The following is a 50,745-nucleotide window of genomic DNA, read 5'->3' as shown; positions in this document are numbered from 1 at the left end:
AGATGCTCTATTGAGGGAACAACCTCTTTTGTGCCAACCTTGACTGGAAGTTACCACATTTTCATGTATGGCTGTGAAATTTTTTCATCGGGACTTCCTTGTCTCCCTTGTCTCTTCTTCATGCCCAATGCCCACTTCATTTAATCGGTTGTAACTTTGTCACCTTGAGTTTAAAAGGCCCAACCCCAGTTTCCCCAAAAGACCGGACACGAATCACATAATTTCCTGTCTCTACGATGCGAGTAAATAGCAGGGAATTGCTAGTACCATCAGGGCCATCATCATTTTCTGCGAGAGTCGAACCATCAGGTGCTAACACTGTGATGATGGTGTCAAAGCTTTCTGATGACAAGTCAACTGCTAAATTATCGCCCTTCTGTAACTTGACTGTGTAATCACGCGCAAACCCACCTTGGCCTGTGGGAATGTCTTTGTCTGAGAGGCTATCAGTAATTTCAGCACTGCTAGATAAAGGTATTGGACTATATAAGCTATTTTGAGCAAAACCAGCACTTGTACTTATGCCGATTGCCAGGAATGTGGCAGGAATGATGATGAGTTGCTTTAAACCTGCCGCAAAAACTTTATTCATACATTTCAAGCAATTTTTCTACAAAAATAGGGTAATTCGGTCAATTTATCAAGGAAGGCAGTCCTTCATCCGTCTTTGACAGCAGTGGCTACAGCTACTAATCCTAAGACCACAATTCCATACTGACGAAGTGTTTGCACAGCAGACCTGGCAGTTGCACCAGTTGTATAAATGTCGTCCACTAACAGCACTGGGATATTTGGAGGATGATGGCGAAATTCTTGCCCAACAGCAAAAGCTTGAGCCAAGTTTTTTTCTCGTTTAGATACTGATAAACCAAATTGCGCTTCCGTTTCTCGCACTCTTACTAGACCGTTTAGTTTCAATTTTAATCCAGTTATTTCGCAGAAGCTTTGTGCGATCAGTGCGGCCTGATTGTATTTACGTTGCTTTTGTTTGCTAGCGTGAAGTGGGATGGGAACTACCACAGGCTGGCTATCTCGCCTCGGTGAATTTAACAACCATGCTTCTCCTAACCATTGACCCAAAGGACGAGCTATTTGGGGTTTATTTTCGTATTTCATCGCCGCGATCGCTCGTTTCACTGGGCCACCATACTCCCCCCAGCCAAACACTGGTATTGGCTCTTGCCATAGAGAAATGGGGTTTTTACGTTGACATTTTTGTAATTGTCTGGTGCAGTTCTGACAGAATTCTTGAGAAGTTGCGCGTTGACATAGGGGGCAATGGGATTGGAGAAAAAGATTGAGTAAGCCTGTGAGATTTTTAATCCAAATGTGCATTTAGAATTGTCCTTAGTCATTAGTCATTAGTCATTGGTCAAAGACTAATGACTTCACATACACGCGATCGCACCTTGTTGTTTCTACTCCTATTGCTGGAGTATAGCCATTGCTTTCATAGAGTTTGACTGCTTCAACCAAAACACTGGCGGTTTCAATCCAAATTTGCCCAAATCCACGCTTTGCGATCACTGCTTCTAGCTGTTGTAACAAATATTTCCCTAATCCCAAACCCCTGATGCTGGGCAAAAGATACATTTTGCGGATTTCTACAGCTTTTTCGCCTCGGTGTATGGGGTAGTATGCTCCAGTACCGACTAACTGGCTTTGGTGTTCAATTACCCAAAACTCTCCCCCAGTAGCTAAATAATATTCCTCTACTCGCAGCACATCTCGGTCAGCACCGTTTGGTTCCCAACCCAAACCGTATTCTGATAATACATAACTGATAACTTCGGCGGCTCTTGTGCGATCGCTTTGCACCCAATCACGAATTATAAAATCTTGATAATAGTTTTTCATTACCATTTGCTGGTCAAGTTTACACAGAAAAATTTTCCGCATCTATATCCCAATTTACCCAGCAAATAGCTTTTATGGCATAGTCTATTTTAGACGATACCCTCAAGGTGTCATTGACACTCCCCGACCTGAAGGTACAGGAATTCTGTAATCTACATCAGGATTTGCTCTAGCAGGCTTGCGCCACCTAGCGTAGTGATTCTGACTCCTACAGCATTACTTCGGGATTGCCCATCCCTAGTTTTTGCAAGAGGTCTAATGTTAATTGCTGCGTTTTCGTCTCTATGTAAATTCCATCCACAACTACAAATATAGGTTATTTGATTACTACATTTGTCAATCAGCCATCAGGAGTACACATTTTATAGCAGTTAATTTTATATTTGTAATCTTGTCAATCTATTTTCATACCCTGCGGGTTTATGGGTATGGGCCCCTAGTTAAACAATTAAAAACTTCAATAATTAGCTCTTATAGGTAAAAAAATATTTTTAACCTTTTCATAACCAAGAATTAACCAAAATTTATCCGGTATCAGCTCTCGACTTTCTGAAGTAAACATTGTACAAAAAAGCTAGACCGTACAGGATGCAAATTACATGAGTCGAAAAGTCAGCAAAGTGTTTAAACAGTCTGGGGTGATTCCTTACAGAGTGAACGATGGTAAAATTGAAATCTTGCTAATTACCACCCGTGACTTTCAACACTGGGTAATTCCGAAAGGAGATATTCCTAGTGGCATGAGTCCGCCTGCTTCAGCAGCCAAAGAGGCATGGGAAGAAGCAGGAGTTATTGGGCATATAGACGTTAAGGAACTGGGCACTTACAAGTACCGCAAACAAGGCAAAAGTTACCGCGTCAAGATGTATTTATTACCAGTCGAGATGCTGAGTGAAGATTATCCAGAAGCAACTAAAAGAAAACGGCAGTGGGTAGAAGTGAATAAAGCTATCAGGCGGGTTAAATTTAATTCACTCAAACGAATCCTTAAAGGGTTTTTCCAAGTTAAGTCTCACTTTTGTGCATTTCGATGTTAGTTAAATATTAAAATACACATTATTTTGAGCCTCTCAGACCAAAGTGAGGTTTTTTTAGAATTAGCTATATTTAAAATCGCACAAAGGGCTGGGCTATGGGGGTATTCATTGGTCTATGTTATGACCTGAAGGTAGACTACCTGAAGGCTGGTTTTAGTGCCTCTGAGGTGATGGAATTCGACGATGAAGAAACTATTATCGGGTTGGAAAATGCCCTATTTAAGTTAGGTCATCAGGTTGAACGTGTGGGCAATGGTAGAGAACTGGCTGGGCGATTGGCTAAAGGCGATCGCTGGGATCTAGTTTTCAATATTGCTGAAGGTTTAAAGGGTCGCTCTCGCGAAGCCCAAGTCCCGGCAGTCTGCGAGTTATTTGCTCAACCTTACACCTTTTCCGATCCACTCACCTGCGCCCTAACGCTAGATAAGGCGCTTGCTAAAAGAGTAGCGCGCGATCGCGGTTTGCCAACAGCCCCCTTTGAAGTGGTGAGTACCACCGCAGAAGCAGCAGCCGTATCGCTATCAATGCCACTTTTCCTCAAGCCTGTAGCAGAAGGCAGTTCTAAAGGGATAACTGGGCGTTCTCTTGTCAAAGAACGCGAGGAGCTAGTAAATACTTATGAATTGTTACGTGAACTTTTTCAGCAACCACTACTCGTAGAAACCTTTCTTCCCGGTAGAGAAGTAACAGTGGGTATTGTTGGCAACGGCAGCAACTCACGAGTAGTAGGTGTGATGGAAGTAATTTTTACAGGACAAGCTGAAGCTTTTGCTTATACCACCCTTAACAAGGATGAGTATCTAGAACGGGTATCTTATCGTTTGCTCATAGATCCCGAACCACTGGCAGCACAGGCCAGGCAGCTAGCTCTGGATGTCTACCATACTCTTGGTTGTCGAGACGCTGCCCGTGTGGATCTGCGGTGCGATGCTAACGGTGTGTTGCAGTTTATGGAAGTTAACCCACTGCCAGGGCTACACCATATCCGCTCAGACCTAGTAATTATGGGACGTTTAGGTGGTGTGACATACACAGAAATCATTGCTGAAATCGTCGATTCTGCATGGCAAAGGTACAAAGGTTGAACTAGGGATTGGGGATTGGGGAAGGTGGGGCCCCCTCTGGGGACAAGGGGTAATGGGGACTGGGGACTGGGAAGATAAGTAAGTAATTCAGAACCCAAGCAAAATAATACAGTTCAGATAAGACAAAAAGATTTGTAGAGACGGCGATTTATCGCGTATCGAAAACCTAAAATTTTTGCCAATAGCCCTTAACTTAAGCCTATTGATTTATCGCCCAGTCCCTAGTTCCAGCCCCGAAGTGCCATAACTGTCAATTATACTCTTGCGAACTTCACATTTAGGTGCATTATCAACGAAGTTTTCTATCTCTTCAGGAGTCAGCATAATTACAAGTTTTTATATGTTCAATTATTTAGTTTTTACAATTTAAACGTTATTTCAGCAGGACTTAATCAATTGATAAATATGGAATAGTGTTCGGTTAGGAAAGGTACAAATGTTGAAGTTTTTAACTCTGTTCAACAGACTCAATCTCAGAAGTCAAAAGATAAAAACGCCCAATCAAAAACACCGCACCCATTAGTAGCCCTAGCATTAAACCCAACCATAAACCTATGGGGCCCCAACCGAAAGTAAATGCCATTAGATAGCCCCCACCTACACCTACTCCCCAGTAAGCAAACATAGTGATTAAGGTTGGTATTCGGGTATCTTTCAAGCCGATCAAAGCACCAGCAGCAATAGTCTGAATAGAATAAAATATCTGGACTATTGCTGCTATGTCTAGAAAAGAAATTGCCGTTTTAACTATTTCGATGTTATCTAAATTACTGGTGTCCAAATACATTGCTACAATATAGTTGGGAAATATCAAAAAAATTAGTGCCAAAATGCTCACGCAGGGAGTAGCAAGGGCAATGCAGACAAATCCCGCTCTGCTTGCACCCTTAAGGTCATTTTGTCCCCTCAACTGTCCTACTCTCATCGTGACGGCATAGGAAATACCTATAGATATTGTTTCGACAAAACTTTCTGTTTCGACAGTAATTTCATGAGCTGCTAACGTCTCTGTCCCAAACCACCCCATCATTAAAGCAGTGGCAGTGAATACTCCAATTTCTGCTCCATACTGTAATCCCAAAAACCATCCAGTTTGGAAGATATCTAAAAACATATCTCGATCGAACTGATGCAGAGCGGAATCAAGTTGGTAATCTTGAAAGTAGTTATCCAAGCAAATCCAACTGGCGGCGGCGATAAAATTCAGCCAAAAAATGAGTACGCTTGCCCAACCAATACCAGCTAACCCAAGGGCTGGGAAACCAAATTTACCGAACATTAAGATGTAATTGGCAGCCCCATTCAATAATAGTCCAGCCACCGTAATTACTATTAAGAATTGGGGGCGATTGAGGGCAGAGCTAATTTCTTTTAAAATACAAAAACCGAGTGCAGCAGGAAAACCCCAAACAATAGACCGCAAATAGGTTTGAGCCAATAATACATTGCTTTCTTGTTGACCAGTCACCAGCAGAATGTAGTCAAAGTGCCAAATAATAAACATCACAGGTAAGCACATCGTCACTGCTAACCAAATTCCTTGACCGGTAGCACGGCTAACTTGGTCTATTTTTCCTGCACCAAAAGCATTTGCAACACTCACACCCGCAGCTGAAAGAATAGAACGACAAATGGAAGCTAGAGTCGAAAAGGTAACAGCACCTAAAGCACCCGCAGCTAAAGCTTGGCTGTTAAGCAAGCCCATCATCACCCCATCTAATAAAGGAATACCCGCTTCTAATATTTGAGTAATTACTAAAGGTACTGCCAATTGCAGGCAAGCTTGGATTTCTAATATGAGTTCTGATTTAAATTCTTTTGAAGTTAACTCCATTGGGCACGAAAATTGAGGGGTGTGCAAAAAAAGTAATACTTAAGTATATATTAAGATATATTAACACTTAGGTAACTCCAAGAAATAAATTATCCAACATTGTGGGGTTGGCATCCTGCCATAGGTGTCAACTATAACGCGAAACCGCTTGTCCGCCGGGAATTTCAATTCCCGTCTCATAGCTAAAGTCATCTGAAGATGACTAAATATCGCCAAAAATCTCCAGTCTACTTCAGTAAGCTGTTCCACATTTAAATTGCATAAGCTGGGCAGGCAAGATGCCCACCCCACAAGAGTTATGTTTGATTCAATTATGTAATTCAGATGTTTTTTAGCTTAGACTTTAGCTAAAAGCCAAAAAAATTTATTTCCGGGCAGGCATGGAAGCCAACAGATAAGCTATTTCCAGCTTAAGTTGACACCTATGCTACATGAATTGCTCCTACATCTTGCGATATAATTTTGTACCGCATTTGAGTGGGAGCAGCTATAGCTCAACACTCATAACTTTCTCAGATTATCGCGCCGGTAGTTGTGGGTGTGTAGTTGAGTATTTGGCGACGATACCAGAAATCTCCGGGTTGTAAAGCCTCAGATAATTCCAGTAGTTGCCAAATACTTGCCGCACATAATTTTTGGTTTCATCAAAGGGAATCTCTTCAACAAACTCGTCTGGATCTTTTGTAGTTAAAGTTTGCAGCCATTTGGAGACATTGCCGGGGCCAGCATTGTAACTAGCGATCGCCAACAGAGAGTTATTGTTATATTGCTGATGAGTATGATCCAAATACCATGTACCTAGCATGATGTTATCGTTGGAATTTTCTAGGTTTATGGTTTTGAAATCCACCTTGATTTGTGGGGCAATCCATTGAGCGGTACTTGGCAACAGCTGCATTAAACCAGTGGCGTTAGCGCTGGATTTGATTTTTGGCTCAAACCGCGACTCCTGACGGATTAAGGCAGTGACTAACAAAGGATTGAGTTTACGCTCAGTAGACCACTTTTCAATCTCTCGGAGATAGGGAAATGGATAACGGGCTTGCCAGTAGGTAATTTGTTTGCTCAGAGTTTGATATTGGGCCAGTTCTGCGGGGATTTCGCGGTCTTCCAATTTAGAAATTTTGTCAATTCCGATGAGATTTTCTCCCTTAGCCTGCCGCATTAACCCTTCAGTAAATTGCTCTGCTACCGTTGGCTGAATTTTGTTCTGAAATTCTGTTTGCCATTGTAACCAGGCATCGCGGTCTTGACCCAGGAGATATAATTCTTTGAAAGTCTCAGAACCCGCAGGCGGTACTGGACGTTGGGGTGCGATTACTTCTGGGTTCATGGCGCGCACGTTATCAAAGTTGCCAACATTTAGCCCTAGCATGGTTGCGGCTCGCCAAGCATAGTAAGAATAAGGAAACTGGCTAATCACATATTCATAAGCAGTTTTAGACTCCTGCTGCTTGCCTAGTAAAGCTGTCCATTTACCTACCCAAAAGCCTGCTCTCGGAGCCAAAATACTGTTAGGGTTGTTGGTAACAATTGGTTCTGCCCATTGCCAAGCACCGACGTAATCTTTAACATTGGCTTTATCTTGGGCTATTTTCCAGCGATACTCTGCGGCTTCATCAGAATTACCGTATTTAGCTATGAGTATTTGCCACGCGGCGCTAGCTGACTTTTGATCTTTGAGAGTTTGGAGAGTTTTAGCTTTTTGTGCCAGTGCAGTACCAGCAAGTTTTGGAAATTTACTAATTACCTGATCGAGATAGGGTAAGCCGTCTTTCGGGGTTTTTGCGGTTTCTGCTAACCGTAGTAGAGCATTCCCAGTTTCCTCAGCATTGGGAAATTGCTGCACCAATTGTTTATAGGTGGTGATCGCTATTTCTTTATCTTTGCCTCCTACCTGTAACCCTCGTGCGGTACGGTAGAGGTTACGCGATGTTTTGGGTGCTTTGGCATAAGCATTGGCCGCTTTCAGAAATTGACTATTTTCCCAATAGCTTGTACCAATTAGTTCCCAGTTTTCGGGTTTCAAGGTAGGCTGTTTGACTAGCTGATCCAAAACGCCCACTATGCCCGGTTGGTCGTAGGCATAAGTAGCCAAAATCAATTGTAAATTGGGCTGATTGGGATTTTCTTGCAAGCGTTTGCGAATAATTTCCCAAGTTAGAGGATTGCTAGGAAATTGAGCGATCGCGGTTTCTTGTTGCTTCGGTTGAGCAATTAGATATAGCGCTTTCACGCTGGCCGCTTCTTTGGGATACTGTTTTAGCACCCTTTGTCTGAGATCCGAGGCTTTGCCATCCTCACCCAGCATATCTTCTGCCTGGGCTTGTTTCAGCAAAATATAGGGCGCGAGGATGGGATAGTCTTTTTCTAGTCCTTGGAGTAAAACTAGAGCTTTTTTCCCTTGGGTTCTTTCAATGTAATCACTGGCCAAAAGATAACGAGCGCGATTTCGGTCTGGCGATTGCGATTCTTGGGCGATCGCTGCTAGTTTTGCCGCCCGTTCTGGCAGCGATTGTGATATCAGTGGAAAGACGGCTGATTGAGCCTTACTCGCCTCTGATGTTTGCTCCGTTTTATTTTGACTCAGTTTGAGCCATTTCCCTAGAGATTTGCCGATCTCTGGTGCTGATACCATTGCCCCAGCTAAAAAGGCAAACAGTGCTGCACCCGCAATTATCGAAATTTGCTTTTTCTGTAGTTTCTTCAGCATGAATACCCGCTGAAAAGTTCCGGTGAATTTCTTGAAACTCTAACACTCCTAACCATCAGTGTTACCAAATTTTAATTTTAGATTTTTCATTTTATGTAGAAAAATACTAATTTTCAATCCTACAATTGGCGGTATTGAGTAATTAGCACATATTAGATACTATTACATCTACCTTGGGTATATCATAAATGCAATTCGTCGCCACCACTTGGTAGTGAAAACCCAATCCCCAGTTCCCAGTCCCTTTAATTACAAGCGATCGCTTCTCGAAATTCTCCTGACAATGCCCCTCAAGAGTGCTGAGTAATGAGTAATGAGTAATGAGTAATGAGTAATGAGTAATGAGTAATGAGTAATGAGTGCTGAGTAATGAGGTGAGATTCCTCACTCAGCATGGGCTAAACCTTAGCTATCCGCTAACGGAACTGTTTTGCCCAATGCCCAATGCCCTTATACAATCCTCTGAGCTTTTATCGGAATCTCAATCACAAATTTTGTGCCTTTCCCCACTGTGGATTCACACCAAAGATTACCACCATGCTTCTGGGTAACAATTTGATAGCTCATAAACAAACCCAAGCCAGTGCCCTTACCAACGGACTTAGTGGTGAAAAAAGGATCGAATAATTTAGAGCGAATCTCTTTAGGAATGCCTATGCCGTTATCAGAAATTATAATCTTCACTTGATTATTATCGATTTGACGAGTCTTAATCCAGATGGTATTTGGGTTGGCTAAAATATCTGGGAACGAACGCCCTTGATTAGATTCTTCTAATCCATCAACAGCATTATTCAAAAGATTCATAAACACTTGATTCAGGGAGCCAGCATTACATTCAATCAGTGGTAACTGACCATATTCTTTAATTAGCTGGATCTGCGGACGATCGCTTGTCTCTTGCAATCGATGTTGCAAAATCACCAAGGTACTATCAATCCCTTCATGAATATCTACCGCTTTCAATTCGGCTTCATCCAAGCGCGAGAAGTTCCGCAGCGACACTACAATAGTACTAATCCGCTCAGTACCAATTTTCATAGAATCAAGAATGTTGGTCAGGTCTTCTTGCAAAAATTCCAGTTCAAGTTTATCTAATTCTGTGTGCAGGGTTTGAGGTGGATTAGGATAATGCTGTTGGTAAAGTTGCAATGCTCTAAATAAGCCTTGAATATATTCAGAAAGATGAGTCAAATTGCCATAAATGAAATTAACCGGGTTATTGATTTCATGGGCAACTCCTGCTACCATCTGGCCCAATGCAGACATTTTTTCACTCTGAATCATCTGCAATTGAGTCCGTTTGAGTGTTTGTAGGGCTTGCTTTAAAGTCGTATTTTTTTCATTCAATTCTTCAGTTCTTTCCTGGACTCGAACTTCCAGATTTTCATTAGTTTTAGCTAATTCGGCAAAAGCTAAACGCAGCTTGGTTTCTGCTTGTGTTCGTTCTGCGATCGTTGCTGTCAGCACGAGAATGGTGAGTGTAATCACGCCAATAAACGATTGTAGCTGCATCAAAGATTGGTTGAGATCCTCACTGACAAAACCACCTTTGCCATTGACGGTTGCGATGACTGCGATCGCTGCCACAATAAAAGTTAATAGCGTTGCCCCTGGTTGTCCCAATCGAAAAGCAGACCAGATCAACGTCGGAATCAACATATATTCCAGGTGATATCCTTTACCAAAAGCAACTTTGGTGATGAGAATGACCAACCCCATCAGGATAACAGCCTCTACGATTAACCAGAATTTTAAAAGGTTTCCTGGAGATTGGGGAAGGTGGGGCCCCCTCTGGGGATAAGGGGTAATGGGGATTGGGGAAGGTGAGGCCCCCTCTGGGGATAAAGGGTAATGGGGATTGGGTAATGGGGATGCAGACTTCAAGCAAATCTTAAAAAAATTTCTTTCCCGATATCCAGTACTCAGCAAAGAGTCCCGGAAAACTAATTCTTCCCCAACTTGCTGGGTGCGACTCGTTGAACTAAGAGATAACCATTGCCTGATTGGATGTCGGTTTTTTTGAATGAATTGTCCCCAACTAAGCAGAATTGGGGTGACGATAAAAATTCCCGAAACATTAGAAATCCACCAGGTTAACCAGACTGTCCCATAAGCTGGCCAGGGAACTTTACCACTTAGCGCCAAGCAAGCCACTCCTACAGTTGCATTGATCGTTGGCCCCACCATGCCAGTTAAGATCAAAAATTTGAATACGTCGGGAACACGTTCTAAGGGATGGTGAAAGTTGGTAGTTTTCCGCAGCAGGAAACTACCCAAGAGAGTCCCTAGAGTTGTGCCGATCGCAATTCCCAAAACTGGCAATGTGGAAATCACCAAGGATAAGAAACTTGTGGGATCTCGGAATGCCCAGAAATTGGCGAGAAATGAACCAAGCAAAACACCATACCCGATCCAGCTACCAAACAACAGAACAGCCCCGGCAGCAATTCCATCAGGCGGCCAAACTGGAGTCACATTCTGAGGTGTGGAGGCAAGATGCCGCGAAATTTCAGCCATTCCATAGTAGGCGATCGCTAAAACAACACTGCCTCCAATTTGCCTTAGTGGATGAGGGACTATAGAGGATTTTTGTTGAATCATCTTTTTAATGGCTGCTTGATATCAACGTTGCTTATATTTACATAGAGTGCCCTTTTCCCTTAAGGTTGCAACAGAAAGCAGGCATAAAAGTGGTTTAAAAATAACTGACTGTTAACCGTGGTGGGAAAGCTGTCCGCAGTCTGCTAGATTAAAAATCACGCCTGATGTGAATTAAAAATGTTCCTTGTCTCATAGGCATTTTGAGGGTTGGTCAAAATTAAAGTGTTTTAAACCACTGACTAGATGACAAGGGTTTCACAACTTAATTCACATTAGACTGAATTCTGAATTCTTAGTTTCTCTGATTATCCAGTCCTTTAAAATTGTAATTTTTGAATTGGTATTTTTCGAGCAACTCTTTAACTTGAGTGGCTACCAAAGGATGTGTATCTTTCTGTAACTGGGGGAGGATTTGGAGGAGAACGCGATGTGAAACCATATTCAAGTATGCGATCGCAGCTTCTCTAACAAAGCCGGTTGGATGACGCAAACTCACTAATATTTCAGAACTGGTCAATCGGATACGGGTAACTTGAGCATAATGAAAACAGCAAGCTAGACACCAGTCAGAAAGGAAATTACCCAACATCAGCAATCTGTGGAGGCGATCGCTAACTACCATATTCTCATATTCGACAAGCTTGGCTTCGATCAGATGTTGCAATTTTTCTGACTGCGGTCGGTTATCTAATATATTCAGCAACAAAGACTTTGAAGACAAAGTTACCGTATGCTCTAAGATTTCTAACCCCCGCGCTAAGTTTACCACTGAGGGCGATCGCAGATTGAAGGATGCTGCCTGCATCTTTTCTGGTGAGTAAAGCAGTCTCAATAACAGTAGCACCCGCTCTTTGACATCCAATTCCAATTCTAAAAGGGCACGTTGCAGTAACTCAGAGACAATGACAATCCTCTCACCAGATTGATAATTTTCTTTTTGGTCTACTGCTTGGAAGTCAATGTATGCGGCGTAAATTTCACCTAAAAATTTTAATTCCTGCTTGATTAAATTTTCTACCCGACTTTCATAAAATCGATCTACTAAACCTTTAATTCCTGGTTGTTTGTGTATTTTTAGTAAGCTGCGAAGAATATGATCCCTTGTAGTACCCCAGGATATCTCCAAGTTTTCCCATAAAGCATCCAAAGCTTCTTGAGTGCCGACTTGAGCAATGGTGCGCCAAGCATACATCCGCACTACTTCTGGTTTGTAAATATTCGTAGCTAACCGCAACAGCATTTCTAAAGCTTCATTTTCTAGTCGCGTTAAGGCTGACATTGCTGTGCTGCGGGTTGATTTGTAATAAAGTGCTGCAATCAGTGCCGAATAGTACTCTTCTAAATGGGTTGCTGCAATCATTTCCAAGACAGCACAGCGCACCCGTAATGACTCATCTTGTAATAAATTCGGGATGTGAATCCGCAACGCCTGTAAATAAACTGCTTCTCTCAGCGCTCTAACTCCATTTATCCGTTCGCGTTCTTGCTTATGAGTCAGCATCCGGCGCATAGTTTGGGTAGCAACTACCTTTTGCATAGCCGTTCCCTGGCGTAAGACTAAAGCAGCGGCGGTGGCGCGGATGAGTGAATTTTGCCGGGGGTTCAGGTATTCTTCTAGGAGGCCTAAATTGGGATTTGGTTCAGCTAGCCAAACGTAACGTAGCGCTAAGGCAAAAACTTCGGGGCTAGTTTCTTGGGTTTGTTCTAATAAAGGACGAATGTCGGCTAGATAAGCCGGATTTGCGCCTCCCATCAGCATCACCTCCAAACTTTGGCGTTGCAAATCTGGGGTTAACTTGACTAATAAAGGTGCTAAAATTTCGGCAGATCCAAGGGAGTCCATTTGGGCTAAAAGTTCAATGCAAGAGCGTTTATCAGCCTCACTGCCTTTTTCTGCCAAAGCTTTGATTACTCCCTGCTTGAAGAATCGTAAGCCCATATTGGTTGCACTTAACTGACCCCGCGCCACACTTAAGACTAACAGTTCAACGTAGCGCGAGCGCAATTCCCAAACTACTGTTAAACAAGTACCAGTAATCAGCATTGTTTCTGCTACTAACACCCACTTTTGCAGTGATACGGGTACAAACCGTCCACAAAATAATAGAGTTGCAAAAATTAGCGCACCTGTCAAACCTGTGGCGATCGCTTCGGCGGTTCCACCAGATAAAGTCTGCATCCGGCTGCGTATTCCCTCTGGAATCGGTTGGTACAGGATGGGGCCACTACTCATCACAAAGGTGTAGCGCAGAAGTTCATCAAAGAATTTAACAATTACCAAACCCCAAAAAAAGCTTTGTGATTGGATGGCTGGAATTAAATGCAGCAATATCAGCACACCCGGTAGTGACAAACCAACGGTAATTGGTAAAAGTGTAGCAGTGAAAAATACCCCCATTCTTTCGATGAGTCGGCTAGAAATAAACCACTGCAACAACAACTCACACAGTCCCAACGTCCCACCAAACAGACCCAAGAAACTGGCGAGTTCTCGGTCGTCCAAATTGGATTGGAGTTCGCGCAAATACTGAAAGTCTATTAACAACCCAATGACTTGCAACAGACCAACAAAAGCAAATAACTGCCACACATACCGCTTCAGTGGACTTTTAATGAAACGCTGACGTGAAGCTTGTTCTTCAGGAATTAGTCTTTGTGGGGTTTCAGGAAAAGCTGCTCGATAGTGATGAGTTAAATAGTATAAAATCCCCGATCCGAATAAAATCACTACACAAGAGATGAGGACAATCCTATTTAGCGTGGTGTATTGTACTAGCCAAGGCAAACTAAAGCCACTGATTACATCTGCGACCAAAAGACCACTACTCACCAATGGATAAGTGCGCTTAATCTCCCGAATGTTAAATAGTTGGTTGGCGACAATAGAGATGTTGAGGTCGTTAACTACATAAAGTGCATCTACCCACAGCCGCAGCAGAAATACCGAAATAATTGCCAGGTAGGAAAAATGAGACCCCCAACGTAATACAATTAATAAAACTAATGGCACTAACATACAGGGTGCGATCGCCACAATCACCCGACGTAACGGAAACATCTTTTGCAGACAAGAGTATAAAAAAACTAGTCCAGCACTCATCGCAGCACTAGCAATATACATCCACGGCAGCAGATGAGTCCCATACTCATCTAAAAATAGCGCCACCGTACTGTCCTCTGCCCAGCGCAGTCCTACACATACAGTTGTGTAAAAAAGAAACATTAGCTGAGTTCGTTCGCTCTCCTCTGGCCGGAGATTCACCCACTGTAGTAATCGTGTTAGAACACTTTTATTTGCAGCCAACCAGTAATTTTTCAGTTCCATGCAGTTTTAGTTTCTGGTAGTATCACCGTTTCAGGAGGCAGAATAGCGCAGCGTAGGGGTAGGAGTCTTTAAATTTTTAATTTTTAATTTTTAATTTTTAATTGATTTCTACCCCATCTCCTGGAAATAGCAAAAGTCCTGAGCGACTGAGTATTATGTTTCCCACTCAGCCTTCAGGACTATCGATTTGAGATAAATTTAAATTGTTTTAGCTCTCTCCATAGTGCGTAGGTTTTGCCTAAGAAAGCACTGCGGGGTAGGTTGGGTTGAGGTTTTTTGATGAAAATTTTAGATCGCTAAAGATGCGATAAATCGCCGTCAAGAGACTTCCAAATCAAAAAATATCAATTACTCTTGTGGGGTGGGCATCTTGCCCGCCATACAAACTGGGCGGGCAAGATGCCATTAGTGTCAACTTAAGGTTAAAACCCATTTGTCAACGATGGGTTTTGTGAGTCACGAAGTATAAAAGTGAACTCATTCTGACTTTTATACGCAAGCTGGGAGTGATGCTAATAAACAAAGCATTAATAGTCCCTGAAAAAGTTCGTTTTTTGCCCCTTTCAAACCAAACTTTTAAGCATAAATGCTTATTGACATAATTAGTTTGAGCTTAACTTGACACCTATGGCAAGATGCCCACCCCACAATATTAGATAATTTATTTCTTGGAGTTCCCCAAAAAAATGACAAAATCCCCTGGCTATAGAGTCAGGGGATTTCCAAACTTGGTCTATTAAACAGTTAGAAAATTATTTTTTGGGCGAGATGAGCATCATCATGTTTCGCCCTTCTTTTTTTGGCGCTTGTTGAAGTTCACCAAAAGGCTCCAAATCAGTTGCCATTCGCTTGAGCAAATCTTCTGCTAAATCGCTGTGTTGAATTTCTCTACCCCGAAACATCACAGTCGCTTTGACTTTATCGCCATCTTTCAAAAAGCGCTCTGCTTGTTTAACACGCACATTGTAGTCGTGTTCTTCTATTTTGTAGCGCATCTTAACTTCTTTGACATCAGCGGTGTGTTGCTTTTTCCGGGCTTCCCGTGCCTTTTTCTCCTGCTCAAACTTGTATTTGCCATAGTCCATAATCCGACAAACTGGCGGGTCAGCTTTATCGCTGATTAGCACCAAATCTAGCTCTTTGTCTTCGGCTAGATGTATTGCTTCCTGTGGGGGCATAATTCCCAACTGGGCACCGTCAGTGTCAATGACCCGAATTTTTGGGAAGCGAATTCGTTCATTAATTTGGGGCAGATCGCGAGTTCTTTTCTTCTCAATCACAGACATTATGATTTGTAGGAGCTCTTAATGAAGGATTTAGTGTGGTCTAGATTCGTATGCCTCAGAGGCAAAATACAGAAGTAACTCAAGACTGAAAACGTAGTCTACAGTTCTAGGGTAACTAATCCGTAAAAGACTTGCCTCGTTGTATTTGTCATTCTACTCACTCCGAGATAATTTCTTTGCCATAGTTAATCTAAATTACACAACCCAGACTATGTTAAATATTATTACAATTATTTAGAAATATTTTTTGCGATGTCTACGACGGGCTACGCCTACGCAGTAACAATTAGCTTAGTGGATTAACATCTTTGTCGGGCAGTTTCAACTAATTGTGACATGGTGTAATTTTGCCAGATGCGATCGCTTTATCCAATGCTTAGGCGAAATGTGTCAAGTCGTGGATACTGAGAAGAAATTTTTTTAAGATTTGGTTTGGATCTGAATCCCCAGTCCCCAATCCATTCATAATCGTGATATTTTGTCAAGTCGCCAAACTCCTACTTAACTAGGCAACAGCCTGATGAACGGATCGGGTAAATTAAGATAAGTAAAGAAAACGCTTTGAACTAAATGGCAGCTCTAAGCTTACAAGAAATTTCTACTCAGTTAGAAAGTCCGAATTTACGCGATCGTATGGTAGCCCTTGCTAATCTGCGTAATGTTCCCCCTGAAGATGCAGTTCCTTTGATTAAAAAGGTACTAGACGACGAATCTTTGCAACTGCGATCGATGGCAATATTTGCCCTTGGAATCAAGCCCACACCAGAATGTTATTCAATTTTGGTAAAAATTCTCGAAAATGACCCAGATTATGGTATGCGTGCCGATGCTGCCGGTGCTTTAGGATATTTAGGTGATGCTAGAGCCTTTGAGGCGCTATCGCGGGCATTCTATGAAGATACTGATTGGCTAGTACGCTTCAGTGCGGCTGTTTCTCTAGGTAACATTAAAGACCCTCGTGCCCGTCAAATTCTTCTTCAGGCATTAGATAGTAAAGAAGTAGTGTTGCAGCAAGCTGCGATCTCTGCACTGGGAGAAATTAAAGACATCGAGTCTGTAGATAAGATCCTGCGCTTCGCTCAATCAGATGATTGGTTAGTCAGGCAGCGCTTGGCAGAAGCTTTGGGCAATCTTCCTACTTCCAAAAGTATCTCAGCTTTAAAATACCTGGAAAAAGACAATCATTTCAACGTTGCTGAGGCAGCCAGAATTGGCCTCAAAAAGCTTGAGGAAATAGGCAATCAAGCTTAATATTAAAACCTCCTGCTACCTTTTAATAATAATTAAGTGGGAATTTTAGCATTTTGATGCAGGGTAATTTCATTCATGAATATTGAAGAGTTTTTTCAGTTAAGCGCTGGTAAATGGTTTTCTCATCGTACTAGTCAACATTTGGCTTTTAACCAATCAGAACATAGCAAGTCAGATATCATCATTGAAACGCTGGCATTAGATCATCCAGAAGCGATCAAACTGTGTCAAAAGTATAAAATTAATCCTAGTTCTGCTTCCTGTGCTACCAAAATTACCTGGAACGGCACAACGGAAAAGGATCAAGTGAAACATAGTGGTTCAACTGTGTTAGTTTCCGTACCTGATGCAGATAATCCCACCCAAGGTAAATTACTGCGAGAAATAGTTGATGCCAATAAAACTCCAGTTGCCGGACGCTATAAAATTGACAGTGACGGTGCTTTGATTCTAAGTACAGAAGATGAAAATATATCGTCAGAGGAACGCTTGTGGTTTGCTAGCCCCAATTTACGAATGCGGGTAAATGTCCTCAAGAGTTTTGGAGGATTTAGTATCACTTCTTTCACTTCTGAAATTCGTATGGGTGGCTTTCCACCAGCCGAGAAGGCTTCAGAAACGGCTAATTCAGTATCTAGTTAGCTTGATGACAACATATTCCCTCCAGAAATGGGGGGAATTAACTAGAGATCGATCAGTATTCGGGAATAGGGTTTCACAACTTAATTCACATTAGACGTGAATTAAGAATTTAGGAGTCAGAATAGTTAAAGAATAAGGATAACAGTATATCTGTTGGGTTGCGCTCCGCTCCACCCAACCTACTACATCTAAGAAAGTTCTTTTGTGGACTCTTCAAAAATCCCCTTCGCTTTAGCGCGGGGAAGCTTAAAAGCTATAGCTTCATTCCTTGTTAGCCTAGAGAGTGAAGTGAAGGAGTATTAAGAATATTTATGTACGTACTAATTGGTGGAGCAGGCTTAGTGGGCTTAAGTTTGGCGCAAAAGCTGGTAGAACTAGGACATACTGTTGCTGTAATTGATATTGATCCTATCGCTTGCCGCTACGCCCGTGAACAAGTGGGAGCAATGGCTTTTGAAGGCAGTGCTGTGAGTACAGAAGTATTGTTAGAAGCTGGGATTCGCAAAGCTGGTTCCTTGGCGGCAGTTTTGAGAAGTGATGCCTTAAACTTGGCAATGGTAACTCTTGCGAAACACTACGGTGTAACCCACATTTTAAGTCGGATGCGCCACCCCGATTTTGCCGAACCGTTGCGGATAGCTGGAGCTAACCACGTTATCAGTACTGTTGAACTATCAGTTTCAACAATGGTGAATGCCATTGAGTATCCGCAAGTGGAATCAATGATGCATTTTGAGCAGGGACAGATTGAGGTTCTGAAGCTTTCCATCCCCAACAATTGCTATGTTGCTGGCCGTAGCGTTGCCCAAATTGCTCAGGATTCACAATTTCCTAGTGGTTCGCTAATTATTGGTTATCAATCCCATCCCCACGAAGATTTGATGATTCCTAACGGTAGTACAATACTGGAACCTCATTCAACTGTGCTGATTGTGACTAAACCAGGAAGTTTACATCAAGTTATTGATTTTATTGAACAAAGATGTTGAGCGTAGTTCCTACCTAAACAGTTTATAAGAAGAATTCAGAACTCAGGAGTCAGAATGGGCTAAACCTTAGCTATCCGCTAACAGTATGAATTCTGTACTAGTGGGTAATAGCGCCGGTGGCAAGCGAGTATTTTCGAGTCGCGTCTGAATATTGGTTAAAAGCGAGTGGAATAGTGGGCGAACAAAATTAAAATATTCTCGCCTTAAAACTCCATCTCTTTATGGGTAGAGTATTCTGAATTCTGTATTCTGACTCCTGTTTATTAGGTAGGGTTAGCTACACATATAAAAAAATTGGTGAGTTTTGATGAAGCCGTATCGATATATTTATTTAGCGATCGCTATTATTCTGGCATCTTGTGAAGCAAAAAATATTCCATCCAAGTCACAACCTAGTGCTATTCAAGCAACCCCAGTACAAAAAGCAGTGACGCTGGATAAGAATTTTAAGATAGCTAGCGGTCAAACTCTTTATGTGCCGGTTTATTCTCATATCTATCATTACAATCGCCAGGAGATTTTTGAGTTAGCTGTTACACTCAGTATTCGGAATACAGATTTGACCAATCCAATTATTATTACTTCTGTGCGCTACTACAACTCAGAAGGGAAATTAGTGAAGCAGTATTTAGAGCGTCCTATTCAACTTGATGCCCTGGCTTCTACAGATTTTTTTATCAACAGAAATGATACCAGTGGAGGTTTAGGCGCAAACTTTATTGTCGAGTGGGTAGCCCAAACAGAAATATCCGAACCCATAGTAGAGGCAGTCATGATTGGTACTGACTTTCAACAGGGAATTTCCTTTGTTAGTCCTGGTAGAGTAATTAAAAGCCAAAAGAACGATCAGCGATCGCCGTTAAAATAATTCGTAATTAAGTTTCCTCATTCCTAGTCTCCACGAAACACTAATTATTGTAGAGACGGCGATTCATCGCGTCTCTTGTCAACCTCACAAAACTCAAACCATGCCCAATCCCCAATCCCTAATCGTCTTCCAATTTCAACAATTGTTCATCAAGAATTTGTATCCGCCCACGCACAATTTCTTCCGAGAGAATTCGCTTTCGCATTGCCTCATTGAGCGCTCCTTTTTCTGCCAAGAGTAAACGTCGACGAATAGCTTCAAGTTTACTGCTCTTGCCACTTCTACCTTCTACCTCATCAGGGCGACGATTATATAGTTCCCGTAGCGTCTTTTCTGCACCGGCAATTCGTACCTGGTAAGCTGAACGCATCTCCTCATAAACGGCTTTTGGTAACACCCCTGATTTCAACAAGCTATCTAATTCATCTTGTGCTGCCTTACCCGTCATCAACTGGGCTTGTAATTCTTCAACCTGTTGTTGAACTTCCGAAAATTTAGTTAACTTTAAGCGTTTTACCACCCAAGGCAAACTTAAACCCTGTCCCACTAACGACACCAGCACACAGCCGAAGACTATAGCTATCAAAACTTCTCGCCCTGGCAGTGTCGTAGGTAAGCTCAACGCCAGAGCCATTGACAGCGAACCTTTAATGTTGCCTAAAAACAACAAATGTTGCCAGCGTAGCGGAATTGGGCGGTCAATCCAACGAATCCCTGCTAGCAACGGATACACTGTCAGAACTCGCCCGACTTGATAAGCCAAAACTGCAAGTAGAATTGCAGGTAAAGTTCTCCAGAGCGTTACCAAGTTTATTTCTACACCAATTAACAGAAAAATAAAGGTGTTGACAGTAAAACTGGCATATTCCCAAAAACTCAACAAGGTGATGCGACTAGAAGCAGAAGTATTGCGAGAAAGTCCTAGATTCCCGAAAATTAATCCAGCGACAACTACAGCCACGGGGCCTGATACACCAAGAAATTGCCCAGCCTGAAAAGTTCCTAATGCAACTGCAACTGTCAGTAAAAGACTGCTAAGAGCATCATCTAAACGAGCGAATACAGGTATACTCAAGTACCCTAAAACTAACCCGACAACGCAGCCTCCTAGAGAGATAAATACCAGTTTTTGGATTCCCTCTAGAAATGTGAGTGAGCCTGTTGAATATACTTGCACAATCAGGTTGAAGGAAACTAGGGCAGCGGCATCATTAAATAAAGTTTCTCCTTCAACGATGGTAGAAAGGCGAGATGGTACTGGTATATCCTTAAAGACGGCAATCATAGAAACTGTATCAGTGTTTGCCAGAATTACTCCGACAAATAACGCAGGTATCCAATCCAGCCCCAGCCCAAATTTTAACAGGACGGCAATAATACCACTGGAAAGCAAAGCCCCAGGCCCAGCTAATAGGGCAATTGGTTTAAAGGTGCTGCGTAGGCGGCTAACATCAGTATTAATACCAGCTTCAAAGATGAGAATTGGTAAAAAAAGATCCAAAACAAGGGTTGGACTTAAACCAATCCGACGAGATAATAGCTCAGTAATTGGTAAACCTGCTAATACTAAACCCGTAACATAAGGGATTCGCAGCCGTCGGGACAGCAGGGCAACACCTGTAGCAACAAGTAAGAGAATAATTGAAACTTTGACTAATTCTGTAACATCCACTATTGCGTTTTGGAAAATTAATTTGACTTGACTGATAGATTCTCCCCTCATTCATGCCAAATTAGCAACTTGAGGATGTGGATTCGGGACTGAATGGGGCTGCAATCCCAGCAGTTAACCGAGAGTATAGGCGATCGCTACTGCTAATATAAAAATTTGTAGATAAATCTAGACAATCTTTCCTCTAACCCTCAGTATTAACATCAAACAGCGATCGCCTTAGGGAACTCCAAGAAATAAATTATCCAATATTGTGGGGTGGGCAACATGAGCGCCCATTCTATAGGGCGGGCGAGACGCCCACCCCACAAGAGTTGATTAAATATTTTTTTATTTGGAAGTCCCTTAATCTTTTTTAAGATTTCCCAATCCCCAATCCCCAGTCCCCAATCTATCGACACTCAAAAATATCGGTGAGCGTGATGCCAAAAATCATCCTGCATCAATGGGAAGTTTCTCCCTTTTGTAACAAGGTTCGTAAGATTCTTAAGCACAAGCATCTCGCCTATTCTGTTGTCAACTATAACGGTCTGCTGGCAGTAGGAGCTTCTCGATTGTCATCTGTGGGCAAGCTTCCCGTGATTGAATACGATGGTGAGAAGATTCAAGACAGCTCGGAAATTGCAGAATTTTTGGAAGCCCGACATCCAGAACATCCACTTTACCCCGCAGATAGTAAAGATTTAGCACAAGCCTATTTGTGGGAAGACTGGGCAGATGAATCGTTGTACTGGTTTGAAGTATATTTTCGCTTCCGCTATCCAGATGCTCTCCAGTTAGCGACTAGCTTATTATGCAAAGGACGATCAAAGTTTGAGCAAGTAATTTTTGCTCCTCTGGCTCGCTACACCTACGAAAAGCAATTGAATGCTCAAGGAATTGGTCGTATCGACAAGAACCGCGTTGAAAAAAAGTTTTTCAACCATCTCGGCAACCTTGATACTATCCTCAGCAAGCAAGATTGGTTAGTGGGAAGCCATCAGAGCATAGCGGATTTAGCTGTCGCTGCCCAAATAGATGAGATACTTCGCACTAGTCCGCTTAAAGAGCGGATTTTATCATATTCTCATGTTAAAGATTGGTTTGAACGCATCCAATCGTAATTTTGCGGGTTGTTTTTCTACACTCAATACGGTTCGCTTAAGGTTTTTTGATGAAAATTATAGAGCGCAAAGAGCCGATGAATCATTATAAAGACGCGATAAATCGCCGTCTCTACAAAACGATTGATTTATTGTAGAGACGGCGGTTCATCGCGTCTCTTGTCTGAACCGAACTAAAAACCGTGTGTGAATCTGAGTAAGGGTTTGAGTTTTAGAGGTAAGTTGGGTTGACGAACGAAACACAACATTTTCAGCGATTTATTGGGTAACACGAATGTTCAACCCAATCTACAAATCTTCCAAACCTACGCAGTATTGTGTTGCATCTGTGACATAGGTAATGAACGCATTTTCCTTGGGCTAGATGTTCTTCTGGGCTGCTCCTAATTTATTTCTTGGAAGTCCCACACCCCACACTCCTCTTCCCCTGTGAAGCCTACACTATGCGTGAGAAATCCGGGTGTCCCCTGCCTCCTTTAAATTCGGTCAATGTCTAAAGCTTTAATGCGCGGTAATTTTTTTTGTAACAAACTTATGCAAAGCTGTAAGAGAAAAATGCCTTGTTAAAGATTATCTATGAGCATCCGTAAAGTCTCTACTACACCCTTAAGCGATCAAAAGCCTGGTACTTCTGGGCTGCGGAAAGCAGTTAACACTTTTCAGCAGCCCCACTACCTGGAAAATTTTGTCCAATCCATCTTCGATTCTGTCGGGGATTTGCGGGGACAAACCTTAGTTGTGGGTGGTGATGGGCGTTATTACAATCGCCCAGCCATTCAAATCATTTTGAAAATAGCAGCGGCCAATGGCATTGGGCGGATTAAAGTTGGTCAAAAGGGGATTTTGTCTACTCCGGCAACTTCCGCTATTATTCGCAAGTACCAGGCTATTGGCGGCATCATCTTGTCTGCTAGTCATAATCCGGGCGGGCCAAATGGTGACTTTGGTGTGAAATATAACATTAGCAACGGTGGCCCAGCACCGGAAAAGGTGACAGAGGCGATCTACGATCGCACTAAAGTAATTGATAGCTACCAAATTCTGGAAGCACCAGATGTAGATTTAGAAACCTTGGGTGAGTCACATTTGGGAGAGACGGTAATTGAGGTGATTGACTCTGTACATGATTATCAAGAATTAATGGAGTCGCTATTTGATTTCGATCGCATTCACCAACTGTTAGCAAGGGGAAATTTTCGGATTAGCATCGATGCCTTACATGCGGTGGCTGGCCCCTATGCCCATGCCATTTTCGAGCAACGTTTAGGCGCACCAGTGGGAACTGTGCAAAATGGTACACCTCTAGAAGACTTTGGGGGCGGACACCCTGATCCAAATCTGGTTTATGCTCATGATTTGGTGGATATTTTGTACGGCGAGAATGCGCCCGACTTTGGAGCAGCTTTTGATGGAGATGGCGATCGCAATATGATCTTAGGGCGTAAGTTCTTTGTCACACCTAGCGATAGCCTGGCAGTGTTAGCCGCAAACGCCAAGCTAGTTCCTGGTTATAGTTCGGGTTTAGCAGGGGTAGCGCGATCGATGCCTACTAGTCAAGCAGTAGATCGAGTTGCGGCTCAAATTGGCATTGAATCTTATGAAACTCCCACTGGCTGGAAGTTTTTCGGCAATCTTTTAGACGCACGTAAAGCTACTCTTTGCGGTGAAGAAAGCTTTGGTACCGGCTCTAACCATATCCGCGAAAAAGATGGGCTATGGGCTGTTCTCTTTTGGCTGAATATCCTAGCAGTTCGGCAGCAATCTGTTGAGCAGATTGTCCGGGAACACTGGCAGACTTATGGACGCAATTATTACTCTCGCCATGACTATGAAGAGATAGAGACAGCACCAGCCAATACCTTAATCGAAAGACTGCGTTCTTTACTACCAAACCTTAAAGGTAAGCAGTTCGGTAACTATCAAGTTGAATACAGCGATGACTTTAGTTATACCGACCCTGTTGATGGCAGTATTAGCGAAAAACAAGGTGTTCGCATTGGCTTTACCGATGGCTCCCGCATTGTGGTGCGACTTTCTGGTACTGGTACTCAAGGTGCGACTCTGAGAGTTTACCTAGAAAGCTACGAGCCAGATCCCGCCAAACATGACCTCGATCCACAGCAAGCACTTGCTCCTTTAATCAATATTGTTGAGGAGATAGCCCAGATCCGCGAATTGACAGGACGAGAACAGCCAACTGTAATCACTTAGTACCGCAAGGCGGAAGTCAAAAGTTAAAAGTCTACGAAAATCGGCGGGAATCCCATCGAGGATTCGCGTTGGTGTACCCACCGTAGTTAGCACAATATTAAAATGCCTGCGACATAGCCGCAGGCAATATTGAGATAGAAAAAGCTGGGTTACTATTTTAAGGCTATAGCGGTTCCCACTCAAATGCGGTACAAAATTAGATCGCAAGGTGTAGGGGCAATTCATGTAGACGCAAAGCGGCTTTCCGCAGGGTATTGCTCCTACAGGTTTACCTCACGTGAATGAGAACCGCCATAGAATTTATTCCTAGCCTTTTAGACATCTCCAGAAATTAAAGATGCGTTACCCAGAACCCTTTTAGAGGCGTAGCAGTGCTACCTCAAAACAATTCTTTTTCACCAGATGTCTTTTGTGTTTAAGGCATTTCAGTAATGAGGATATTTAGTAAACCATTTATTTAAGAGCTGCTAAAGTCCGGTGCCCAATTATTCCGTCTGCTCTTAATCCTTTAGACTTCTGAAATTTGATTACTGCTGCACGAGTCTTATTATCAAACACACCATTCACACTTGCTGTATAGAATCCTTGCTGCTTTAAAGAATTCTGAGCAGTTTTTACTGTCTCTCCTCGACTACCTACTGTCAGTACATTACTACGCCTTGCTATACTCCTAGACTTTTGCTTGGCAACAGCATTAGTTTTTTTAATCGTCTTTTTTTGCCCAGTACTTTGGGCGACGTAGGTAGTAGTAGCCGGATTTTGACTTTTATGATTGCTTAAAGAGAAAGCAGGCAAAGCAGTAGCTAGAGTTAGAGCAGGGAGTAAAGCAAGTACTTTCCAATTCATCTTCTTGTTCCTTCTAAACTATATGAAATTTTGCAATTTTGATTTGAAGAGTCATCTTCATAAGGGCCTGTGCCTGAAGTGATTCTCTTCGGTAGACTCTGGCGTGTGGGTTGAGCATAAGACTACTTCCGAAGCCAGAGCTATAGCATCACACGTCATATTGACAAAGTTATTGCAAAATTGTGACAAAAGCATGACTAAATATATTAAAATTTATGTCGGACGAGGTTGCACTCTTGATTTATGAGAATTTACCTAAGCTGGATTTAGATACCCGACTTCTTGAAGAAGCCAGCTACCTGAGTAGTAACTTTGCGATTGTTCTCGCAGCAGGTAAATCTACTCGTATGGGTACTTGTAAAACTTCACTCCCTTGGCATGAAGGTAAAACATTATTAACTTATCAACTAGAACAGTGGTTAAGTGTAGCTTTTAACCCTGTAGTAGTTTTAGGTTTACACAATAGCAATAAACAAAAAATTTGCCTGATGGCAGTTTAGCTGTAATTAACTTTCATACCAATTTCGATAAAACAACTTCTCTGCTCACAGCGTTGCAATATATTCCCTCAAGCTTTGAAGTCTTAGCAATTTCAGCAGTCAATCAACCCAGAAAATCAGATATTTACCAGAGACTACTATTAGCACACCAAGACAATTCAGCAGTGATTACTGCACCAAAATATCAAGGTAAAATTGGACATCCATTGTTATTTAGTAATCGGATGCGAGCGCACTTACAAAATATCCCTTAAGAAAGCTTAGGTTTACGCCAAATTATCAAATAATTTTATCCAGTAATTCATCAAGTTAAATTTGATAATCCGGCTGTGCTATTAGACATTAATACACCGGAAGTATATCAGGAACACCTGCATAATCTGGGGTAGCAACATATTACTAAGAAGATTCTCAATCTCTTAACTACTGCGGAGTTTTTGTAGGAACTCTCAGGCTAAAATTTCAGGTTGTTTCATACAACGAGAGAAAATTGAATTGGGGACTGGGGACTAGTACCGCAAGGCGGAATTAAAAATTAAAAATTAAAAATTAATACAGCGTAAGCGTCTTATTGATTTGGAATGGGTGGTTTATTTACGCCGTGTTGTACTAGCAACTAGGAAGATAAATATGTGGATTAGCGAAGTCTATCCTTCCCAACAAAATGCTAGGCGTAGAGTCTTCGAGCGAGGCTTGAAAGAGATTTTTTACCCAGTCCCCAGTCCCCAGTCTCCAGTTCCTAACACCTGAGAATGTCGGGTTGAAATCAAGTTAATACAAATTATAGCTATTTTTAAGTCAAGAAACTACGCACTAGGGGACAAACGAAAACTGCTGTAAATTTCTATGAGTGTTTAAATTTAAGAAAATAAGGAAAAAAATATGAATAATTCCGCTAAAGTCTTATTTAAAAGAAACTTTATAATTTTTACTAATGAATATAGAAGAAGCACTAGCAACTTTAGACACATTTCTTGAACATGGCTTAAGTGATGTTCAGGAAATAGTCTTTCGTAAAGCTTGGGAAGGACAAACTTATCCAGATATCGCCGAAAGCTGTGGTTATGATGCAAATTACATCAAAGATGTGGGTTCTAAGTTATGGAAGTTACTTTCACAAGCTTTTGGGGAGGAGGTAACAAAAAGTAATTTTCGATCAGTTTTAAGACGGCGATCGCAAAGCGGAGTTTTGTTAGAAAAGTTACAAAGTGTGCCAGCAGTCTTGAGGCAGTCTCAGCAAATAAGCAGAGGGAAAAAGCCACTGGAGATTCTCTCTAATCATGGTGGAATATCAGGCTCTTTTTTGGTTATAGGAAAGCAAGACAAGAGAAAAAATTCAGTTCTTAATCCTGACTCCTTAGAACTTCCTGGTGGCTCAGTGCCGCTTAATTCCTCTTTCTACATCAAGCGTCCGCCAATTGAAGAACGCACATATACCGAAATCAAGAAACCTGGTAGCCTAATCAGAATCAAAGCCCCCAGTAAAATGGGAAAAACGTCTCTAATGCACAGAATTCTGACTCATGCTAAACAGACTGGAGTACACACTGTACAGATCAGTTTACAGAGGGCAGATAGTCAAGTTTTCACTAGCTTAGAAAAATTCTTACGATGGTTTTGTGCTAACGTCAGTCGGCAGTTAAACCTAGAAATCAGACTAGATGATTATTGGGATGATGATATTGGCAGCAAAGTTAGCTGCACATTGTATTTACAGGAGTATTTGCTAGAGAAAATTAATGCTCCGATAGTCTTAGCTCTAGATGAAGTAAATCGAATTTTCGAGTATCCAGAAATCTCTCGCGACTTTCTCCCACTACTGCGCTCTTGGTATGAGGATGCCTCCGAATTAGAAATCTGGCAAAAACTTCGATTAGTAGTAGTTCATGCCACTGAAGCTTATATCCCGTTAGATATTAATCAATCCCCTTTCAATGTAGGACTACCGATTAAGTTACCAGAATTTAGTTTAGAGCAGATGCAAGAATTGGCAGTGCGTCATGAATTGGATTGGGCTAAAGGTGAGAAAGGATTGCAAAAGCTGGCTCCTCTACTAGCAATGATTGGTGGTCATCCCTATCTAGCTCGTCTGGCTCTTTACAACCTGGGACATCAAGCAGTAACCCTAGAACAACTACTAGAAGAAGCTCCCACAATAGCGGGCATCTATAGTAACTATTTACGGCATCATCTAACTAATATCCAAGACCATCCTGAATTAGCGACAGCGCTAAAACGAGTAGTTACATCTCCAACCAGTATGCAGTTAGAAGCGATCGCAGCCTATAAATTAGAAAGTATGGGTCTGGTAAAACTGGAAGGAAATCAGGCAATGCCTAGCTGTGAGTTATATCGGCTATATTTCCGAGAGCAATTAATTTAAATGCTATGAATAAGTACGAATACCAAATTGGTGGTAGTCTCAAAATTGACGCTCCTAGCTATGTAGAACGGCAGGCTGATATTGAACTTTATAATTATCTAATTAAAGGTGAATTTTGTTATGTATTTAGTTCCCGACAGATGGGAAAGTCTAGCTTGCGATTACAAATGAAACATCGATTAGAACAAGCAGGCTTCAGCTGTGCTTCTATCGACATGACTCGGATCGGCAATGGCAATATTACTCCTGCTCAGTGGTATAAAGGTATAGTAGTTGATTTATTAAGGAGCTTTAATCTATTTAACAAAGTTAATTTAAAAGCCTGGTGGTTAGAGCGAGAAGATTTACCTGTATCACAGCGATTGAGCCAATTTATTGAAGATATTTTATTAGTGCAAATCCAGACTGAAAAAATATTTATTTTTGTTGATGAAATTGATAGTATTTTAGGTTTGAATTTCCCTGTAGTCGATTTTTTTACCCTAATTCGCTCATGCTATAATCAACGAGCAGAAAATTCAGAATATAACCGCCTAACTTGGGCACTGTTTGGAGTGACAACACCTTCAGATTTGATTATCGATCAAAACTGTACCCCATTTAATATAGGTAAATCTATTGAACTACACGGTTTTAATTTATCAGAAATTCAGCCATTAGCAGCAGGTTTAGGTAGTAAAGTAGCTAATCCGATGGCAGTTCTCAAAGAAATTTTGTCTTGGACAAATGGTCAGCCATTTCTCACTCAAAAACTCTGTCAGATAGTGGTACAAGAAAGAACCTCTGGAAGTAAGGATATTCAGGATCAGAGAAGTCTGGAAGTTGACGATCGTTATAAATTAGATAACCATTTACCAATTATTAATCAACATCTTATCAATTTTTATTACCAATTTCCATTGTTAATTTTAGAAAAATTAGTGCAAACACATATTATAGAGAAATGGGAAGCAAAAGACGATCCAGAGCATTTAAAAACAATCCGCGATCGCTTGCTGAGAAATGAGCAACGTGCTGGAGGTTTGCTGGGATTGTACCAGCAAATCTTACAAGGTATTCAGATAGCTTGTGATGATGGAGAAGAGGAAATAGAACTGCTATTGTCGGGATTAGTAACCAAGCAGCAAGGGCAACTAAAAGTCAAAAACCGTATTTATGAAGAGGTTTTCAACCAAACTTGGGTAGAAAAACAATTAGCAAAATTACGACCATACTCCCAAACATTAAATGCTTGGGTAGCCTCAGAACATCTTGATAATTCGCGACTATTGCGCGGGAAAGCTTTACTTGAGGCTCTCGTTTGGTCACAAGGCAAAAGCTTGAGTGATTTGGATTATCAGTTTTTAGCAGCTAGTCAAGAATTTGATCGGCGACAAGTTGAGACTTGGCTAGAAGCAGAACGAGCTAAAGAAGTCAAAGCTAGACTAGTTCAAGAGCAAAAAGTAGCTAGATTTCAAAGATTATTTTTTCTAGGCGCGTTAAGTTGGGCATTGATAGTTGTTTTAGGATTGGGGATGGTGAATTTTGAGTATAAAAAGCATTGTCCAGCAATCTCAAACCCATTACTAAATCAACTGTGAAGGATGCATTTATGAATCAATTAAAAATTAAAAATTAAAAATTAAGGGCTAAACGCCCCGCTAACGGCTAATAAGTTGTTCCACATTTAAATTGATTGCATAAGCTGGGCGCTCATGTTGCCATTGGTGTCAACTTAACGCGAAACCGCTTGTCCGCCGGGAATTGAAATTCCCGTCTAATAGCTAAAGTCATCTGTTGATGACTAAATATCGCCAAAATTCTCTAGTCTACTTCAGTAGACTTAAGCCTATTAGCCCGAAAATTTATTTCGGGGCGGGCATGGAAGCCAACAGTTAAGCTATTTCGAGCTTAAGTTTACACTAATGGGCTCCGGCTAGAAACGAGGTTTTAAAGGAGTTTCAGCTTAAGTTGAAACCAATGCTCCCTATCTTCACCCTACTAAGAGTTGTTCGCGTAGCGTCTCGCAGAGAGGGTGGGGACTTTCGCGAAACGTTAAACAGTAGTTGGAGTCAGCTAAACTAAAGAGGAAATTGCCTAATAAGTTTTAATAATGTTGTTATGAGTACTGACTCACCTGTTAATTCTTCCGAAAAACCTGAATCCACATTCGGAAAGCGTTTGAGAAACTTCTTAATTGTAATGGTAGCGATCGCACTTAGCGTTTGCCTCGTCTTAGGATTGCGAACTGAAACAACCTCGGCAACTCTAGCCAAGTTAAGCGAGACTTCCACATCGTTGGAAGTAGCAATCAGTAACGGCAAACCATCTCTAGTAGAGTTTTATGCTGATTGGTGTACTGTCTGCCAGAAAATGGCACCAGATATCACTCAACTAGAAATAGAGTATGCTGACAAGATGAATTTTGTCATGCTGAATGTGGATAATACCAAGTGGCTGCCGGAAATGCTGAGATATCGGGTAGATGGGATTCCTCATTTTGTATTTTTGAGTCAGCAAGGAGAAACCATAGCCCAAGCCATCGGCGATCAACCCCGGACGATTATGGCTAGCAACTTAGAGGCTTTGGTTACTGGTTCGTCTCTCCCCTATGCTCAAGCTAGTGGCAAAGTTTCTAAATTTTCAGCCCCAGTAGCACCAACTGCTAGTCAAGATGATCCCCGCAGTCATGGCAGCCAGGTGGTAAATAAAAATGATTCTTGATACTCCCCAGCCCTTAAAACATTAGGGAAAGGAGGAGAATTATAGATTAATCGGGCGAACTTGTTATAACCTTTTCCTGTAATAATTTGATCTACTAGACTTGCAACATCTTTCATGGTGAATGCCTCCCTGGCGATCGCATTCTCAAACTTTCTAAACAAAACTAGTCTCTCGAACTACCTGATTTTGCTGGCGTTTCGCCTTCACCACCATCTTCACACCACCTGCTGGACTAAATAGCAAGCCTTTACGTACTGGCTGCACTGGTTTACTATCAGCCAGTTCCATCTCCCAGTGAGACAGCACTTTTGCCAACACCAGTTTCATCTCAAATAAGGCAAACGCCATTCCAATACAGCGACGGTTGCCGCCACCAAAGGGTAAATACTCATAGGGGGAAAATTGCCGTTCTAGAAAACGCTCTGGCTTAAATTGCTTCGACTGTGGATATAAATCTTCTCGATGATGGGTCAAATAAATAGAGGGATTGAGCAAAGTCCCAGGCTCAAAGTTGTATCCTCCAATTTGTAGCGGTGATTTGACCACTCGATTTAGTGCTGATACTGCTACTGGATAAAGACGTAGGGTTTCAGAACAGACAGCATTCAAATAAGGCAATCGGAAAATAGCGTTTGGATCTGGTTGTTCACCCAACTTATCTAGTTCTTGTAGCAGTTTTTCACGCACCTCTGGTACATGATGAATCCAGTACAGCGCCCATGATAAGGAAGTTGCAGTAGTTTCGTGACCCGCCACTAATAGAGTCATTAGCTCATCACGTAATTCCAAGTCTGTCATCGGCTCTCCCGCTTCATCACGAGCAGCCATCATCAAAGATAGAATATCAGTTCGAGATGGATCGGGTTGTGCTTTGCGTTCTTGAATCTGGGCGTAGATGAGTTGATCGATTTGCTGTCGTAAACGCAAGTATTTCCCCCAGGGACTCCACGCTCCTAAATCCCGTCGCATTGCTGGGAAAAGCAGCAGAACTGTTCTTAAAATACGGATTTTGGGATTCAGGATTGCAATCAGGAGTTCATTGAGTTTCTCATAACGTGGCCCATCTTCTAGACCAAATACAGCTTTCAAAATTACCTGGAAAGAGATTGCTTGCATTGATGACAGAACTGGAAAGTTTTCTCCAACCCGCCACTGATTAGTTACTTGCTCAGTGATGTCCCGGATTAATTCACCATAAGCTAGCATTCGTTCCCCATGTAAGGGTGGTGTCAATAGCTTTCGTTGTCGCTGATGAGGCTTTCCCTCCAGTGCCAGTAGTGATTGCCTTCCTAATAAAGGCGATATAATCCCTGCTGGCTCACCAGAGTCTAACTGTTTTGGATCTGTGGTAAAAATCTGTTGAATCGCTTGAGGATTGCTAATGAAAACTTGAGGAGCAGCATTTTGTCCTAGCTGAAGGGTGAAGATATCACCATAACGTTTAGCACAGTCTTCTATGTATTCTAATGGGTTTGTCAGCCATTGATATGTCTGTACCCAAGGGTGAGTTTGAGGGCCATTAGGCAGTTTAAGTGCAGACATTTTTATTAATCTCCCAATGATTAAAGCAAGATTGTTATCAGCCAGTTATTCATGCACCCCTAGCTTGATTAATCTTAGACCACAGATTGGGGAGATGAACTTACCAATTCTTGAATCTGCCTTGGGGTTAATTCTTGCACATTACGCAAAACTACTGCTGCTCCGGCTGCTATTAGTGTCTCACTGTATGCATCACCACGCGCTGCTGTTTCCTGGACATGGGGTGGTAAAACGCCTACACCAATCCAAGGGCGAGAAGAATCTAGACTCCGCGCTTTCTCGACGGTATACATATCTGCTACTGTATCTCCCACATACACGATCGCTAATTTTTCCTCAATTCCATTATCTAATTCACGAACTGTAGCGAAAAGTCCAGTGGGGTCAGGTTTACCCGGCGCATCTTCCATCGCAATCAACACCGGAGATGCCAAACCCAGGCGTTTTTCTAAGACATAGTTAGCGGAAGCACGAGTCGCACCGCTAAAAAATCCCCACGCAATCCCGGCTTGGGTAAGTTGTTCTAAATAGCTAGGTTGTAATAATAAAGGTTCATTACAGATATACCCAGTAAAATTATTTGGGTCTGTCCCACGGTAGCGGGATTGAAAAAAAGCAACGATCGCACTGTAATCTAGTTGCAGTTGTTCGCGGCTCTGTTGTTGAGTTTCAAAGTAACGATAAATTAATTCCTGCGATGCTTCCCAATCGTTATTCCACACGCCTTCAGACTTTAGTTGGTCAATATCTAGTGGGGTTGGCCGATAGGCTTGGGTGGTAAAATATTCTACGGTATCTGCGATCGCCCGGCGATAAGAACCGCTAACATCGCGCACAACGCCATCAATATCAAAAATAGCGATCGCTTTTACAGAAGTTGGTTGAGTCATGGGGTAGGAAGCAAAAGAGTTTTACATCATCATAATGCGCTCATGACTCAGGTAAAAAATCGGGGTCGAGGGTTTGCTCTGGCGTGAAGGGAGATTGTTCTGGGAAGATAGCGATCGCTAATCCAGTTTCAATTACAGCCAGTCGTCTAGCGGTTTGATAGCTTTCATCGAAAACCTGATCGAAGTGAGGCTTTAAACTAGGACTTTCCTTGAGCGCTTTTTGGACTCGTCTGCGGTGTTCCAAAATTGTGTACTGCCAACTTTTTGAGCGTCTTTCAGTTTGAATCTGGTATTTCAGCAGATGCATCAGCAAGACTTCCAGATTGCTCTCCAATGCCCGCTTTTCACTTCTGCCCATCGTTTCAATTTCTTCAATCAGATTGTCTAAGTCCAGTTGTGTGAAATTCTTTTGCTTGAGCAGTTCTGCCGTGGTTTGAATCCACAGGTAAAAATCTTGCTCATACAAATCTGAACCAGATGTTGTTTGAGATTGGGGCAGTTGGGCAGTCACGTCGCTTCGCTCCGAATTCAAAATTAAAAAGTGATTATGGCTCAGGTAAAAAATCGGGGTCGAGGGCTTGCTCTGGCGTGAAGGGAGATTGTTCGGGGAAGATAGCCGCACCCAATTCAGTTTCATCGGCAGCCAAGAGTCTAGCATCGTCATAACACAGCCCAAAAACCTCATCAAAATAGGGTTTAAGGCTAGGACTTTCTTCTAGAGCTTGTCTGATGCGTTTGCGATGCTCCCGAATTGTTGCTCGCCAACTACCAGAGCGCTTCTCGGCTTGATATTTATACTTCAATAGATGCATTAGCACCACTTCCAGATTGCTTCTGAGCGCTTTCTTTTCACTCCTGCCCATTGTTTCAATTTCATCAATCAAATTCTCTAAATCCAGTTCTGTGAGCCGACCTTGCTTGAGCAGTTCTGCGGTGGTTTGAATCCACAGGTAAAAGTCTTGCTCATACAAATCTGAACTAGATGTTGTTTGAGATTGGGGGAGTTGAGCAGTCATAAGCATCTCTTATAGTGCCGACTACACCTTATGCTAGCCCAATCCAATCACTGTTTGGTCATTTGATAGGGTATTGCGTTAAAATAAGCGATCGCTATCCTTGTTAAATAATGCCCGGAAATTCCCGGAGGTGTGATTGACCAAGTTTATTTTGAAAATTCTGTGGTTAGACGAGAACGTTGCTCTAGCAGTGGATCAAGTTGTAGGCAAAGGCACCAGTCCCTTGACTAAGTACTTTTTTTGGCCCAGAAATGATGCCTGGGAAGAGTTAAAGAAGGAATTAGAGTCCAAACATTGGATTACTGACCTGGATCGTGTTGAGTTGCTTAACAAAGCAACAGAAGTGATTAACTACTGGCAAGAGGAAGGCAGAAACCGTCCAATGGCAGAAGCTCAGTTGAAATTTCCTGAAGTTGCCTTTACAGGTAGCGCTTGATATTACAAAATTAGCTATTGTCCTGTTCTACAAGCTGCCACAGTTTGATAGTCTTGTCCCGGCTGCCACTTGCAATTAATTGTGTAACTTTGCTCACAGCAACAGCGGATACTGAGTCTACATGACCAGAGAGAGTAACAATCTCTTCTGCTGTGCTTACCCTCCAAAGTTTAACTGTTTTGTCGCAACTTGCACTTAGGAGTGTTTCGCCATCGGCAGTAAAAGCCACAGCCACCACAGACCAAGAATGGCCTACAAGTGTGCTAATTAGCTGACCCGTGTTTACCTCCCACAATTTAATCGTGTTATCATCACTACCCGTCGCCAAAATTTGACCATCTGGACTAAAAGCGACTGTCAAAACCGCCCATGCATGACCCGAAAGGGTGCTTAACAAGCTGCATGGGCGGTTTTCAACAGGTAAGGGGAAAGGGGAAATGTCCTCCGCCCCTTGCGGATAGTCCTTTAACTCAGCACTATTCATATCCCCCTGCCCCCTGCTCCCTGCTCCCCTGCCTCTTGTTGGTATCTGCCACAAGCGAATTGTTCTGTCATAACTAGCGCTAGCTAAAAGTTTTCCATCGGGACTAAATGCTACTGAATTTACCTGTAATTGGTGTCCAGTTATGGTGAAAATTTCTCTGCCAGTATTGACATCCCAGAGTTTGATTGTCTTATCCCCGCTACCGCTAGCAAGAATCTGCCCATCTGGACTGAAAGCAACTGATTTTACAGCGTGGGAGTGTCCCAATAAGGTGCAGATTTCTTTTAATGTTTCAACCTGCCACAATTTAATAGTTTTATCATCGCTAGCTGTTGCCAGAATTTGACCATTTGGACTGAAGGTAACTGATTTTACAGCTTGGGAATGTTCTGAGAAGCTAGCTAGGACTTTTTTGGTATTTAAATCCCACAATTTGACGATTTTATCATCACTACCACTGGCCAAAGTGTGACTGTCAGGACTGATGGCAAGAGTGTTCACACTACTCAATGTTCCAGAATGTCCAGTTAGGGTGTGTAAGCATTGCCAAGGAGAATTTGGGATTTTGAGATTTTGAATTTTACATTCCATACCCATTGCTTGCATAACTTCATTCGCTGATTGAAAGCGACGGTCAACAGCATTTTGCAGCAGCTTGTCGAGAATTTGCGCCAAGCGTAGACTCTTTAAGTCTTGTCGCCAGACATCCGTAACCTTAGTAGTAAGATATTGTTGCCAGACCCAGCAATCATTTGCAATATCAAATAAATCAAAGGGAGGAATTTGGGTCAGTAAGTAAATACAATTAATACCCAAGCTATATAAGTCACTCGCAAAAACCGCTTTTCCTCTTGTTTGTTCTGGCGCAGCGTATTCTGGACTGCCGATACTGGTTTCAGATGTTAGCCGATCAATTTCTGTGACGATTTTCGCAGTGCTAAAATCAACTATGACGAAATCCCCTTTCTTGGTAATTGGGGATCTACGGATGATATTTTGGGGTTTGATATCGCGGTGGATGATATGGCGATCGCTAATAAACTGCAAAACTGGCAACACATCTTCTAAAAGTTGCCAAATCTGAGTTTCATTAAAAGCACCTTCTTCCTCAACCACCTGAGCTAAATTAGTGCCTGCAATAAACTCCTGCACTAAATAAAAATGCCCATTCTGCTCAAAATAAGCCAACAAAGCGGGAATTTGCGGGTGCTTTCCTAATTCCTCCAGCTTTTGCGCCTTTTGCTGAAAATTTTTAAATGTTTCGGATTCCGGCGATGATTCTTGAACAACACAAGGAATTGGCGGAAACTGACCCTCATCGACAGCGAGGAAAGTTTTACAGAATCCCCCTTTACCAATCGGTTTGAGTAAACGATAACGTTCTTGTAAAAGCAAAATTTCCCTACCTACAAGGTGAGCAAAATGCCCTATTTTTTGTACTGACTTTTCACGGCATCTGGAAAACCTCTCTCCTAAAAGGATACTGTTGGTCAATTCATGGTGGGTTTGACCCCTCACCCCTAAAACATTGGTTTGGCGTTGCTTTTCCGCCCTGAAATAAATTTCGGGCTAATAGCTCAAGTCCGTTGAAACGGACTCAAGAGTAATGAGGAATGATGGGTTAGACCCCCTATTAATTCGCCAACAGTATCCTAAAAGGAGAGAGACTTTGAATTTTCCGCCTTCCCGCGACGAGTTGGGGGTTAGGGGGTTAGGTTTTTGGTGGACTTTTCCACATAACGTGAAAAGTCAGGTTTTTTGTAAGGGCACAACAATGTTATGCCCCTAACTCATGTTCCTGATGTTACTTATCTTCGGGAAAATTCACAACTATAGGTGGATAACCGTTTTCTGGGGTTGCTTGTGCTTTAGTAACTACTGGTTGCGGATGCAAAGGTGTTGGTGTCAATTCACCTTTACCAGTTTGATTCCATAAAATCATGGATAGTAGCCCATCCACTAAGCCGTTATTGCTGCCGTTACTGCCAACCAAGATATCTGGAATCAAACGGACATTGCGATCGCCGATAATCTGCATTAGTTGCATTGCTGTATAACCTTGTGGCCCCAGAGCTTCCACACCAGCGCGGTAGGTTTCAGCCTTGGCGTTACCTGTAGCTCGGATACCTTCAGCCTCAGCAATTGCCCGAAGTTTTGTACCTTCAGCTTCACCGTTCGCCTGCTTAATTTGGGCTTGGGCTTTCAAGTCAGCAATATGCACACTTTGCTCCGATTTCACCATTTCTTGCTGAATATTAGCCAGCGCTGTTTCCCGAACAAGCTGCTGCCGTTGGGTTTGCGCCATCTGCTGGACTTCATAAGTCTTGCGTTCTTCTTCGGCAATTTTTCGGTCTGTTTGTGTCTGCATTAACGACGCTGGTGGCTGAATATCACCAATCAGGGTGTCGATTGCTTGTACGTCATAAGCCCGTAATGCTGTTTTAATATACTCAGCAGCCTCAGATTGTCGCTCACTCCGAGCAGTCAGAAAGTCTAGTACAGTATAGTCTTGGGCTGAGTTGCGGAAATAATTCCCGATAGTTGGTTCTAATACATGGTCTACCAGATTTTGCATTGCCCCAACGCGAGAAATTACCTTTGGCGCATCTAAAGCACCCACATGGATAATTTGCGCTACTTCCAAATCAAAGGCAAAACCATCACGCGATCGCACTGTTAAAGAGGCCAGTTTAGCATCATAACTATGGCGTTCAGTCCGACCTGACCAGTTTAAGACGATGTTGGTCGTTGGCACGAGTTCAATCTTCATAATCCGGGAATTAATCGGGTGTTTACCAGGATATAGCGGTTCGACCCACACACCTTTATGTCCCTGATTGACTAAGTTACCGTGGGTGAAAGCTGCACCGCTAACATCTTGATGAGCCTTACCCACGAAAGAAATCACCACACCCACATACCCAATGGGAATTTCTGTCATCGGTACTTGCTCAACTTGGACAAACCAAGGGTTCAAGTTCCAAGAACCAGAAAGCAAAGTCTGTTCTTGTAAACCTCTCCGTCCACCGCCATTAATAAATTTCTGACCATTTTGGAAGTTGTTGTGTTCTTCAATGATGGGGCCTGCGAGTTCACCTGCGGAAATTGGTACGCCATCTAAAGTAGTAACGATGCCAACTTTGTCAGATGCCAGACTGTACACCCGTAACTGTTCTGGAGTCATGCCATGAGCGCTGGCATTTGATGCCATGATGACTTTAAACAAGGCGGTGTTAATCCGGTACGTACCAGCCGTAAGAAAACCCATTTGCCGCCCTTTTTCCCCGCCTTGGGTGAGGAATTTTCGAGCATCTTGGAAGTTGTCACAACCCACAATCTTACCCAAAATCCGCTCTGGTGGGTTGGATGCTCCATCTGCTGCCACAATCAAAGCGATTTCCCCTTGGGGAACGACAATTACCGATTCTTTCTTTACAGAATATTGCCAAGGCCAATAGCCCCAATGCCAACCAGGGGCTAAAGTATCTGCCTGCAAGCCAGCTTCGCCGTTAAGGGCAATCAAGCTGTCGGCAGGTAGCCCACGCCCGGAAAGGGTGAATTTCCTCACCACAATGCCGACTTCACGTTCGCCAATTACCACCAGTCCGCCAAAGAACAGGGGGACGAATATGACTAAACCGCCGATAAGTACGATGGGAACCAGTACAACAGGATCGATTCCAGCAGCTTGATATTGAATCCTGCTAGTTTGTAATTGGGCAATATTAGGTTTAGTCTGATTTAGCTGGACTGATGCTGAAGTAATTTCTTGTGCAGTAGTTATTTTGACAGAAGTAGCATTGGCAGAATGAATACTACCAGAGAGCGCTAAAGTTGCTACGACCGATGCTGCAAAACGAGCTACCTTATTTTGTTTACGAGTACTAAGCAAAGATGAAAGGCTTTTCATAATTTGTGCCCAAAAGGGCAACTAATTAGTTAATTTAACACTCCACCAAAGCTTGGCTCAATTTCTTAAACTTGGCGTAATTTTTTTTAAAATTAATAAATGAGGAGTCAGAATTCAGAATTCAGAATTCAGAATACTCTATCCGTAGAGGAATGGAGTTTTAGCATCCGTACAGAATTCATACTGAATTCTGACTCCTGACTCCTGAGTTCTTCTTAATAAATATTTTATTTTGTAGGTTGGACATTGCCCAACCTACAAATTTGAAATAGAAATTGAATTTAGACCGAACCGCCAGCAGCTTGAAACCGAGCGCGGGCGCGTTTGAAGGCTTGGTTCGCTTGAATTTGGGCTTGGCGATCGTCCGCAGAAACTTGAGTCAGCCGCGCTTCTGCTTGGTTGTAAGCAGTACGGGCTTCATCAAGGTTAATTTTGTCGCCACGTTCCGCACCGTTAACCAGAATTGTCACTTCATTTTCTTCGACTTCGGCAAAGCCACCCAAAAGAGCGATCGCTTCCCAATTCTGATTTTTAGCGCCACGAACTCGCATGACACCAGTATCTAGAGCGGTCAAAAGTGGTGCGTGTCCAGTTAAGATACCTAGTTGACCAGTCGTGCTAGGCAAAACCACTTCTTCAGCTGGCGCATCCCAGACTGTTTTATCTGGGGAAATTACACGAACGGTTAATGTCATTTGTCCTTTGTCCTTTGTCTTTTGTCTTTTACCACTTGTCTTTTGGCATTAGCCATTAGCCATTGAACTAATGACTAATGACCAATGACCAATGACTAATGACTAATGACTAACCTTTGATTTTTTCAGCTTTGGCGATCGCTTCGTTAATATCGCCAACCAAGTAGAAAGCCTGTTCTGGCAAAGCATCCAATTCACCAGACAGAATCTTTTGGAATCCTTTGATGGTGTCTTCCAACTTCACGTACTTACCAGGAGAACCGGTGAATACTTCTGCCACAAAGAACGGCTGAGACAAGAAACGCTCAACTTTCCGGGCCCGCGCGACGATGAGACGGTCTTCTTCAGACAATTCATCTAGACCGAGAATCGCGATAATGTCTTGGAGTTCTTTATAACGTTGCAGAGTTGATTGCACCGCCCGCGCAGTATTGTAGTGTTCGTCACCGACAATATTGGGCTGGAGCATGGTGGAAGTGGAACCCAGGGGGTCAACTGCGGGATAAATTCCCTTAGCTGCCAAACCACGAGATAGCACTGTTGTACCATCCAAGTGGGCGAAGGTGGTTGCAGGTGCGGGGTCGGTGAGGTCATCCGCTGGTACGTACACTGCTTGAATGGAGGTAATCGAACCCTCGGTAGTCGAGGTAATCCGCTCTTGCAGTTCACCTACGTCGGTTCCCAATGTGGGCTGATATCCTACCGCAGAGGGCATCCGACCTAGTAGCGCCGATACTTCTGAACCTGCTTGGACAAACCGGAAGATGTTGTCAATAAACAACAGCACATCTTGCTTGTTCACATCGCGGAAGTATTCTGCTACTGTCAATCCCGAAAGACCAACCCGCATTCTGGCTCCGGGTGGCTCGTTCATTTGACCGTAAACTAGAGCAATTTTTGATTCGTTGAGGTTCTCGTTGTTGATCACCCCAGATTCAATCATTTCGTTGTAGAGGTCATTACCTTCACGGGTGCGTTCACCCACGCCAGCAAAAACGGATACTCCACCGTGCTGAGTAGCGATGTTGTTGATCAACTCCATCATGATCACGGTTTTACCAACACCAGCACCGCCGAATAGACCAATCTTACCGCCGCGTCGATAGGGAGTCAGAAGGTCAACAACTTTAATCCCAGTCTCAAACACCGAAGGTTTGGTTTCCAGGTCGGTGAATTTGGGAGCAGAGCGGTGGATGGGTAGAGTTGCCTCAGCATTTACTGGGCCTCTGTTGTCCACAGGTTCGCCAAGGACGTTGAAAATCCGGCCCAAAGTGGCTTTCCCAACTGGTACGCTGATGGGAGCGCCTGTATCGGTGACTTCAAAACCGCGGACTAAGCCTTCGGTAGAACTCATCGCCACAGTCCGCACCTGGTTGTCGCCCAGAAGTTGCTGTACTTCAATGGTGATGTTGATTTCCTGTCCAGCTTCGTTGGTGCCTTTGATTTTCAAGGCGTTGTAGATTTGTGGCAATTTCCCGCCGGGAAATTTAACGTCTACAACTGGGCCAATGATTTGGGTAATGTAACCAATGTTTGTTTTTTCTGCGGTTGTTACCATGCTGCGCCTAATGAGTGAAGCTAGATTTCAGATAAGGTCGTAGAAGACATAAAATTAAACAATGTCACCTTTCAGATTAGCACTGAACGCCCCTACTCTACGCCATAAATTGATCCTTAAGACTAGGGTTTGGGGATCGATATCAGGCTAACCTAAAATCAGTAGTTAGAGTATTTTTTTATTTGGAAGTCCCTTAGCTGAGGATTGCTGTTGTTATTTGCTCTCTGACAACGCTTTTCAAGTAATTTAACTACACTACTTCCCACCCTAGTACAAGAAGGCAAAAGTAAAAAGGCAAAAGTAAAAAGAAAGAATGCTTATTTCGTAGGCTTTCTGCCTATTTTAAATGAGTGGTTTATTTCCGCCGTGTTGTACTAGTCTGAGTTGTAATTTAAATACCTGAGAATTGCTGTATAAACTTAGATACGAAAAAGCGCTTTTAGCCCAGCCGTGATGCCTGCGGTTTTTGCTAGTCTAAGCTTCACCCTCACACTTTCACCGAACAACAGCTTATGTATTTCTCGTCAGCACGACAATATTTTTACCAGGAGATTCAGCAGTCTGACGAGCGTATTGACTTAGCCAAGGCAGCTTTGTATATTGCACAAGAAGAATATCCCAATCTAGACCCAGAAGAATACCTCAACGCCCTTGAGACAATGGCGTGGGAGCTTCAAGAACGCCTGCCTGATTCACGATATCCTTTACGGATAGTTCAAAGTATTAATCAGTATCTCTACGAAGATTTAAAATTTTCTGGTAATAAAACTGACTATTACGACCCGCGCAACAGCTTTTTTAATGATGTAATCGATCGCCGATTGGGTATTCCCATTACCTTAGCGCTGGTTTACCTGGAGGTTGCGCGAAGAATTGATTTTCCGATGGTGGGTGTGGGGATGCCAGGACATTTCTTGATTCGCCCAGATATTCCCGATATAGAAATTTTTGTGGATGCTTTCAATGGGGGTGAAATAATATTTGCCCAAGATTGCGAAGAACGCCTATCTCAACTTTATCAGCAACCTGTAACGCTACAACCAGAATTTTTAGCCGTAGTTAGTAATCGGCAATTTTTGGCACGGATGCTGACAAATTTAAAATTTATTTACCTTAAACAGCAAGAATTAGAAAAAACGCTGGCAGCGGTTGAACGAATTTTGTTGCTATTTCCTGGTTTAACTTTAGAATTGCGCGATCGCGGTTTGATTTACTATCAACTCGGTTACTACCCCCAAGCCGTAGAAGACTTGCAAAATTATTTAACAAAAATTCCCGATGCCGAAGATGCCTCTGTGATTCGGCGGCTACTTACCGAATTGGGTAAAGGTGGGTAGGGGAAGAGGCAGGGGAGCAGGGGAGCAGGGGAGCAGAGGAGAAGTTGCAGTAAATTCTTCCCCTCTGCTCCTCTGCCCCTCTGCTCCTCTGCCCCTCTGCCCCTCTGCCCCTCTGCCCTTCTGCTCCTCTGCCCCTCTGCTCCTCTGCCTCTTGTGCCCAATTACGAATTACGAATTACGAATTTTCTGCAACTCGTTTGAGGCGGCGCAGCTGGGCTTGCATATCTTGTTTCGTCCACGATGCAGCAAAGGTGTTGAAGCCCCAACTGACTAAGGGGTTGGGGATATCGTACTCAAAGCGGTTGAGTAGAAGCGTTCCCTTTTCTGTGGGTTGACATTCCCAGCGATCGCGCCCTTGAAAAAATCCCTGAAATTCCCAAACTACCAAACCCGGTTGTCGTTCTACAACTACGCTATTCAATGTAGGTTTTATTAGAGGAATTTGAATAATAAAACGACTTTTACTGCCGACATCAGTACTCCAAGCTTCGCCCACAGGTTCGCAACGGAGAACGGGGTTAAGCCAACGGTGCATGAGAGCTAAATCGCTAATACAGCGCTCCACCACCGTAGCTGTAGCATTAATTTGAATCGATTGTTCCAAAACTTGGGACATTCCACATCTTTGGTGCTGTTGCTGCAATTAGAGTAACGCAAAATTTTGGGGAATGGAGCAGAGGGAGCAGGGGGCATTGGTTTCAACTTAACGTGAAACCGCTCGTCCGCCGGGAATTGAAATTCCCGTCTCATAGTTAAAGTCATCTGAAGATGACTAAATATTGCCACAAATCTCCAGCCTACTTCAGTAGACTTAACCTAAAAGCCAAAAAAATTTATTTTTGAAGTAATAAGTAATAAGTAATGGGTATCACTTATTACTTATTACTCATTACTCATTACTCATTTATTTATTTCCGGGCGGGCATGGAAGCCAACAGATAAGCTATTTCCAGCTTAAGTTGACATCTATGGGCAGGGGGGAACCAATACCCAATGCCCAATGCCTAATGAATTGATATATATGTATGTGTTTACTGGTAAATTGATAGACAAAACACTGACTCAGTGTTTGCGGCGAATACTTAAGCATAATTCCCGAAAACCATGAACACAACTTGGCAAGAAATAACCCAGGTGATAGGAGTTGGGTTGTCTATGAGGGTGGAGCAATTTTTGGCACAATCGCCCAGTTTGCAACCGATACAACCAGCAGTGAATCAAGGAATCGCTAATGTCCAAGGTATTGTTCAACAGTTGATTCTGTTTACGCCTCGTCTACTAGGGGCGGTGGCAATTTTGTTTGTAGGTTTGCTAATTGCCTTCGGCGTAGCGGCACTGACACAAGGAATTCTCAAGCGCACAAACATAGATAATCGCATTGCCTCTGGCGTAACGGGTCGTCAAGATGTTCCCCAAGTGGAGAAATTAATCTCCGGTTTAGTCTTTTGGAGCATTATCTTGTTGACGGCGGTAGCTGTTTTACAGGCATTAGATTTAGAGGTAGCCTCTCGACCCCTGAATAGTTTTCTCGATCAACTTATTGGCTTTTTGCCAAAGTTGGTTGGTGCAGGAATCCTTTTGACAACTGCCTGGTTTTTAGCGACCATTGTGAAGATTATCACTGTGCGCTCATTACAGGCATTTAATCTGGATGAGCGTTTGAATCCAGAACCAGAAGACAGCGCACCCACCCTCAATCAGCTATCTCTGAGTGAGACGATTGGCAATGCTTTGTATTGGTTTATATTTTTACTGTTTCTCGCCCCAGTTTTAGATACTCTCGGACTGAGGGAGGCTTTACAGCCAGTACAAGCTCTAATTACACAAGTTCTGCTAATTCTGCCGAACATTTTAGCGGCGATCTTAATTGCTGTAATTGGCTGGTTCATCGCTAATGTAGTACGGCGAATTGTGACGAACTTGCTGGCGACAACTGGTATTGACCATTTAGGTAGTCGGTTGGGATTATCTGCAAGTGCGGGGGTGCAACCTCTATCGAATATTATCGGTACAATTGTCTATGTTTTGATTTTGATTCCGGTGGCGATCGCAGCGCTTAATGCTTTGCGAATTGATGCGATATCTGTCCCGGCGATCGCTATGCTGCAACAGGTTCTCAATGCCCTTCCAGCCATCTTTACAGCCATAGCAATTTTGATTGTTGCCTATTTCGTCGGGCGGTTTGTCGCAGATTTGGTTACAAGTATCCTCACCAATTTAGGGTTTAATAACATTTTCACTATTTTGGGTCTGACTGCACCCAGCAGACGAATCGTCGTTTCCACAGAATCAACAACCCCGCCGATTCCAACCCGTACTCCATCGGAAATTGTCGGCATTGTTGCCTTAGTGGGTATCATCCTATTTGCCACGGTGGCGGCGGTGAATATCTTGAATATTCCAGCCCTGACAGCATTAGTGTCTGGTATTGTGATTATATTCGGGCGAATTTTGGCAGGATTGGTGATTTTTGCCGTTGGCTTATTCTTGGCAAATCTGGCTTTTAACATCATTACCAGTTCCGGCGAACGCCAAGCCCAGATTTTGGGACAAGTGGCGCGGATTGCAATCATTGCCTTAGTCTCGGCAATGGCACTGCAACAGATTGGAGTTGCCAGTGATATTGTAAATTTAGCCTTTGGACTTTTACTAGGTGCGATCGCTGTTGCTATTGCCTTAGCTTTTGGCCTTGGGGGGCGCGATATTGCACGAGAGCAAGTTCAAGAATGGCTAAACTCTTTCAAAGGTAGAAACTAAAAGTTGATGAAGGCGCAATTTCATCAGACTTAGCGCTGAGTACTGAGTGCTGAGTAAGAAGGAGAGTACTCGGTAAGAGCAAGGTCTCTTGTGGGTGGTCTTTCAACTCACCATTGGCTCAACCTTAGCTATCCGCTAACAGCACTCGGAACTCAGTTTTATGCATCACTTTTTGAGTTTTACTTTGTGGAGTAATTCATCTTTAATCCGGTTGAGAATTGAAGTCTCATCCAGGTTTGCCAAAATCCGATTAATCACTGCTTTCGGCCCATCAGGGCCCCAAGTCGCACCATTGGCTAAATAAACTTTGGTAACTTGTCCAATACCATAAGAAGAAACACCAGCTACTCCCCCTTGGGTAAGTGCCACTGATATATAAGGGCCTAAGGCAATGCCACCTGTAGCTGTTGCAGAGATCCCAAGTAAAGTTTTTAATCCACTTAAGCCCAAATTTGCTAACAATTCACTAGCACCGATGCCGCCCATACTCAGGGCGATTTTTTGTAGCAATTGTACAGCGCCGGCTTCGGTCATGGAGAAGCCATAGAGTTTAGATAAACCCAAAATCAGAGCAATATCAATTACCACACTACTCAAAATATCTACCACAGTTACGGGATTGAGTGCGATCGCTAATGCCTTAGTCATCACAGCTTTCCAAATCAACTGATTGGCATTCTGTTCCCGAATCATCAGTTTTCGTTCTATCAACTGCTCATTTACGATATCGGCATAAAGCATGGTATTAAGAGCAACCAAAGCTTTGCCCTCACGATGCAGAATCTCCAAAATTTTCAGCTTCAGTTCCTCAACTTGGGCATTTCCTGTACGTAACTGTATACCCCTAGTGCCATCAGGACGACGAATCGCCGTCTTCACCAATGGCGATGCCGCAGCCATGACAATTTCTAAAGGTGTAAGTAATTCCCGCACCCTTTCATCCCGGATTTTGTGATAAATTGCCATCCGATCTGCTTCGGGATACTGGTCTACTTTGTTAAACACCAGAATGATTGGTTTACCTGCTTCCCGCAACTGAGAAAGGGCCATGTATTCTAGCTTTGTCATGTCGCCAGATATTACAAACAGAATTAAATCCGCTTGTTTGGCAATCTGTTCAGCTAAGGCGGCGCGGGTTGCACCATCTACTTCGTCTAACCCAGGAGTATCAATTAATTCCACCTGCGATTGACCTACACCAGGGAGAGTAACTCGCAAAGCCCGTTCAGTTTCCCCAATTGCTTCCTCGCTAATACTCCAATTAACTCTTTGTGCAGCACGGGTGACACCATGCAGCGGCCCAGTTTCAAATACTGTTTGTCCAACTAAAGCATTGAGTAGTGAAGACTTACCACGTCCCACCATGCCAAAAGCCGCAATCTGTACCACCATGCGGTCTAACTTCCCTAGCATGGTTTCCAACTCAGCAATTTCCGTCTCTAACCCGGTTTTTTCTTGGGGGGTGAGGTCGAGATTGGCTACCAAATTTCGTAGCGCCGTTTGTGCTTGTTTATAGTTAAGTTCTGTTTGAATATCTTCAAAACTGAAAATAGCACTATCGAGTTCTTCCTCCCAACTGAGAGAATTTAGATCGGTGTTAGCAGAATCGCTTTGATCGGGTTCAGGCATAGGCAAGGTCGGAGTCATATTAATTTTAGATTTTAGATTTTAGATTTTAGATTTTAGATACACCCCCTCTACATCCTAGTTATTTTTAGCAAGGGTTTGGTGAGATGAGACAGAGGCCGCAGAGAGAACAGTGAAAGAATAATTTTTACCCAATGCCCAATGACTAATGACCAATGACTAATGACCAATGACTAACAAAAAGTCATAAACTGAAAAATGCATCTAATATAACGCGTTAGAATCTTGACTAAATTACCTGTGCGGAAAATCGTTATTGCCGGCAACTGGAAAATGTACAAAACTCAGGCAGAGACCCAGGAGTTTTTACAAGGATTTCTGCCCCACTTAGAGGAAACCCCCCAAGGGCGGGAAGTGATATTGTGCCCTCCGTTCACTGATTTAAGCGTTTTGTCCAAGACTTTACACGGTAGCCTCATCCAATTGGGGGCACAAAACATCCATTGGGAAGAATTTGGAGCCTATACAGGTGAGATTTCTGGCCCAATGCTGACAGAAAGTGGTGTGCGCTTTGTAATTGTCGGTCATAGCGAACGACGGCAATACTTTGGTGAAACGGACGCCACTGTTAATCTGCGCCTCCGAACTGCTCAAAGGTTTGGTTTGACTCCAATTCTCTGTGTTGGCGAAACTAAACAACAACGAGATGCAGGAGAAACTGAATCACTGATTGCTCTCCAACTCGACAAAGGTTTGGTAGATATAGATCAGAATAATTTGGTGATTGCCTACGAGCCAATTTGGGCGATTGGTACTGGTGATACTTGTGAAGTAACGGAGGCAAATCGGATAATTGGCTTAATTCGTAGCCAGTTGAGTAATCCGAATGTATCAATTCAATATGGCGGTTCAGTTAAACCGAATAATATTGATGAGATTATGGCTCAACCAGAAATTGATGGTGTCCTTGTGGGTGGAGCAAGTCTAGAACCTGAGAGTTTCGCTCGGATTGTGAATTTTAAGTCACTGTGATGTGCTTTTTTCTCGTTCCCATGCAGAGCATGGGAATGCCTAATAAGAAGAATTCAGAACTCAGTAGTCAGAATTCAGAATTGAATTTTATACGACTGGGTAATGAATATTGCTTGAAAACATTACTCTTTGTGGGTGAAATAAAATTTAAATGTTTTTCAAGAGTTGATACTCCACCTATGAAGGGATGGAGTATTCTGAATCATTAATTTTGAATTTTGAATACTTCGACAAGCTCAGTACAAGTTTTGAATTTTGAATTTGGAGCGTTCGCCCTTGGCGTCTCGTAGAGAAGCAACATGACTCCTGTTTTATGGCAAGAAACTTGATAATTCGAGGACGCTGTTTCGAGTGGGGACAGCGGACTTATTTGATGGGTATTTTGAATGTAACGCCTGATAGCTTTAGTGATGGGGGTGAGTTTAACACTACCTCTGCCGCTTTATTGCAGGCGCAAGCACTGGTAGCTGCTGGTGCTGACATAATTGATGTGGGCGGTCAATCAACTCGACCGGGGGCAAAACAAATAACTCTGGCGGAGGAACTTGAGCGAGTACTATCGGTGTTAGAGGTGCTAAGACCAGAAATTTCAATCCCGATTTCTGTAGATACAACTCGTGCTGCTGTAGCTAGGGCATCTGTAGAAGCTGGAGCGGATATTATTAATGATATTTCTGGCGGCACGTTTGACTCAGAAATGTTGCCAACAGTTGCAGAGTTAAATGTGCCGATGATTTTAATGCACATCCGAGGAACACCACAGACAATGCAACAACAGACTGATTATCAAGATTTGCTTGGTGAGATTTATAGTTTTTTGGCTCGGCAAATTAAGGCAGCAACTACTGTGGGCATTGACCTGGATAAAATTATTATTGATCCTGGTATTGGTTTTGCTAAGAACTATGAGCAAAATTTAGAAATTTTTCGGGGCTTGCGATCGCTGGCAGTACTCAACTGTCCTATCTTAGTAGGAGCATCTCGTAAAAGTTTCATTGGTCGCATTTTAAATCAACCAGACCCCAAAGCACGAGTTTGGGGAACGGCAGCAGCTTGTTCTGCTGCTATTTTTAATGGCGCTGATATCCTCCGAGTTCACGATGTTCAAGAAATGCGCGATGTTTCATTAGTAGCCGATGCAATATTCCGACAAGCTGCACAGCCTTGACCAATAATTCTTTGATGTTACAGAGTAAGCAAATTCTAGATTTATTTATGGGGTTAATCCCAAATCTAAAATCTAAAATCCAAAATTGTTTGACTCTTAAGTATTACCGTTTTCGGATTTTTTGCCGTGACCTTCTGTAACTATCGACTCAGCAATCAACTCCTGAAACATTTCGGTCGAGTTGGCTGGGTCTACAAAGACAATTTTGGCATTATTACTCTCACCAAGTTTTTGGCTGGCATCTACGTAATCTTGAGCGACAAGATACCGTAGAATGTCTCTACTGTCAGGATTGGAACGTAGAGCTTGAGAAATGATTTGCACTGAAGCCATAGTTCCTTCAGCTTTCTTAATGGCAGCTTCCTTTTCCCCTTCGGCTTCGGTAATCAGCGCCCGTTTTTTGATAACAGCGGCTTGTTCCTCTTCTCTAGACTTGCGTACACTCTCAGGTAGTGTGATTCTCTGAATATCTAACCGGAGAATCTCAACTCCCCAATCTGTCGTTATATGATTCAACTGGTCTAAGATAGCTGAGTCCATCTCCGCTCTGGAAACATTGGTCTGCTCTAAGGTATTCTGAGCAATGATTTCGCGGAGCGTGGTTGTGGTTATCTGTGTCAATGCTCCTTGGAGATCCTCAATCGCGTAAAAGCTTTTTTCAATATCTCTAATACGCCAGTATACGATGGCGTCCACTTCTACGTAGATATTATCTTGGGTGATCACATTTTGAGGTTTGATGTCTAAAAACTGCTCTCGTGTAGTATCTTCCATCACAATTTGATCCACCAAGGGAACGATAAAGTTCAGCCCTGGCTTAAGTTTCCGATGATACCGCCCCAAGCGTTCGACTAGGGCTTCATTTCCTTGATTAATCAGTTTTGCAGAACCTAATGCATAACCTATAAGGGCTAAAACTATAGCAATAATTGGCTCCATGTATACTCCTATTCAGCTTTGGGGAGAATTTAATATCAAGGATATGGTACTAGCTTGTCATATCTTTGAGTTTAATGTTTTGAATCTTTGATACTCCCGACGCCTAGAAAGCGAGGGATTCTTGGTTAAACTGTTTTGCGGAGTGCGATCGCTATTAAAGCACCTTGATAAAACACTGGCAAGGACTACTTGATGTAATCAACATTACTTGTACTGACATCTTCAGACAGCCTGAACTTACATACAGTATATTCACTTAGGTTAAATAAAATTTACGTAAAATTTCGTAGGATTTTCAAAATTCCACTACAATAAGGTTAAAATTGGTTTCAGCCATTAAAAATGTAAAAATATTATGGGCAGACTGTTAATCAGACTTATAGGTTTAATCCAAAAGTGTTGAATGTTAAGAAAAATCCGATAAAAACAGCCCAAAATATGTTAAATTTTGGGCGGAAGATTAAAGTATATCTATTTGATAGTGA

The 50,745-nt window shown here is 42.7% G+C and carries 39 protein-coding genes; 18 read left to right on the top strand and 21 right to left on the bottom strand.

Annotated features, from left to right (window positions below):
• Nucleotides 1-136: 136 nt before the first annotated feature.
• The 3 genes from V7L31_RS21570 to V7L31_RS21560 form a co-directional block, all read right to left on the bottom strand.
• Entirely contained in the window at nucleotides 137-592 is a 456-nt protein-coding gene (locus V7L31_RS21570; protein ID WP_334698150.1) for a PPC domain-containing protein, read from the bottom strand.
• Nucleotides 593-657: 65 nt separating this feature from the next.
• A complete protein-coding gene (locus V7L31_RS21565) occupies nucleotides 658-1,335 on the bottom strand; it encodes a ComF family protein (RefSeq protein ID WP_334698149.1) in 678 nt (225 codons plus the stop codon).
• A gap of 30 nt (nucleotides 1,336-1,365) precedes the next feature.
• Nucleotides 1,366-1,857 carry a GNAT family N-acetyltransferase gene (locus V7L31_RS21560; RefSeq protein ID WP_334698148.1) on the bottom strand — a complete coding sequence of 164 codons (492 nt, stop codon included), beginning with the start codon at nucleotides 1,855-1,857 and terminating at the stop codon, nucleotides 1,366-1,368.
• A gap of 599 nt (nucleotides 1,858-2,456) precedes the next feature.
• Between V7L31_RS21560 and V7L31_RS21555 the strand changes: the two genes are divergently transcribed.
• Nucleotides 2,457-2,894: an NUDIX hydrolase gene (locus V7L31_RS21555; protein ID WP_334698147.1), complete on the top strand. Its 438-nt coding sequence runs from the start codon at nucleotides 2,457-2,459 to the stop codon at nucleotides 2,892-2,894.
• A 95-nt stretch (nucleotides 2,895-2,989) separates the two neighbouring features.
• Complete coding sequence (locus V7L31_RS21550; RefSeq protein ID WP_334698146.1) at nucleotides 2,990-3,979, top strand: D-alanine--D-alanine ligase family protein; 990 nt, start codon at nucleotides 2,990-2,992, stop codon at nucleotides 3,977-3,979.
• Between the two features lie 448 nt (nucleotides 3,980-4,427).
• Here the strand turns inward: V7L31_RS21550 and V7L31_RS21545 are convergent, their stop codons facing one another.
• The 5 genes from V7L31_RS21545 to infC form a co-directional block, all read right to left on the bottom strand.
• The gene (locus V7L31_RS21545) at nucleotides 4,428-5,813 is read right to left on the bottom strand and encodes an MATE family efflux transporter (protein ID WP_334698145.1); all 1,386 of its coding nucleotides are present in this window, start codon (nucleotides 5,811-5,813) and stop codon (nucleotides 4,428-4,430) included.
• Nucleotides 5,814-6,330: 517 nt separating this feature from the next.
• Nucleotides 6,331-8,526, bottom strand: a complete 2,196-nt coding sequence (locus V7L31_RS21540; protein ID WP_334698144.1) for a lytic transglycosylase domain-containing protein — start codon at nucleotides 8,524-8,526, stop codon at nucleotides 6,331-6,333.
• 450 nt (nucleotides 8,527-8,976) lie between these two features.
• Nucleotides 8,977-11,130 carry an MASE1 domain-containing protein gene (locus V7L31_RS21535; protein WP_334698143.1) on the bottom strand — a complete coding sequence of 718 codons (2,154 nt, stop codon included), beginning with the start codon at nucleotides 11,128-11,130 and terminating at the stop codon, nucleotides 8,977-8,979.
• 292 nt (nucleotides 11,131-11,422) lie between these two features.
• Nucleotides 11,423-14,455: an MFS transporter gene (locus tag V7L31_RS21530; protein WP_334698142.1), complete on the bottom strand. Its 3,033-nt coding sequence runs from the start codon at nucleotides 14,453-14,455 to the stop codon at nucleotides 11,423-11,425.
• A 752-nt stretch (nucleotides 14,456-15,207) separates the two neighbouring features.
• Nucleotides 15,208-15,741 carry a translation initiation factor IF-3 gene (gene infC, locus V7L31_RS21525; RefSeq protein WP_334698141.1) on the bottom strand — a complete coding sequence of 178 codons (534 nt, stop codon included), beginning with the start codon at nucleotides 15,739-15,741 and terminating at the stop codon, nucleotides 15,208-15,210.
• Between the two features lie 570 nt (nucleotides 15,742-16,311).
• Between infC and V7L31_RS21520 the strand changes: the two genes are divergently transcribed.
• The 4 genes from V7L31_RS21520 (at nucleotide 16,312) to V7L31_RS21505 (ending at nucleotide 19,491) form a co-directional block, all read left to right on the top strand.
• Complete coding sequence (locus tag V7L31_RS21520; protein WP_334698140.1) at nucleotides 16,312-16,992, top strand: HEAT repeat domain-containing protein; 681 nt, start codon at nucleotides 16,312-16,314, stop codon at nucleotides 16,990-16,992.
• A 75-nt stretch (nucleotides 16,993-17,067) separates the two neighbouring features.
• Nucleotides 17,068-17,634 (top strand): phycobiliprotein lyase, encoded by a 567-nt coding sequence (locus tag V7L31_RS21515; RefSeq protein ID WP_179067935.1) that lies wholly within the window; start codon nucleotides 17,068-17,070, stop codon nucleotides 17,632-17,634.
• A gap of 311 nt (nucleotides 17,635-17,945) precedes the next feature.
• Nucleotides 17,946-18,623 carry a potassium channel family protein gene (locus tag V7L31_RS21510; RefSeq protein WP_334698139.1) on the top strand — a complete coding sequence of 226 codons (678 nt, stop codon included), beginning with the start codon at nucleotides 17,946-17,948 and terminating at the stop codon, nucleotides 18,621-18,623.
• A 307-nt stretch (nucleotides 18,624-18,930) separates the two neighbouring features.
• Nucleotides 18,931-19,491, top strand: a complete 561-nt coding sequence (locus V7L31_RS21505; protein WP_334698138.1) for a DUF3124 domain-containing protein — start codon at nucleotides 18,931-18,933, stop codon at nucleotides 19,489-19,491.
• 118 nt (nucleotides 19,492-19,609) lie between these two features.
• Here V7L31_RS21505 and V7L31_RS21500 read toward each other — a convergent pair whose 3' ends face one another.
• Nucleotides 19,610-21,163, bottom strand: a complete 1,554-nt coding sequence (locus V7L31_RS21500; RefSeq protein WP_334698137.1) for a cation:proton antiporter — start codon at nucleotides 21,161-21,163, stop codon at nucleotides 19,610-19,612.
• Between the two features lie 422 nt (nucleotides 21,164-21,585).
• Between V7L31_RS21500 and V7L31_RS21495 the strand changes: the two genes are divergently transcribed.
• Together V7L31_RS21495 and V7L31_RS21490 are read left to right on the top strand one after the other, a co-directional pair.
• Nucleotides 21,586-22,266 (top strand): glutathione S-transferase family protein, encoded by a 681-nt coding sequence (locus V7L31_RS21495; protein ID WP_334698136.1) that lies wholly within the window; start codon nucleotides 21,586-21,588, stop codon nucleotides 22,264-22,266.
• Between the two features lie 576 nt (nucleotides 22,267-22,842).
• Nucleotides 22,843-24,477, top strand: a complete 1,635-nt coding sequence (locus V7L31_RS21490; protein ID WP_334698135.1) for an alpha-D-glucose phosphate-specific phosphoglucomutase — start codon at nucleotides 22,843-22,845, stop codon at nucleotides 24,475-24,477.
• 453 nt (nucleotides 24,478-24,930) lie between these two features.
• On the opposite strand, the gene V7L31_RS21485 is transcribed toward V7L31_RS21490, so the two are convergent.
• Nucleotides 24,931-25,323 (bottom strand): peptidoglycan-binding domain-containing protein, encoded by a 393-nt coding sequence (locus tag V7L31_RS21485; RefSeq protein ID WP_334698134.1) that lies wholly within the window; start codon nucleotides 25,321-25,323, stop codon nucleotides 24,931-24,933.
• A gap of 215 nt (nucleotides 25,324-25,538) precedes the next feature.
• On the opposite strand from V7L31_RS21485, the gene V7L31_RS21480 reads away from it, so the two are divergent.
• The 5 genes from V7L31_RS21480 to V7L31_RS21460 all read left to right on the top strand — a co-directional run bounded on the left by V7L31_RS21480 (nucleotide 25,539) and on the right by V7L31_RS21460 (nucleotide 30,909).
• Nucleotides 25,539-25,823 (top strand): NTP transferase domain-containing protein, encoded by a 285-nt coding sequence (locus tag V7L31_RS21480; protein WP_334698133.1) that lies wholly within the window; start codon nucleotides 25,539-25,541, stop codon nucleotides 25,821-25,823.
• Nucleotides 25,805-26,077, top strand: coding sequence for an NTP transferase domain-containing protein (locus V7L31_RS21475; protein WP_334698132.1), 273 nt, complete (start codon nucleotides 25,805-25,807; stop codon nucleotides 26,075-26,077). Before V7L31_RS21480 ends, V7L31_RS21475 begins: the two co-directional genes overlap by 19 nt.
• 680 nt (nucleotides 26,078-26,757) lie before the next feature.
• Entirely contained in the window at nucleotides 26,758-28,206 is a 1,449-nt protein-coding gene (locus V7L31_RS21470; RefSeq protein ID WP_334698131.1) for an AAA-like domain-containing protein, read from the top strand.
• 5 nt (nucleotides 28,207-28,211) lie between these two features.
• On the top strand, nucleotides 28,212-29,786 hold the full coding sequence (locus V7L31_RS21465; protein WP_334698130.1) for an AAA-like domain-containing protein: 1,575 nt from the start codon (nucleotides 28,212-28,214) through the stop codon (nucleotides 29,784-29,786).
• Nucleotides 29,787-30,306: 520 nt separating this feature from the next.
• Nucleotides 30,307-30,909, top strand: a complete 603-nt coding sequence (locus V7L31_RS21460; RefSeq protein ID WP_334698129.1) for a thioredoxin family protein — start codon at nucleotides 30,307-30,309, stop codon at nucleotides 30,907-30,909.
• Between the two features lie 153 nt (nucleotides 30,910-31,062).
• On the opposite strand, the gene V7L31_RS21455 is transcribed toward V7L31_RS21460, so the two are convergent.
• The 4 genes from V7L31_RS21455 to V7L31_RS21440 all read right to left on the bottom strand — a co-directional run bounded on the left by V7L31_RS21455 (nucleotide 31,063) and on the right by V7L31_RS21440 (nucleotide 34,357).
• Nucleotides 31,063-32,451, bottom strand: coding sequence for a cytochrome P450 (locus V7L31_RS21455; protein WP_334698128.1), 1,389 nt, complete (start codon nucleotides 32,449-32,451; stop codon nucleotides 31,063-31,065).
• A gap of 74 nt (nucleotides 32,452-32,525) precedes the next feature.
• Complete coding sequence (locus V7L31_RS21450; protein ID WP_334698127.1) at nucleotides 32,526-33,341, bottom strand: TIGR01548 family HAD-type hydrolase; 816 nt, start codon at nucleotides 33,339-33,341, stop codon at nucleotides 32,526-32,528.
• Nucleotides 33,342-33,381: 40 nt separating this feature from the next.
• The gene (locus tag V7L31_RS21445; protein WP_334698126.1) at nucleotides 33,382-33,852 is read right to left on the bottom strand and encodes a DUF29 domain-containing protein; all 471 of its coding nucleotides are present in this window, start codon (nucleotides 33,850-33,852) and stop codon (nucleotides 33,382-33,384) included.
• 34 nt (nucleotides 33,853-33,886) lie between these two features.
• A complete protein-coding gene (locus tag V7L31_RS21440) occupies nucleotides 33,887-34,357 on the bottom strand; it encodes a DUF29 domain-containing protein (protein ID WP_334698125.1) in 471 nt (156 codons plus the stop codon).
• A gap of 136 nt (nucleotides 34,358-34,493) precedes the next feature.
• Between V7L31_RS21440 and V7L31_RS21435 the strand changes: the two genes are divergently transcribed.
• Nucleotides 34,494-34,793, top strand: coding sequence for a 30S ribosomal protein PSRP-3 (locus V7L31_RS21435; RefSeq protein WP_094333099.1), 300 nt, complete (start codon nucleotides 34,494-34,496; stop codon nucleotides 34,791-34,793).
• Between the two features lie 10 nt (nucleotides 34,794-34,803).
• Here the strand turns inward: V7L31_RS21435 and V7L31_RS21430 are convergent, their stop codons facing one another.
• The 4 genes from V7L31_RS21430 to atpD all read right to left on the bottom strand — a co-directional run bounded on the left by V7L31_RS21430 (nucleotide 34,804) and on the right by atpD (nucleotide 41,440).
• Nucleotides 34,804-36,672 carry a serine/threonine-protein kinase gene (locus V7L31_RS21430; RefSeq protein ID WP_334698124.1) on the bottom strand — a complete coding sequence of 623 codons (1,869 nt, stop codon included), beginning with the start codon at nucleotides 36,670-36,672 and terminating at the stop codon, nucleotides 34,804-34,806.
• Between the two features lie 409 nt (nucleotides 36,673-37,081).
• A complete protein-coding gene (locus tag V7L31_RS21425) occupies nucleotides 37,082-39,187 on the bottom strand; it encodes an SPFH domain-containing protein (RefSeq protein WP_334698123.1) in 2,106 nt (701 codons plus the stop codon).
• A gap of 281 nt (nucleotides 39,188-39,468) precedes the next feature.
• Nucleotides 39,469-39,882, bottom strand: a complete 414-nt coding sequence (atpC, locus tag V7L31_RS21420; protein WP_179068253.1) for an ATP synthase F1 subunit epsilon — start codon at nucleotides 39,880-39,882, stop codon at nucleotides 39,469-39,471.
• Nucleotides 39,883-39,991: 109 nt separating this feature from the next.
• A complete protein-coding gene (gene atpD, locus V7L31_RS21415; RefSeq protein ID WP_334698122.1) occupies nucleotides 39,992-41,440 on the bottom strand; it encodes a F0F1 ATP synthase subunit beta in 1,449 nt (482 codons plus the stop codon).
• Nucleotides 41,441-41,952: 512 nt separating this feature from the next.
• Here atpD and V7L31_RS21410 point away from each other — a divergent pair.
• The gene (locus V7L31_RS21410; protein WP_334698121.1) at nucleotides 41,953-42,777 is read left to right on the top strand and encodes a SirB1 family protein; all 825 of its coding nucleotides are present in this window, start codon (nucleotides 41,953-41,955) and stop codon (nucleotides 42,775-42,777) included.
• 175 nt (nucleotides 42,778-42,952) lie between these two features.
• On the opposite strand, the gene V7L31_RS21405 is transcribed toward V7L31_RS21410, so the two are convergent.
• Nucleotides 42,953-43,393 (bottom strand): SRPBCC family protein, encoded by a 441-nt coding sequence (locus V7L31_RS21405; protein WP_094348860.1) that lies wholly within the window; start codon nucleotides 43,391-43,393, stop codon nucleotides 42,953-42,955.
• Between the two features lie 488 nt (nucleotides 43,394-43,881).
• Between V7L31_RS21405 and V7L31_RS21400 the strand changes: the two genes are divergently transcribed.
• Nucleotides 43,882-45,534, top strand: coding sequence for a mechanosensitive ion channel (locus tag V7L31_RS21400; protein ID WP_334698120.1), 1,653 nt, complete (start codon nucleotides 43,882-43,884; stop codon nucleotides 45,532-45,534).
• A 165-nt stretch (nucleotides 45,535-45,699) separates the two neighbouring features.
• Here V7L31_RS21400 and V7L31_RS21395 read toward each other — a convergent pair whose 3' ends face one another.
• Nucleotides 45,700-47,181 (bottom strand): GTP-binding protein, encoded by a 1,482-nt coding sequence (locus V7L31_RS21395; RefSeq protein ID WP_334698119.1) that lies wholly within the window; start codon nucleotides 47,179-47,181, stop codon nucleotides 45,700-45,702.
• A 240-nt stretch (nucleotides 47,182-47,421) separates the two neighbouring features.
• Here V7L31_RS21395 and tpiA point away from each other — a divergent pair, with 240 nt between their 5' ends.
• Nucleotides 47,422-48,153, top strand: coding sequence for a triose-phosphate isomerase (gene tpiA / locus V7L31_RS21390; RefSeq protein ID WP_334698151.1), 732 nt, complete (start codon nucleotides 47,422-47,424; stop codon nucleotides 48,151-48,153).
• 313 nt (nucleotides 48,154-48,466) lie between these two features.
• Entirely contained in the window at nucleotides 48,467-49,321 is an 855-nt protein-coding gene (gene folP, locus V7L31_RS21385; RefSeq protein ID WP_334698118.1) for a dihydropteroate synthase, read from the top strand.
• Between the two features lie 96 nt (nucleotides 49,322-49,417).
• On the opposite strand, the gene V7L31_RS21380 is transcribed toward folP, so the two are convergent.
• Nucleotides 49,418-50,260, bottom strand: a complete 843-nt coding sequence (locus tag V7L31_RS21380) for an SPFH domain-containing protein (protein WP_334698117.1) — start codon at nucleotides 50,258-50,260, stop codon at nucleotides 49,418-49,420.
• Nucleotides 50,261-50,745 lie beyond the last annotated feature (485 nt).

Origin of the sequence: Nostoc sp. (genome assembly GCF_036916655.1) — a bacterium.
Lineage (GTDB): Bacteria > Cyanobacteriota > Cyanobacteriia > Cyanobacteriales > Nostocaceae > Nostoc.
The sequence above is the reverse complement of the archived record's forward strand: the minus strand, read 5'-3'. Positions and strand labels throughout refer to the sequence as shown.

What these genes read in the sequence shown, in the direction of transcription:
- V7L31_RS21570 (WP_334698150.1), bottom strand. Translation starts at nt 592, where the DNA reads ATGAATAAAGTTTTTGCGGCAGGTTTAAAGCAACTCATCATCATTCCT.
- V7L31_RS21565 (WP_334698149.1), bottom strand. Translation starts at nt 1,335, where the DNA reads ATGCACATTTGGATTAAAAATCTCACAGGCTTACTCAATCTTTTTCTC.
- V7L31_RS21560 (WP_334698148.1), bottom strand. Translation starts at nt 1,857, where the DNA reads ATGAAAAACTATTATCAAGATTTTATAATTCGTGATTGGGTGCAAAGC.
- V7L31_RS21555 (WP_334698147.1), top strand. Translation starts at nt 2,457, where the DNA reads ATGAGTCGAAAAGTCAGCAAAGTGTTTAAACAGTCTGGGGTGATTCCT.
- V7L31_RS21550 (WP_334698146.1), top strand. Translation starts at nt 2,990, where the DNA reads ATGGGGGTATTCATTGGTCTATGTTATGACCTGAAGGTAGACTACCTG.
- V7L31_RS21545 (WP_334698145.1), bottom strand. Translation starts at nt 5,813, where the DNA reads ATGGAGTTAACTTCAAAAGAATTTAAATCAGAACTCATATTAGAAATC.
- V7L31_RS21540 (WP_334698144.1), bottom strand. Translation starts at nt 8,526, where the DNA reads ATGCTGAAGAAACTACAGAAAAAGCAAATTTCGATAATTGCGGGTGCA.
- V7L31_RS21535 (WP_334698143.1), bottom strand. Translation starts at nt 11,130, where the DNA reads ATGATTCAACAAAAATCCTCTATAGTCCCTCATCCACTAAGGCAAATT.
- V7L31_RS21530 (WP_334698142.1), bottom strand. Translation starts at nt 14,455, where the DNA reads ATGGAACTGAAAAATTACTGGTTGGCTGCAAATAAAAGTGTTCTAACA.
- infC (WP_334698141.1), bottom strand. Translation starts at nt 15,741, where the DNA reads ATGTCTGTGATTGAGAAGAAAAGAACTCGCGATCTGCCCCAAATTAAT.
- V7L31_RS21520 (WP_334698140.1), top strand. Translation starts at nt 16,312, where the DNA reads ATGGCAGCTCTAAGCTTACAAGAAATTTCTACTCAGTTAGAAAGTCCG.
- V7L31_RS21515 (WP_179067935.1), top strand. Translation starts at nt 17,068, where the DNA reads ATGAATATTGAAGAGTTTTTTCAGTTAAGCGCTGGTAAATGGTTTTCT.
- V7L31_RS21510 (WP_334698139.1), top strand. Translation starts at nt 17,946, where the DNA reads ATGTACGTACTAATTGGTGGAGCAGGCTTAGTGGGCTTAAGTTTGGCG.
- V7L31_RS21505 (WP_334698138.1), top strand. Translation starts at nt 18,931, where the DNA reads ATGAAGCCGTATCGATATATTTATTTAGCGATCGCTATTATTCTGGCA.
- V7L31_RS21495 (WP_334698136.1), top strand. Translation starts at nt 21,586, where the DNA reads ATGCCAAAAATCATCCTGCATCAATGGGAAGTTTCTCCCTTTTGTAAC.
- V7L31_RS21490 (WP_334698135.1), top strand. Translation starts at nt 22,843, where the DNA reads ATGAGCATCCGTAAAGTCTCTACTACACCCTTAAGCGATCAAAAGCCT.
- V7L31_RS21485 (WP_334698134.1), bottom strand. Translation starts at nt 25,323, where the DNA reads ATGAATTGGAAAGTACTTGCTTTACTCCCTGCTCTAACTCTAGCTACT.
- V7L31_RS21480 (WP_334698133.1), top strand. Translation starts at nt 25,539, where the DNA reads ATGTCGGACGAGGTTGCACTCTTGATTTATGAGAATTTACCTAAGCTG.
- V7L31_RS21470 (WP_334698131.1), top strand. Translation starts at nt 26,758, where the DNA reads ATGAATATAGAAGAAGCACTAGCAACTTTAGACACATTTCTTGAACAT.
- V7L31_RS21465 (WP_334698130.1), top strand. Translation starts at nt 28,212, where the DNA reads ATGAATAAGTACGAATACCAAATTGGTGGTAGTCTCAAAATTGACGCT.
- V7L31_RS21460 (WP_334698129.1), top strand. Translation starts at nt 30,307, where the DNA reads ATGAGTACTGACTCACCTGTTAATTCTTCCGAAAAACCTGAATCCACA.
- V7L31_RS21455 (WP_334698128.1), bottom strand. Translation starts at nt 32,451, where the DNA reads ATGTCTGCACTTAAACTGCCTAATGGCCCTCAAACTCACCCTTGGGTA.
- V7L31_RS21450 (WP_334698127.1), bottom strand. Translation starts at nt 33,341, where the DNA reads ATGACTCAACCAACTTCTGTAAAAGCGATCGCTATTTTTGATATTGAT.
- V7L31_RS21440 (WP_334698125.1), bottom strand. Translation starts at nt 34,357, where the DNA reads ATGACTGCTCAACTCCCCCAATCTCAAACAACATCTAGTTCAGATTTG.
- V7L31_RS21425 (WP_334698123.1), bottom strand. Translation starts at nt 39,187, where the DNA reads ATGAAAAGCCTTTCATCTTTGCTTAGTACTCGTAAACAAAATAAGGTA.
- atpC (WP_179068253.1), bottom strand. Translation starts at nt 39,882, where the DNA reads ATGACATTAACCGTTCGTGTAATTTCCCCAGATAAAACAGTCTGGGAT.
- atpD (WP_334698122.1), bottom strand. Translation starts at nt 41,440, where the DNA reads ATGGTAACAACCGCAGAAAAAACAAACATTGGTTACATTACCCAAATC.
- V7L31_RS21410 (WP_334698121.1), top strand. Translation starts at nt 41,953, where the DNA reads ATGTATTTCTCGTCAGCACGACAATATTTTTACCAGGAGATTCAGCAG.
- V7L31_RS21405 (WP_094348860.1), bottom strand. Translation starts at nt 43,393, where the DNA reads ATGTCCCAAGTTTTGGAACAATCGATTCAAATTAATGCTACAGCTACG.
- V7L31_RS21400 (WP_334698120.1), top strand. Translation starts at nt 43,882, where the DNA reads ATGAACACAACTTGGCAAGAAATAACCCAGGTGATAGGAGTTGGGTTG.
- V7L31_RS21395 (WP_334698119.1), bottom strand. Translation starts at nt 47,181, where the DNA reads ATGACTCCGACCTTGCCTATGCCTGAACCCGATCAAAGCGATTCTGCT.
- folP (WP_334698118.1), top strand. Translation starts at nt 48,467, where the DNA reads ATGGCAAGAAACTTGATAATTCGAGGACGCTGTTTCGAGTGGGGACAG.
- V7L31_RS21380 (WP_334698117.1), bottom strand. Translation starts at nt 50,260, where the DNA reads ATGGAGCCAATTATTGCTATAGTTTTAGCCCTTATAGGTTATGCATTA.